The 47,233-nt window shown below is 48.3% G+C and carries 49 protein-coding genes (1 of these 49 running past the window's edge); 29 read left to right on the forward strand and 20 right to left on the reverse strand.

Annotated elements, in window-relative coordinates; all coding sequences use genetic code 11:
* The 10 genes from ASF99_RS15885 to ASF99_RS15930 form a co-directional block, all read left to right on the forward strand.
* Window positions 1–323: the 3' portion of a DUF1934 domain-containing protein gene (locus tag ASF99_RS15885; protein WP_235147615.1), read on the forward strand. The gene continues 100 nt to the left of window position 1, outside the view; only the last 323 of its 423 coding nucleotides appear in the window; its start codon lies beyond the left edge, outside the window; the stop codon is at window positions 321–323.
* On the forward strand, window positions 313–732 hold the full coding sequence (locus ASF99_RS15890; protein ID WP_023466820.1) for a hypothetical protein: 420 nt from the start codon (window positions 313–315) through the stop codon (window positions 730–732). The genes ASF99_RS15885 and ASF99_RS15890 overlap by 11 nt, the downstream gene beginning before the upstream one ends.
* A 57-nt stretch (window positions 733–789) precedes the next feature.
* A complete protein-coding gene (locus ASF99_RS15895; RefSeq protein WP_053452455.1) occupies window positions 790–1,227 on the forward strand; it encodes an NUDIX domain-containing protein in 438 nt (145 codons plus the stop codon).
* Between the two features lie 104 nt (window positions 1,228–1,331).
* Window positions 1,332–2,666 (forward strand): alkaline phosphatase, encoded by a 1,335-nt coding sequence (locus tag ASF99_RS15900; RefSeq protein WP_053452456.1) that lies wholly within the window; start codon window positions 1,332–1,334, stop codon window positions 2,664–2,666.
* Window positions 2,667–2,843: 177 nt separating this feature from the next.
* The gene (locus ASF99_RS15905) at window positions 2,844–4,979 is read left to right on the forward strand and encodes a (Fe-S)-binding protein (RefSeq protein ID WP_053452457.1); all 2,136 of its coding nucleotides are present in this window, start codon (window positions 2,844–2,846) and stop codon (window positions 4,977–4,979) included.
* Window positions 4,980–5,135: 156 nt separating this feature from the next.
* Window positions 5,136–5,504 carry a MerR family transcriptional regulator gene (locus tag ASF99_RS17725; protein ID WP_035399153.1) on the forward strand — a complete coding sequence of 123 codons (369 nt, stop codon included), beginning with the start codon at window positions 5,136–5,138 and terminating at the stop codon, window positions 5,502–5,504.
* A gap of 36 nt (window positions 5,505–5,540) precedes the next feature.
* Window positions 5,541–6,857 carry a hemolysin family protein gene (locus ASF99_RS15915; RefSeq protein ID WP_023466825.1) on the forward strand — a complete coding sequence of 439 codons (1,317 nt, stop codon included), beginning with the start codon at window positions 5,541–5,543 and terminating at the stop codon, window positions 6,855–6,857.
* Window positions 6,858–7,035: 178 nt separating this feature from the next.
* Entirely contained in the window at window positions 7,036–8,712 is a 1,677-nt protein-coding gene (locus ASF99_RS15920; protein ID WP_053452459.1) for a LytS/YhcK type 5TM receptor domain-containing protein, read from the forward strand.
* A 92-nt stretch (window positions 8,713–8,804) separates the two neighbouring features.
* Entirely contained in the window at window positions 8,805–9,833 is a 1,029-nt protein-coding gene (locus tag ASF99_RS15925) for an aldose epimerase family protein (protein ID WP_082487305.1), read from the forward strand.
* A 69-nt stretch (window positions 9,834–9,902) separates the two neighbouring features.
* Window positions 9,903–10,757, forward strand: a complete 855-nt coding sequence (locus tag ASF99_RS15930; RefSeq protein WP_053452460.1) for a DegV family protein — start codon at window positions 9,903–9,905, stop codon at window positions 10,755–10,757.
* A 54-nt stretch (window positions 10,758–10,811) separates the two neighbouring features.
* Here ASF99_RS15930 and crcB (ASF99_RS15935) read toward each other — a convergent pair whose 3' ends face one another.
* Both crcB (ASF99_RS15935) and crcB (ASF99_RS15940) read right to left on the reverse strand, forming a co-directional pair.
* On the reverse strand, window positions 10,812–11,162 hold the full coding sequence (gene crcB / locus ASF99_RS15935; RefSeq protein WP_023466829.1) for a fluoride efflux transporter CrcB: 351 nt from the start codon (window positions 11,160–11,162) through the stop codon (window positions 10,812–10,814).
* Window positions 11,163–11,561, reverse strand: a complete 399-nt coding sequence (gene crcB, locus ASF99_RS15940) for a fluoride efflux transporter CrcB (RefSeq protein ID WP_023466830.1) — start codon at window positions 11,559–11,561, stop codon at window positions 11,163–11,165. It lies immediately after the preceding gene.
* Window positions 11,562–11,714: 153 nt separating this feature from the next.
* Between crcB (ASF99_RS15940) and ASF99_RS15945 the strand changes: the two genes are divergently transcribed.
* The 3 genes from ASF99_RS15945 to ASF99_RS15955 all read left to right on the forward strand — a co-directional run bounded on the left by ASF99_RS15945 (window position 11,715) and on the right by ASF99_RS15955 (window position 14,985).
* Window positions 11,715–13,184, forward strand: a complete 1,470-nt coding sequence (locus tag ASF99_RS15945; RefSeq protein WP_053452461.1) for a methyl-accepting chemotaxis protein — start codon at window positions 11,715–11,717, stop codon at window positions 13,182–13,184.
* 112 nt (window positions 13,185–13,296) lie between these two features.
* The gene (locus tag ASF99_RS15950; protein ID WP_053452462.1) at window positions 13,297–14,232 is read left to right on the forward strand and encodes an NADP-dependent oxidoreductase; all 936 of its coding nucleotides are present in this window, start codon (window positions 13,297–13,299) and stop codon (window positions 14,230–14,232) included.
* 168 nt (window positions 14,233–14,400) lie between these two features.
* Window positions 14,401–14,985: a DUF4352 domain-containing protein gene (locus ASF99_RS15955; RefSeq protein WP_023466833.1), complete on the forward strand. Its 585-nt coding sequence runs from the start codon at window positions 14,401–14,403 to the stop codon at window positions 14,983–14,985.
* Between the two features lie 260 nt (window positions 14,986–15,245).
* Here ASF99_RS15955 and ASF99_RS15960 read toward each other — a convergent pair whose 3' ends face one another.
* Together ASF99_RS15960 and ASF99_RS15965 are read right to left on the reverse strand one after the other, a co-directional pair.
* A complete protein-coding gene (locus ASF99_RS15960; protein WP_053452463.1) occupies window positions 15,246–16,028 on the reverse strand; it encodes a nucleotidyltransferase domain-containing protein in 783 nt (260 codons plus the stop codon).
* Between the two features lie 103 nt (window positions 16,029–16,131).
* Entirely contained in the window at window positions 16,132–16,482 is a 351-nt protein-coding gene (locus ASF99_RS15965) for a winged helix-turn-helix transcriptional regulator (RefSeq protein WP_053452464.1), read from the reverse strand.
* 121 nt (window positions 16,483–16,603) lie between these two features.
* Between ASF99_RS15965 and ASF99_RS15970 the strand changes: the two genes are divergently transcribed.
* Window positions 16,604–17,452, forward strand: coding sequence for a VOC family protein (locus ASF99_RS15970; protein WP_053452465.1), 849 nt, complete (start codon window positions 16,604–16,606; stop codon window positions 17,450–17,452).
* Window positions 17,453–17,500: 48 nt separating this feature from the next.
* On the opposite strand, the gene ASF99_RS15975 is transcribed toward ASF99_RS15970, so the two are convergent.
* Window positions 17,501–18,286 carry an NUDIX domain-containing protein gene (locus tag ASF99_RS15975; RefSeq protein ID WP_023466838.1) on the reverse strand — a complete coding sequence of 262 codons (786 nt, stop codon included), beginning with the start codon at window positions 18,284–18,286 and terminating at the stop codon, window positions 17,501–17,503.
* A gap of 272 nt (window positions 18,287–18,558) precedes the next feature.
* Here ASF99_RS15975 and ASF99_RS15980 point away from each other — a divergent pair, with 272 nt between their 5' ends.
* From ASF99_RS15980 to ASF99_RS15990, 3 genes are all read left to right on the forward strand, one after another.
* Window positions 18,559–19,140 (forward strand): DedA family protein, encoded by a 582-nt coding sequence (locus tag ASF99_RS15980; protein WP_053452466.1) that lies wholly within the window; start codon window positions 18,559–18,561, stop codon window positions 19,138–19,140.
* A 276-nt stretch (window positions 19,141–19,416) separates the two neighbouring features.
* Complete coding sequence (locus ASF99_RS15985) at window positions 19,417–20,784, forward strand: PepSY-associated TM helix domain-containing protein (RefSeq protein WP_055969963.1); 1,368 nt, start codon at window positions 19,417–19,419, stop codon at window positions 20,782–20,784.
* Entirely contained in the window at window positions 20,777–21,262 is a 486-nt protein-coding gene (locus ASF99_RS15990) for a FixH family protein (protein ID WP_023466843.1), read from the forward strand. The genes ASF99_RS15985 and ASF99_RS15990 overlap by 8 nt, the downstream gene beginning before the upstream one ends.
* Window positions 21,263–21,328: 66 nt before the next feature.
* On the opposite strand, the gene ASF99_RS15995 is transcribed toward ASF99_RS15990, so the two are convergent.
* Window positions 21,329–22,348: a hypothetical protein gene (locus ASF99_RS15995; RefSeq protein ID WP_053452468.1), complete on the reverse strand. Its 1,020-nt coding sequence runs from the start codon at window positions 22,346–22,348 to the stop codon at window positions 21,329–21,331.
* A 245-nt stretch (window positions 22,349–22,593) separates the two neighbouring features.
* Between ASF99_RS15995 and ASF99_RS16000 the strand changes: the two genes are divergently transcribed.
* The 3 genes from ASF99_RS16000 to ASF99_RS16010 all read left to right on the forward strand — a co-directional run bounded on the left by ASF99_RS16000 (window position 22,594) and on the right by ASF99_RS16010 (window position 25,541).
* Window positions 22,594–23,964, forward strand: a complete 1,371-nt coding sequence (locus ASF99_RS16000) for a hypothetical protein (protein WP_055969967.1) — start codon at window positions 22,594–22,596, stop codon at window positions 23,962–23,964.
* A 63-nt stretch (window positions 23,965–24,027) separates the two neighbouring features.
* Window positions 24,028–24,555 carry a copper resistance CopC family protein gene (locus ASF99_RS16005; protein WP_023466847.1) on the forward strand — a complete coding sequence of 176 codons (528 nt, stop codon included), beginning with the start codon at window positions 24,028–24,030 and terminating at the stop codon, window positions 24,553–24,555.
* Window positions 24,552–25,541: a copper resistance D family protein gene (locus tag ASF99_RS16010; protein ID WP_160315914.1), complete on the forward strand. Its 990-nt coding sequence runs from the start codon at window positions 24,552–24,554 to the stop codon at window positions 25,539–25,541. Before ASF99_RS16005 ends, ASF99_RS16010 begins: the two co-directional genes overlap by 4 nt.
* A 50-nt stretch (window positions 25,542–25,591) precedes the next feature.
* Here ASF99_RS16010 and ASF99_RS16015 read toward each other — a convergent pair whose 3' ends face one another.
* The 4 genes from ASF99_RS16015 to ASF99_RS16030 form a co-directional block, all read right to left on the reverse strand.
* The gene (locus ASF99_RS16015) at window positions 25,592–27,385 is read right to left on the reverse strand and encodes an acyltransferase family protein (protein ID WP_053452470.1); all 1,794 of its coding nucleotides are present in this window, start codon (window positions 27,383–27,385) and stop codon (window positions 25,592–25,594) included.
* Between the two features lie 135 nt (window positions 27,386–27,520).
* The gene (locus ASF99_RS16020) at window positions 27,521–28,870 is read right to left on the reverse strand and encodes a sensor histidine kinase (RefSeq protein ID WP_053452471.1); all 1,350 of its coding nucleotides are present in this window, start codon (window positions 28,868–28,870) and stop codon (window positions 27,521–27,523) included.
* The gene (locus tag ASF99_RS16025) at window positions 28,867–29,556 is read right to left on the reverse strand and encodes a response regulator transcription factor (RefSeq protein WP_053452472.1); all 690 of its coding nucleotides are present in this window, start codon (window positions 29,554–29,556) and stop codon (window positions 28,867–28,869) included. The genes ASF99_RS16020 and ASF99_RS16025 overlap by 4 nt, the downstream gene beginning before the upstream one ends.
* A complete protein-coding gene (locus ASF99_RS16030) occupies window positions 29,534–30,109 on the reverse strand; it encodes a class I SAM-dependent methyltransferase (protein ID WP_053452473.1) in 576 nt (191 codons plus the stop codon). Before ASF99_RS16030 ends, ASF99_RS16025 begins: the two co-directional genes overlap by 23 nt.
* Before the next feature lie 162 nt (window positions 30,110–30,271).
* Here ASF99_RS16030 and ASF99_RS16035 point away from each other — a divergent pair, with 162 nt between their 5' ends.
* Genes ASF99_RS16035 through ASF99_RS16045 form a run of 3 tightly spaced genes read left to right on the forward strand, consistent with a single transcriptional unit; the run spans window position 30,272 to window position 32,700 of the window.
* Window positions 30,272–31,315 (forward strand): bifunctional transcriptional activator/DNA repair enzyme AdaA, encoded by a 1,044-nt coding sequence (locus ASF99_RS16035; RefSeq protein WP_087681842.1) that lies wholly within the window; start codon window positions 30,272–30,274, stop codon window positions 31,313–31,315.
* On the forward strand, window positions 31,312–32,358 hold the full coding sequence (locus ASF99_RS16040; protein ID WP_055969970.1) for a DNA alkylation repair protein: 1,047 nt from the start codon (window positions 31,312–31,314) through the stop codon (window positions 32,356–32,358). Before ASF99_RS16035 ends, ASF99_RS16040 begins: the two co-directional genes overlap by 4 nt.
* The gene (locus tag ASF99_RS16045) at window positions 32,359–32,700 is read left to right on the forward strand and encodes a GNAT family N-acetyltransferase (RefSeq protein WP_055969973.1); all 342 of its coding nucleotides are present in this window, start codon (window positions 32,359–32,361) and stop codon (window positions 32,698–32,700) included. It begins immediately after the preceding gene.
* Window positions 32,701–32,737: 37 nt separating this feature from the next.
* Here the strand turns inward: ASF99_RS16045 and ASF99_RS16050 are convergent, their stop codons facing one another.
* Window positions 32,738–33,316 (reverse strand): AAA family ATPase, encoded by a 579-nt coding sequence (locus ASF99_RS16050; protein ID WP_035399136.1) that lies wholly within the window; start codon window positions 33,314–33,316, stop codon window positions 32,738–32,740.
* Between the two features lie 132 nt (window positions 33,317–33,448).
* Here ASF99_RS16050 and ASF99_RS16055 point away from each other — a divergent pair, with 132 nt between their 5' ends.
* A complete protein-coding gene (locus tag ASF99_RS16055; protein WP_055969976.1) occupies window positions 33,449–33,976 on the forward strand; it encodes an NUMOD4 domain-containing protein in 528 nt (175 codons plus the stop codon).
* A gap of 48 nt (window positions 33,977–34,024) precedes the next feature.
* Here the strand turns inward: ASF99_RS16055 and ASF99_RS16060 are convergent, their stop codons facing one another.
* Together ASF99_RS16060 and ASF99_RS17495 are read right to left on the reverse strand one after the other, a co-directional pair.
* The gene (locus ASF99_RS16060) at window positions 34,025–35,674 is read right to left on the reverse strand and encodes a methyl-accepting chemotaxis protein (protein ID WP_055969979.1); all 1,650 of its coding nucleotides are present in this window, start codon (window positions 35,672–35,674) and stop codon (window positions 34,025–34,027) included.
* An 89-nt stretch (window positions 35,675–35,763) separates the two neighbouring features.
* Complete coding sequence (locus ASF99_RS17495; RefSeq protein WP_023466867.1) at window positions 35,764–35,940, reverse strand: hypothetical protein; 177 nt, start codon at window positions 35,938–35,940, stop codon at window positions 35,764–35,766.
* A gap of 145 nt (window positions 35,941–36,085) precedes the next feature.
* On the opposite strand from ASF99_RS17495, the gene ASF99_RS16065 reads away from it, so the two are divergent.
* Window positions 36,086–37,177 (forward strand): GGDEF domain-containing protein, encoded by a 1,092-nt coding sequence (locus ASF99_RS16065; protein ID WP_035399134.1) that lies wholly within the window; start codon window positions 36,086–36,088, stop codon window positions 37,175–37,177.
* Between the two features lie 47 nt (window positions 37,178–37,224).
* Here ASF99_RS16065 and ASF99_RS16070 read toward each other — a convergent pair whose 3' ends face one another.
* From ASF99_RS16070 to ASF99_RS16090, 5 genes are all read right to left on the reverse strand, one after another.
* Complete coding sequence (locus ASF99_RS16070) at window positions 37,225–37,632, reverse strand: NUDIX hydrolase (RefSeq protein WP_055969982.1); 408 nt, start codon at window positions 37,630–37,632, stop codon at window positions 37,225–37,227.
* Complete coding sequence (locus ASF99_RS16075) at window positions 37,629–38,279, reverse strand: Type 1 glutamine amidotransferase-like domain-containing protein (RefSeq protein ID WP_055969986.1); 651 nt, start codon at window positions 38,277–38,279, stop codon at window positions 37,629–37,631. Before ASF99_RS16075 ends, ASF99_RS16070 begins: the two co-directional genes overlap by 4 nt.
* 21 nt (window positions 38,280–38,300) lie before the next feature.
* Window positions 38,301–40,373, reverse strand: a complete 2,073-nt coding sequence (locus ASF99_RS16080) for a methyl-accepting chemotaxis protein (RefSeq protein WP_055969988.1) — start codon at window positions 40,371–40,373, stop codon at window positions 38,301–38,303.
* Window positions 40,374–40,452: 79 nt separating this feature from the next.
* Entirely contained in the window at window positions 40,453–41,484 is a 1,032-nt protein-coding gene (locus ASF99_RS16085; protein ID WP_055969991.1) for an ABC transporter permease, read from the reverse strand.
* On the reverse strand, window positions 41,477–42,157 hold the full coding sequence (locus tag ASF99_RS16090) for an ABC transporter ATP-binding protein (RefSeq protein WP_053452483.1): 681 nt from the start codon (window positions 42,155–42,157) through the stop codon (window positions 41,477–41,479). The genes ASF99_RS16085 and ASF99_RS16090 overlap by 8 nt, the downstream gene beginning before the upstream one ends.
* 149 nt (window positions 42,158–42,306) lie before the next feature.
* Here ASF99_RS16090 and ASF99_RS16095 point away from each other — a divergent pair, with 149 nt between their 5' ends.
* Window positions 42,307–42,687, forward strand: a complete 381-nt coding sequence (locus tag ASF99_RS16095; protein WP_053452484.1) for a hypothetical protein — start codon at window positions 42,307–42,309, stop codon at window positions 42,685–42,687.
* Window positions 42,684–43,037 carry a hypothetical protein gene (locus tag ASF99_RS16100; protein WP_053452485.1) on the forward strand — a complete coding sequence of 118 codons (354 nt, stop codon included), beginning with the start codon at window positions 42,684–42,686 and terminating at the stop codon, window positions 43,035–43,037. The genes ASF99_RS16095 and ASF99_RS16100 overlap by 4 nt, the downstream gene beginning before the upstream one ends.
* Window positions 43,038–43,056: 19 nt before the next feature.
* Here ASF99_RS16100 and ASF99_RS16105 read toward each other — a convergent pair whose 3' ends face one another.
* Both ASF99_RS16105 and ASF99_RS16110 read right to left on the reverse strand, forming a co-directional pair.
* A complete protein-coding gene (locus ASF99_RS16105) occupies window positions 43,057–43,608 on the reverse strand; it encodes a DUF4352 domain-containing protein (protein ID WP_053452486.1) in 552 nt (183 codons plus the stop codon).
* A 270-nt stretch (window positions 43,609–43,878) separates the two neighbouring features.
* Window positions 43,879–44,268, reverse strand: coding sequence for a RidA family protein (locus ASF99_RS16110; protein ID WP_053452487.1), 390 nt, complete (start codon window positions 44,266–44,268; stop codon window positions 43,879–43,881).
* Window positions 44,269–44,357: 89 nt separating this feature from the next.
* Here ASF99_RS16110 and ASF99_RS16115 point away from each other — a divergent pair, with 89 nt between their 5' ends.
* A complete protein-coding gene (locus ASF99_RS16115) occupies window positions 44,358–44,681 on the forward strand; it encodes a nucleoside triphosphate pyrophosphohydrolase (RefSeq protein ID WP_053452488.1) in 324 nt (107 codons plus the stop codon).
* Entirely contained in the window at window positions 44,678–46,996 is a 2,319-nt protein-coding gene (locus ASF99_RS16120) for a DEAD/DEAH box helicase family protein (protein ID WP_055969994.1), read from the forward strand. The genes ASF99_RS16115 and ASF99_RS16120 overlap by 4 nt, the downstream gene beginning before the upstream one ends.
* The last annotated feature ends 237 nt before the right edge of the window (window positions 46,997–47,233 follow it).

Below are 47,233 nucleotides of genomic sequence, written 5' to 3' on the forward strand. Positions count from 1 at the left end.
TCGAAACAAAAGACGGTTTTGCCGTGAAGTTCGTTCAGCCGGATGAACAACCGATCGATACGACGATCAAATGGTCAAAAGACCAGATCGCTTTGAATCGCAAAGGTCCTGTTGCGATGCATCACGTCTTCATTTTAGGAGAGACGACCAAAAGCCAATATGGCAGTCAATTCGGTCAGATGTTGATGGAAACGGACACGAAGACGATTGAGATGAAACGGCAGCAGATGCAGTTTCGCTATACATTAAAGATGAATGGACAAGCAGTCGGTACGTATATGATTGATTTAACTTGGGAACGGAGTGAGACGAATGGCATTTGAACAAACAGTACGTCAAATGGAGCAGATGTTGGAAGAGGAATGGTTTGAGTGGCTCGAGAACGATGAGCCGCGTTACAACGAATGGCGCGATCAACTCGAAGGACTCGCAGAGCAGGTCATCACGGAATATAATCCGAAGGTCGATCCAGAAGCGATTGATACACTGCTTTTAATTAACGAAGAATTACCGGTCTTATACGGTGAAGATACCGTCATGCTGTATACAGCGCTCTTGAAAGCACGTCAGGAAGACGATCAAGTATACGAGCGTTACTTGACGATTCTTGGTGCGTTCGCGGACGAACAGCATCCAGCAATCCGTGAAGTCGAAAAGTTAGTCGCGAAAAAGGACTATAAAAATGCCTTCGCACGTGCAGTCCGTCTGCCACAGTCGCTCGGCTTAGAATAAACAATCACAGTGGACCATCTTGTTTTAGGCAAGGTGGTCTTTTTAGGAGGAAGCGTCATGTATCCACTCTATCGAATCATCGTCGCGGTCATCCGTAAGGGCGATCAACTGCTCATCGTCCATAATCAATCGGGTCAGGAGAAACGCTGGAGCTTACCCGGTGGACAGATTGAGTCTGGAGAGACCCTCGAGCAAGCACTGCGTCGCGAGGTGGAAGAAGAAACCGGTTTGACGGTCACATCGTCGTCGTTTGCCTTCTTAACGGAGAACTTCATGCCAACTTATCAAGCGCACAGCCTCGTGACTTATTTTGATTGCGAAGTGAGTGGTGTACTTGATCCAAGTGATCCCGATGAAGAAATCATTGAGACGAAGTGGATCAACCAAACAGAGTTAGCGGAGTACATCACGAGTGAAGACGTCCGTCTTCCATTATCGGCATATTTAGAAGAACAGCACAAAGGCTATTACATGTTTGAAGAGATGAAGTGGTAACTCGGCTGTCATCGTTTCTTTACATTCCTTAAAGCGGTCTCCATCGTTCATTTACATTCGCTCGGTATGATGAAACCATCATCGTGAACAGGGAGGAAACACAAATGAACAAGAAATGGATGGCGACAGGTATTCTCGGTACAGTGCTTATGACGGGAGTTGCGGGCTATACATATGAATCGGCTCAGCCGGTCGAGGCAAAACAAAACACGAAACAAGCGAAGGTTAAAAATGTCATCTTCATGATCCCGGACGGTTATTCAGCTGCCTATGCAACGAATTATCGCTGGTATCAAGGAGGCGAGGAGACGGAACTCGACGGTCACTTAAAAGGAATGATGCGGACGTATTCGGCAAACACGAAAGTGACCGATTCAGCTGCTGCCGGAACGGCGATGGCAACAGGAACAAAAACAAACAACGGAACAATCGGTATGGATCCAAGTGGAAAAGAAGTGGCGTCTATTCTTGATCGGGCGGATCAAGCGGGCAAAGCAACAGGACTTGTCTCGACATCAGCTATCACCCATGCGACACCAGCTGTTTTTGCATCACACGTCGCAACGCGCGCGAACGAAGCGGACATCGCGAAGCAATACATGGATGAAATGAAAGTCGACGTCTTACTGGGTGGCGGTCAGAAGTTCTTTTTTGATCAGAAAAATGGTGGCGTTCAAGAGGCTGGTAATCTAGTGAAGAAAGCAGAACGAGCAGGATACCAGTATGCGGATTCACTCGAAAGTTTAAATGAGACGGACGGTCGTAAAGTTCTTGGATTGTTTGCAGAAGAAGGAATGGCACCAGAACTGGACCGGGAAAACACGAATCAACCGAGCCTTGCGACGATGACGTCGAAAGCCCTGCAAACATTGAAGAAAGATCGCGATGGCTTCTTCTTGATGGTAGAAGGAAGTCAGATCGACTGGGCGGGTCATGCGCATGATGCTGCTTGGGCGATGAAGGATGCAGAAGCGTTCCACCAGGCAGTCGAAAAAGTGCTTCGTTTTGCTGCAAAAGATAAACATACTTTAGTCGTCGTTGCCGGTGACCATGATACAGGTGGTATGTCCGTCGGTGGATACGATGAGTACGTAGCGAAACCGGAAGTCTTGAAAAACGTCAAGGCGACGGGAGATGAGATGGTTCGTCAGTTCAACGACGACTTATCGAACATCGCAACTGTCGTCAAACGAGAAACGACGTTTGATTTGACGACTGAAGAAATTCAGACGTTGCAAAAAGTGGATGCGAAGAAACGCGTCATGACATTGAATGAGATGATCAGTAAACGAGCGTATGTCGGCTGGACGACTGCCGTGCATACAGGTGTTGACGTTCCGCTCTACGCGTACGGTCCACAAAGCGAACAGTTCAGTGGATTGCATGAAAATACGGACATCCCTGGTCTGATGGCCAATGCGATGAAATTAAAAAAATGATGTATTGGACGTGATTAAATCAAGCGGTGGATGATCCACTGCTTGATTTTTTTTGAGTACTTATCTGCTTGTGTGACACAGTAAAAACTAAATGAAAAAAATGAATGAATAGCCATTCATTATATGCTATACTCATTTCAACACAACTGCTTTAGGGGGAAAGGGGTTTGTTCGAACATGAATACGTTTTTACTCATCAACTGGATTGCCTTCCTACTCGTCATCGGCTATGCGGGCTATCTGTTCACGTCACTCGTCAAAAGTCGTTATGCCGCCATTAAACGGGGGAAAAAGGCGGAATGGACACTGACGAACAAAGAACGATTGGACGCGGTCTTAGTCAACGTCTTCGGTCAAAAGAAATTATTAAAGGATAAGAAAAGTGGCGCCATCCACGTCATGATGTTCTACGGCTTCTTACTCGTTCAATTCGGAGCGATCGATTTTATTTGGAAAGGACTCGCTGTCGGTCAGCGTTTCCCGCACGTCCCACTCGGTCCGCTTTATCCGATTTTTACATTCTTCCAAGAAATCGTCATGCTCGTCATCTTGATTGCCGTCGTTTGGGGATTTTATCGCCGGTACGTCGAGAAACTCGTCCGCTTGAAGCGGAATTTCATGGCAGGTCTTGCGTTGATCTTCATCGGTGGTTTGATGGTCGCCGTCCTGTTCGGAAACGGCTTCTTCCTTGTCTATGAGAATCATTCGACGCTCGGTGAACCGGTTGCTTCAAGCATCGCGTTCTTATTCAGTTGGGTGCCGGAGTCAATTGCGTTTGGATTATTCGTTTTCTTCTGGTGGGCGCACTTACTGTTCTTACTTAGCTTCATGGTTTACATCCCGCAAGGTAAACATGCGCACTTGATTGCCGGTACAGCAAACGTTTGGCTCGGTCGAACGTCGAAAGTCGGGCGTTTGGCACCGATTGATCTATCAGTCATGGAAGAGGCAGAAGACGATGAAGCGGAATTCAGCTTCGGGGTCAACCGAATCGAAGATTTCAATCAGAAACAGCTCGTTGATCTGTATGCTTGCGTCGAGTGTGGACGCTGTACGAATATGTGCCCAGCGAGCGGAACGGGGAAGATGCTGTCGCCGATGGATTTAATCGTTAAATTACGGGACCATCTCAACATGAAAACGGCAGCGATCACTCAACGTTCGCCATGGGCACCTGCCTTTGCGTTCGAAGGATCGCAAGGTAATCAAATCGCTTCCCTGGCAGCAGCCGGACAGATGGATATCGTTCCCGATTCATTGATTGGGAACGTCATTACGGAAGAAGAAATCTGGGCGTGTACGACTTGTCGGAACTGTGAAGATCAGTGTCCAGTCATGAACGAACATGTCGATAAGATCATCGACCTCCGTCGTCATCTCGTCATGATGGAAGGCAAGATGGATCCGGAGATGCAACGGACGATGGCGAACATCGAACGTCAAGGTAATCCGTGGGGGATGAACCGGAAAGAACGCGAAAACTGGCGGAAAAATAGGGATGAACTCGTCGTTCCGACAGCAAAGGAGAAGAAAAAAGCGGGCGAAGACTTCGAGTACCTGTTCTGGGTTGGTGCGATGGGATCGTACGATAACCGAAGTCAAAAAATCGCGATGGCGTTTGCACGTATTCTGAACGAGGCCAATATCTCGTTTGCGATTCTCGGAAACGATGAGAAAAACTCGGGCGATACACCACGTCGAATCGGGAACGAAGTCTTGTTCCAAGAACTCGCAGAAGCAAACATCAAATCATTTGAGAAATACGGCGTCAAAAAGATTGTCACGATTGATCCGCATGCCTACAATACATTTAAAAACGAGTATCCAGATTTCGGACTGAGTCCGGACGTGGAAGTGTATCACCATACGGAATTGCTCGCACGACTGATTGACGAGAAACGGATCACACCGCTCCATGAAGTCAAGGAGCGTGTCGTTTATCACGATTCGTGTTATCTCGGTCGTTACAATGATATTTACGACGCACCACGTTATATTCTCGAGAAGATTCCAGGAATCACGCTCGTCGAGACGGAACGCAATCGGGAAAAAGGGATGTGTTGCGGTGCTGGCGGCGGGATGATGTGGCAAGAAGAAAAAGTCGGCGCACGCGTCAACGTCGCACGGACGGAACAATTGTTGACGGTTCAACCGTCTGTCATTGGGTCAGCATGTCCGTACTGTCTGACGATGCTCAGTGACGGCACGAAGGCGAAGGAAGTCGACGAGGCGGTTGCTACGTACGATGTCGTTGAATTACTGGAACGGTCGATCGTCGGTGTACCAGTCGAAGAACCTGTCGCAACCGTATGAAAAAGTGGGATGAAACGATTATTCTCGTGCGAACGGGAGTAGTCGTTTTTTTTCTCTTAAAAAGCGCGACGTTTTACTGTATGGTTTTGACATGATAAGATAAAAGAACTAGCTATGGAAAGGAGGTGAGAATCTTTTGGGAAGGCGTTACTTCGAATCGGTCAGGTCGCGGAGACCACCGGCTTATCAAAACGAACGATCGATTACTACACATCACTCGGTCTGTTAACACCAGAGCGTACCGCTTCTGGCTACCGTCTGTATGACGAATCGGTCATTCATCAAATCGAAAAGATTGAATATTTGAAGTCTCAACGGCTTTCCCTGCAAGAGATTCTTGCTTCTTTTACGGAACGGGAACAAAAAACAGGGGAGACGATTTATCAGGAAGTGAAACAACTTCAGGCGACGGTTGAAGGACTCGAGCAGCGTTTGTTACATTCGACGGACGTCGAAAAACAAGCGATCCGCTTAGAACTGTCCCGGCGTCTAACATTGATTGCTTCCTTGATTGCACAGCTTTAATACAAAACAATGGAGGTGACCCCTGTTTAGGGGATTTTGGATACTATATTATTCATCAATTTATTTTTAGTGGTCTTGTTGATTGCGTTGACGGCGTTTTTCGTCGGATCGGAATTTGCTGTCGTTAAGGTTCGGATGTCGCGTTTGGATCAAATGATTCAAGAAGGGAACAAAAGTGCCGTCCTTGCGAAAAAAATCGCGGGCGATCTCGACTACTACTTGTCTGCCTGTCAGCTTGGTATCACGGTCACAGCACTTGGTCTTGGGGCACTTGGTGAACCAACTGTTGAAAAGATTTTGCACCCTGTCTTCGATGACTTCGGGATCTCTGCTGCTGTTTCGACACTCTTGTCGTTTGGTATCGCATTCGTATCCGTCACGTTCTTACACGTCGTCATCGGTGAACTCGCTCCGAAGACGCTTGCGATTCAGTATGCAGAACGCATGACATTGTTGTTCGCCCGTCCACTTTATGTGTTCGGTAAAATCATGTACCCATTCATTTGGTTACTCAACGGTTCAGCGCGCCTATTCCTCGGTCTGTTCGGTGTCAAACCTGCAGGGCACGAACAAGCCCACTCGGAAGATGAATTGAAAATCATTATGGCGCAAAGTTTCCAAAGTGGTGAAATCAACCAAACGGAACTTGCCCTCATGCAAAACGTCTTTGCGTTTGATGAGCACATCGTCAAAGACTTGATGGTGCCGCGGATGCGGATGGAGACGATCTCAGAACGTTTGACGAAGGATGAACTGATGGAAATCTTCATGGATAATCCGTACACGCGTTACCCGGTTACAGAAGAAAATGATAAGGACCGGATTCTCGGATACGTCAACGTCAAGGAAGTCTTGACGGATTATGCGAACGGCAATGAGCATCCGGTGACACACTATATCAAGGATTTACCGGTTGTTTCGGAAGTGACGTCGCTTCAAGAGACACTTCGCAAGATGAAACGGACCCGCACCCATCTCGTTCTCGTCGTCGATGAATACGGCGGAACAGCAGGTCTCGTCTCGATGGAAGACTTACTCGAAGAAATCGTCGGTGAAATCCGTGATGAATTCGATGCAGATGAAGTCGAAGAAATCGAACAGGTCAAATCTGACGAGTTCCTACTCGACGGTACAGTCTTGCTCGCTGACTTGGAAGAGCGTTTCAATATTCGTTTTACGAATGTCGAAGATGTCGATACGATCGGTGGCTGGATTCAGATGCACAACATCGATCTTCAGCCAGGTGAGCATATCGACACACCGGACTTCTCCGTCGAAGTGATGGAGATGGAAAACTATCAAATCAACCGCGTCAAGATTTGGTTGCATCCAGCTGAACAAGCAGAAGCATAAGATGGTCGGTTCCTCATGGAGGAACCGGCTTTTTTTCATCGCATCAGTCAAAAAATCAAGAATGGACGGATTGTGCGAACTTTCGGCAGGCATGATAGGAGAATGCAGAGAGGAGCGGGAATGTAATCTACAGCTACTTTATTGTTAAATCGCGTCCTATGAAACGAGGAGGTATTCCGTGCTCGAGCAGATTCCATTCTTACTGAGTCGTTTAGGTATGTTAGCACTGTTAGCCTTTTTATTGTCCCAGTGGCGCATTTCCCGATACATATTCAAGATGGACCGCGGAATGAATCTTCCACTGCTCTTCGCATTCGTGTCATCCGGTATTTTGATGAACTACGCAGGAATTGAACTTTCGCAAGATACGACGATTGATCCGTTACTCGGATTAGCCGTCGAAAAAGATGCCTTGTTGCTTGATACCCGACTCGCTGTCATCGTGACGAGCGGATTGATTGGTGGACCCGTGATTGGCGGCATCACGGGATGTTTGGTTGGTCTACACCGCTACGTACTCGGTTCGTTAGGGGCAGAAGCCGGTTGGATCATCGCCATGCTCGCTGGACTTGCGAGCGGCTGGTATCGAAAACGCTGGCGTTTGCATGATGGTTATGCAATTGTTCCGCCCATCGGTATCGTCTTGACAGCATTGCTGTTTGAGAGTGGAATCACGCTATTACTTGCACCGGATACGGCAAAAGCACTTGATTTGATGAGTCGTGCCGCTTTTCCATTACTTTTCGCAAACATATGTGGGGTCGTACTGTTCATCATGATTTTACGGACACAACTTCGACTCGAAGGAGCACTCTTCGTCCGGCAAACCGAGCGATCCGATCGTCTATTGCAAGCATTACAACCCTTACGAAAGCAGGGATTGACTTCGGAAGTCGCGCGACAGATCGGAGCGACGTTATTGAAGGAGACAAAGATGCAACGGATCGTCGTGCTCGGGGCGACAGAGGTCGTCATCGATATGACGGACCAGCAACCAGCAGTCTGTGGCGAGCAACCGAGACGCGAGGAGCAACGATGGATCGAAGCAGAAGAACCCGTCCGACAGGAAGACGAGCAGACGGGACAAATTCTGAGCTTTCATCCTATGCGCATTAACGGTCAAAAGGCAGGCGTCATCTGTTACTTTTCGAAAGACTTATTTGACGACACCGTCGAGCGAATGACGGAACAACTCGTCCGTTTATTAGCACGAGAGTTGCATATGTACCGAGAAGATCAGTTGCTCCGGTTAAGCGGAAGAAAGATGAAACCGATGTTACACGTCAGCTATCTGAAAGGCATCATCGAAGAAATCCAGCGGACAGCTGATCCGGGAACTCCCGTGAAACATCAATTGAATGCACTGCTTCAACTGTTGACGGCAGCGACGCGGCATGATGAACATCCACTCCGTGAGGAACTGGCGACCCTGAAGGCCTATTTATCACTAGAAGGAACACGGCGTCGCCCGAATCAACTGACCTCTGCCGATATCACGGTCGATCTTGATATCGAGACCGCTGTTGAAGAATACTTCGTTTTCCCGTTCCTTGTGACGCAGCTTGTCGATAATGCACTGCGTCATGCGTTCGTAAAGGCAGGACGCCATCACCGGATTGATGTCCGTGCCTTTAGGGCGACGACGGACTGGGTCATCGAAGTCACGGATAATGGACAAGGGATGCCGCTTGCCGTGATGCAACAACTGGATCAACAGGAGGCGGGGGATTCGAATCTGTTCCTGATTCGACGCGCATTAGACGTGACATACGGTCCGACTGCAACATTACACGTCCACTCGATCATTCATCAAGGAACTCGGATCGAAGTGCGATTACCACTTCCGTCTCTGTAACAACAATGGTCTTTTGCCATTGTTGTTTTTTTGTCTCGTTCCGAGGGTAAATACGAAAACAGGAAAACGTATCGTACAGGAGGAAGCAAATGATGATTACGACAACAGAAGTAGGGCAACTAGGAGATCAGTCCTTGTTACGATTCACGTTACAGAATGTGCATGGGCATAGTATCGATATCTTGAACCGAGGCGCAAAAATTCTTGCCATCCGGGTTCCGGATCAACATGGAATGGTCGAAAATATCGTACTCGCGTTTGACGACCTATCAGAATACCAAGATGATCCGCATCACTTAGGCGCCACGATCGGACGCGTCGGAGGACGAATTGCGAATGGTGCGTTTGCGTTGGAAGGAATGACGTATGTACTCGAACAAAATGAGGGTGAACATCACCTCCATGGAGGAAGCGAAAATTGGGCGAACCGAATGTTCACGCACGAAATCAACGACGACAAACTTGTTCTACGTTTAGATAGTCCGAGTGGGGAGAACGGCTATCCGGGGCACTTGTCGTTCACGCTGACATTCGAATGGACAGACGAGAACGTCCTGCATATCCATTATGAAGCGGAGACGACAGCTTCGACACCATTCAGTCCGACGAATCATACGTACTTTAACTTGACGGGTGAAGCAAAAACGACGATCGAACAGCATCTGTTACGAATGGATGCACCTTTTTATGTTCCGTTGACGAAAGATGCGGTACCGACCGGTGATATTCTCCCCGTCACAGACACCGTCTTTGATTTTCTCGATACCCGTCCCCTGCATGAAGTGACACATGCATCAGATGAACAACTCCGCCAAGCAGGTAGTGGGGTTGATCATCCCTTCCTGCTTAGAGAGGGTGGAGAAATCGTTCTCGATGAGCCAATCAGCGGGCGGCGATTGCGCGTCGTGACGGATCAACCGGGAGTCGTCGTCTACACTGCTAATCATTTGTCGGGCGAGTTTACGATTTGTGGAAGACGCGCAACCCCATACCTCGGAATCTGTTTTGAGACACAAGGATTACCGGATGCGATCAACCAACCGAATTTTCCTTCCGTCGTCTTACATGCCGATGAGCATTATCATAAGCGTACATCGTTTCATTTTCAGATGATGTCATGACGTTTCTTGCGATTTCCACTTCTGTATATGGTAGGATAAAGCGAGAAGAATCTAACGGAGGCTAGGGAAATGACTAAAATAGCATGGGTGACCGATAGTATGGCCTATTTCACGAAGGAAGAGGCAGAAACGATCGGCGTCAATGTCGTACCGATTCAAATCTTGCTCGGTGATACGGCGTATCAAGAGAATGCGATCACGGTCGAGCGACTGTTCCGTGCGCTTGATGCGGACAAAAAGCTGATTGCCAAAACATCACAACCAATTTTCGGAGAGTTCGTCGGAACGTACGAACGCTTGAAAGAAGAAGGCTATGACTGTGCGATTGCAGTGCATTGTACGAATGGACTCTCAAGTACCGTCCAAAGTTCAGCATCAGCAGCGGAAGCAGCCAGCTTCCCGGTTCATATCATTGACTCTCATACGGCGTTTGAGAACCAACAAGAGTTCATTCGTTACGGGATGGAGCTCGCGGCACAGGGGAAATCCGTCGAGGAAATCGTCGCTGCCTTACAAGCGTTGACGAAAAAGACCCATTTCTATATGATCGTCGGTAATATGGAGACGATGCGTCGGGGTGGACGTGTCTCATCCGGTGACTTGTTCCTTGCGAACCTACTCAGCATCAAACCGATCATCACGACGGATGAAGCAGGAAAAATCGTACCATTCAAAAAAGCACGTTCTTTAAAGAAAGCTTACATCGAAATGGTTAAACAAATCGATGAATCGATGCGTCAGCACACGTTCTACAAGAACCGGATTTATGTCGCGACGACGATGGCACCGGAAATGGCAGCGGAACTGCGGCAACAAGTCGCAGCGAAGTTCCCAGATTTGACGATTCTCGAAGGCACGTTCGGACCAGCAATCGGGACGCATGCCGGAGCAGAGACGGTCGGTCTATTCTGGATGAATGATTAAACTGAAACGGATACGACAAGAGGCGACGGATTTTTCCGTCGCCTCTTGTTTCGTTCAAGCTGTAAGTGTAATTCCAAGGAACGCTGCAAGAATTCCGAAACCGTAGCTCGAGATGAGGTAGAGGGTAAGTACTTTACGATTTCCGTCCTGAAATAACTGCAACGTCTCGATTTTGAACGTCGAGAACGTTGTAAATGATCCAAGGAAACCGGTACCTAAGAGTAACGTCCATGTCGTATCGAGATGCGCACCGATGACGAGACCAAGCAAAAACGAACCGATTACGTTAATCAGGAACGTTGCTAGTGGAAATTCACGTTTCCAAACCGTCTTCATCCATTGACTGACGGCAAACCGACTGATGGCGCCGCAAAAAGCACCGATGGCGAGAGCAAGTAGCATCATTCACTCACGTCCTTTCGTCACGTGACGCAGTCGTCGTGTTCCGAGCGCGTAACCGACATAAGACAGGAACAAACCGCCAAATAGGCTGACGAGTACGTAGAGGAACGCGTCCGCTAAATGATGTTCATTAAGTAAGGTCACCGTCTCAACGCTGAATGTCGAAAACGTCGTAAAGGAGCCGATGAAACCCGTGCCGATGGCTGTGATCGCATATTGATGTAAGAGTTTCGTTCGAAATAAAAAGTGTGTCGCATAGCCGAGAAGAAAACTCCCGATCAAGTTGATCGCAAGCGTCGCCCACGGAAACGGACCAGTCGTGAAGTCGCTAATCAGCAGTCCGAGCCCATACCGTGCCGAGGCACCGAGAACACCTGCGAGACCTACGAGTACATACAGCATAGAAATCCTCTTTTCTGAAAAAGTCTACGTTAACCGTACTCCCGCTTTCAAGAAAGCGTCAAGAAAAAAAGTCACTCGAGAGACTTAACGAATGAATTCTTTCTGCCGATGAACAACTGTATGACTTTAATAAGGTGAAGGAGTTTGAACAAGATGGTATCTGCCCTCGAGCAACAAAGTACAAAGATTTTGTCCCGCCTGATTGCAACGTTAATTACGATTGCGCATCCATTGATTTTCTTATTTGCGCAAATGAATTACGTCCCAATCAGTGTGTTTTATCAGTTTTTAGTCGGTGGTTTGATCTTGACGGTCGCGTTGCTTGTGGGCAACCGCCTACTTGGACATCGTCCGAGCGGGAAGTACGTCCAAGTGACGTTAACGTATTTCGTACTCGCTCTCGTTTTAGTGACCTTGCCGTCGCCAAGCATTTGGACGATCGTCTATCTCTACTTGACGATTTCAATCGTCTATTTAATTCCGCGTTTGGTCATTCTCGCCGGAATCCTTGGACTCATTGAGATGGCAGTATTCACAATGCTAGGAACGATTGTCTTTATGAATACATTCGATTTGATCGTCGCCTATGTCATTTATTTGATGATTTTCTCGGCGGCTGTTTTTGTCGCCGTCTTTGGACGGAACGTCATGTTAGCCGTCCGCCAAGAACAAGAACGGTCGGAAGCCTACGCGGCGACGTCGCAAATTGCCCTCGAGCAAACGGCAGCAACCGCAACGGAAGTAACGACGTTCACGGAAGAGATGAGTGAAACAGTTGATGCGGCAAAGGATTCCTTCAGTCAGGTTGATCTGGCGATGCAACAGCTAGCACATGATGCAGCGGGAAGCGTCCAAGCGATTCGTGAAATTCGTCAATTGAATGATCAGCAAGTCAATCGGATGGAGGATGTGACCGTTGCGGTCAATCACGCACTCGAGCGCAGTTCGTCCTCGCGAACGACAGCCGAAAAGAGCAGACAGACGATTGGTCTTGCCGGACAATCCCTGCAACAATTGACGACGAGCATGGATGATTCGGTCACGTCGTTCGGACAGCTTGCTGGACGTTTCCAGGAAATCGTCGCCATCACGTCGAGCATCAATGCGATTGCGGCGCAAACGAACCTGCTTAGTCTCAATGCTTCCATTGAAGCAGCCCGTGCGGGTGAGTTCGGAAAAGGCTTTACGGTCGTTGCGCAAGAAATTCGTAATCTATCAGCACAGACGGCAGAAGCGTCGAAGGAAATCAATGCGATCATCGAACGTGTTGATCAGGACGTCACGCAAACAGGGAACTCGATTCATGCGAGTACGACATTGTTACGTGAGCAGGAAGAGCGTATGGCCGAGAGTCAGTTAGCGCTACAGACGATCGAGACGGATACAACGGAAGTTGTTGGATCAATCCAGTCGGCGCAGACTCAGTTCGCGACGATGACGAGTAGTCTTACTGCTATCACGACAGCAGCCGGTCAACTTGATACGTTCATGAATGCGTTGCTCGCACAAAGTGAGTCACTATCCGGCTTGACACGTCATCAAGTCGGTCAGGTCATGGAGCTGCAGCATGCGATCCATGCCTTGAACGAAACGGCATCCACTCTTCAGCAAACGAATCGTTAACGAAACAGCTCCTCATCGATTGATGGGGAGCTGTTGTGTATCTTCAGACTGTTTGTCGGTAGGACGGACGGGGAAGAAGATAGGGAACGAATATTGAAGGAGGAGTCAACGGATGAAGGCAGCTTACATTGAACAGTATGGTGGATCGGAACAATTCAAGGTCGGAGAACTGGACAAGCCGGTCATCGGACCGGATGATGTTTTAATCGAAGTCTATGCCGCGAGTGTAAACCCGGTCGATTGGAAACTACGCGAAGGATACTTGCGTCAGATGTTGAGCTACGAAATGCCGCTCGTCATCGGTTGGGACGTTGCCGGTGTGATTCAGGAAGTAGGAGAAAACGTCTCCGATCTTCAAGTCGGGGACGCTGTTTTCAGCCGTCCGGAAATCGCTCGCCAAGGAACATATGCCGAGTACGTCGCGGTCGATGCCCATCTCGTCGTCAAAAAACCAGAATCGCTCAGCTTCGCAGAAGCAGCGTCTCTTCCACTCGTCTCACATACAGCGTGGCAGGTCATGTTCGAAGTGATGGATGCGAAGCCAGGTGACCGGATCTTTATTGGTGCCGGATCAGGCGGCGTCGGAACGGTCGCGATTCAACTCGCAAAAGCGAACGGTTTGTACGTCATCACGTCAACAAGTACGAAAAACGTTGACTGGGTAAAAGCACTTGGAGCCGACGAAGTCATTGACTACAAACAGGAAAATCCGGCCGATCGTGTTCGTGACATCGATTTTGTATTTGATACGATGGGTGGCGCCAATCAAGGGGAACTGTATCAGATGCTGAAGCCGAACGGCATGCTCGTCTCGATTTCCACACCACCGGATGAAGAGCAAGCGAAAGAGCATAATGCGCGATCTGCATATGTCTTCATGCAACCGACGGGTGAGCGTTTACAGCATATCGCTAAAGCTGTCGAACGTGGCGAGCTACAACCTGTCGTTGACCGGATCTTTGATCTGGATCAAATCAAGGAAGCACATGATTATGGCGAAGAAGGGCACGCAAAAGGAAAAATCGTCATTCGGGTCAAGGGAGAATAAGAAGAGGAGGACGCTGAAATCAGCGTTCTCTTTTATTTTTTGTCAATCTTTTTATCGAACCATAAACAAAAAATAACCTGGTTAAAAAAGTATAAAGGATAAGGGGTTGCTTCTTCCTATACTAGGGCTATCAGACGTGAGTCAGCCACATTAAAAGGAGGAAGTAACATGAAAAAAGGATTGAAGTGGGCAGGAATTATCGTGATCGGCGCAGTTATTCTCGGGAATCTAGGAGATGACGAAGAACAAGCAGCACCGGAGAAAAAAGTAGAAGTCGAACAAGAAGCAGTCAAATCAGAAGCAAAACCAGTGAAGGCAAAAGCAGTTGCAAAACCGGTCAAGAAAACGTACGGGGTGAATGATCAGGTAAAGGTCGGGAAACTGACGTACGTCGTCAACGACGTCAAGATGGTCGATACGTTGTCGAACGTTCTCGGAGAAAAGAAAACATCAGGACAATTTTTAGTCATCGGTCTGACGATTCTAAACGGAGATAAGGAAGAGCGATTCGTCGACAGCAACATGTTTAAAGTCAATGTCGGCGATACGGAATACTCAGCCGATACGGAACTCGATCTTTATGCGAATGAAGACGGGATGGGCTTCTTCTTAGAGACGATCAACCCGAATATCGAGAAAACCGGCAACATCGTCTTTGAATTACCGAAACAGGTGAAAAATCCGATGCTTGAAGTCTCGTCTGGCTTTGGCTGGGCAGGTGGACAATCAAAAGAGATTCAATTGACACAGTAATGAGTGACCATAGAAGAGACTCAATATAAGAATGACGCGTCTTTTCACGCCCTTTCCTCAGGCGAGACACAAGCTAGTTTTCCTGCTTCATTTAAGCAGGAAAGCGGGTCTTGTTTGTCTCTGACAGCGCATAAATGTGCTTGTTCCTGTAGGAGTGGCGTGTGACGCGTCATTCTTTTTGTTACGAGATAAGGGTGGCAGATCATCATTCTGATACTCTTATCTTTGTGGAAACTGACTTTTGAGTCAGCCCGTTCTTGTTACCGTCCTGATTGTTGGATCGAGAGTTCAGGCGTTAATCGATCGAGTAAAGCGAGCGTCTCTGGATGAGAGGCGAGCGTCTGGTCGAGCGTGTTCCGTTCAGTCTCTAGACATGCTAGATAACGTTGAGCCGCTTCAGCATGCGTTGCGGGTGTCAGGACGTCGTAGATTGCTTCAAGAGCAAGGCGTGGATGGTCTGGCAATGTCGTCGGAATCGTCTTTAATCCAAGTTGAGCTCGTTCAGGAGCATGATGATGGAGTAAGACTTTTGCGAACTTGATTAAGGCGCTACGGAGCATCTCGACTGCCCATAAGTCATTTCCGCGAGCTGCTGCTTTTTTATATTGGAACAAGAACCAGACAGCATCGATTGCTTCATCGGTCGCTTCTTGAGCAGAAAGTGTTAAGTCGCAAGTATCGGTAAAGTCCGTCAACTGTTCTTGTGGATCATACAAGACACGCAATTGATCCTTATGGTTCAGCGAATCAAGCGTCACCGTGAATAAATCAATATGTAGCAGATCATCATAGACGACAATCATCTGCGGCGCGATGATATCGATCTCATCTTTCCAGATGATTGAACGATAGGCAGAAAGGTGGGACAAACGACGCGATAAGAATGTTGTTTGACGTTCTTCCGAGACGAGACAGTATAGATCGATGTCTGAATGGACATCTTCTTCTCCCCGTCCGAAGGATCCTTTCAAGAAGATGGCTTCGACTGCAGGATCTTGTTTGAGTCGAGCAACCAGTTGCTCGATTGCATGAAGTTGATGCATGAGGACTCATTCCTTTCCGAAAACAGAAGTCTATTACGTCAGTATACGTGATAATAGACAGGTTTTTCCATAAAAAATGAGAAATCACATCGAAATGGATTTCTCATTGAGAGGCCGATGCTAATTTTTCTTTCTGTTCAAGATGAATGACGTGCTGTTCGCCCCATGCATTGATGGCGTCAAGAACCGGGATAAGCGTCCGACCATAATCCGTCAGCGAGTACTCGACGCGGGGGGGAACTTCCTGATAAATCTCGCGATGGACGATATCGTTCAGTTCGAGTTCACGCAGTTGAGCCGTCAGCATCTTTTGCGTAATGTTTGGCAATTGTCGCTTTAGTTCACTGAAGCGGAGCGTTCCGTGTGTGATCAAGACGAGTAAAATCGACGGCTTCCATTTTCCGGTCAAGATTTCGAGCGCTGTCTCGACGCGACAGCTTGGTGTCTCTTCCATCGGTCTTCCTCCTTCATGGTATCGTTTAGGATACTATACCACTTATTCGTGCCTACTTCCGCTTCGATCGCTTCCGCGTAATAATAGGGATACGAGCTATTTCATTGAAGGAGGAAACAACATGTCCATTCATCCACAAATCACACTCGGTCCTGTTCGCTTGCGTATCACGGACCTCGACCGTTCGATTTCATTTTATACAACATCACTCGGATTACGCGTGCTAACGCAAACGGATCAGTTGACGGTGCTCGGCGCACAAGATACACCACTCGTTGAACTTGAAGTTCATCCGAATGCCCGCCGTTTTCCACCGAACTCGGTCGCCGGATTATATCATTTTGCGATTTTGCTACCGAACCGAAAAGAACTTGGTTTCGTCATCCGGAATTTAATCGAACAAGGAATTGAGATTGGTCAAGGTGACCATCTCGTCAGTGAAGCCTTTTATCTGTCGGATCCAGATGGGAACGGAATCGAGATTTATGCCGATCGTCCGCGTGAGACGTGGACATACGAAGCGAATGGAGACGTCAAGATGACGACGGATCCCGTCGATTGGCAAAGCATGCTCGTCGAAGCGGGAGAAGAAGACTGGTACGGCATGCCAAGCGATACGGTCATGGGACATGTCCATTTCCACGTCAAGACACTCGAAGCAGCGCGGGCATTTTATGTCGAGACGCTCGGTTTTGAAGTTGCCGCTGACGCTTCGCGAATGCGTGCATTATTCGTTGCTGCCGGTGGATATCACCATCACATCGGTCTGAACGTCTGGTCTGGTGTCAACGCACCGACGAATCCGGAAGATGCGGTCGGACTCGTCTATTGGACACTACGTTATCCGGATCAAGCGACGCTCCAAGCAGCGATCGAGGCGTTGAAGTCTTCCGCTTATACCGTTACGGATCAAGCAGGCGATGTCTATGTCACCGATGATGCCGGAATTACCGCTCGATTGACAACGTAACCGAAAAAAATCCCCTTACAGTGAAAACACTGTAAGGGGATTTTTGGTTTACCGTGAAGACGACGTTGCGTTACCGTCGTACCGGCTGATCAGTTCATACGGTCTGACTTTATATAAGGCATGCGGGAAGTAATGGGGATCCATCGCATCAAGCGTCCGCAACTGGAAGTGTTCCCGTTTGATATACTCACTCAGCGAGTCACGTGTCAGTGGGAAGAAGCCGACATCCGTCGTTTCGCCTTCTTGTGTCGCGAGTTCACCACCGACGGCTTTCCCACGGAAGCAGACGCACAGGACATGGCTTGAGACATTTTGATAGATACCGGTGATGCCATCGATCGTGACATCAACACCGGTTTCTTCTTTGACTTCCCGTTTGATGGCGTCAAGAATCGACTCGTGATTTTCGACTTGTCCACCCGGCATCTCATACGTATCACCCCGGTGGAGGTTGCGGACGAGCAGGACTTCACCGGCATCGTTCGTGATGTACGCGGTCACGCTGACGATCGCGCGAGGGGGAGCATACGTACCGGTCGCTGTCATGAAATCTTCATAGGATTTGATATAGAGGTTTTTGCCGAGACGCGCGCGCTTCTTCATCGCTTCGCGACGTAAGGCACTGTTGCGGACATCACGATCGACTTGTTCGTAATGTTCACGGTCGCGATATTCCCAAATGGCGATGACTTCATCTTCTGCCTCGGTCACCCAGCGACCAACAAGACGGGCACCATGGCTGACTTGGAGCGGGTACAAATAGGTATGGAAAAACTCAGTGAATTCTTCTAGGCGTTCGGGACGAATCGTATAGGTCTTCCGGCGATGTAACATGGAAATTCCTCCTATCAGATGAGCGTTCAGATGTACGTTGTACCCCTTCTCGAACGGACGGATGAAACCCTTTTTCTCGATGTGGGAAAAGGAGTTTTTATTGAACGATTGCGTATACATATCCTCCGGTCTACGTGACTTTAAATCATCGATGATGATCTCTTTTGATCGGAAAAGTATAACTAAAGAAGAACTTAAGAAATGGATAGGGCTCAACTTCAGAAAAATCGGGGATACTGAAAGTAGAGAGAAACAGAAAGAAGGGATACGTGATGGATATCATGGCACTCGTCCGCCTGGCTGGCGGAATCATGTTCACCCCATTGTCGGACGATGTCTTGATGATGAGTTTTGCAGCACTTCGATTACGAGAGGGGATGTACCCGGTCGTCATCTGGTTGACCGCATGGCCGGTCTTCTTCATCGCCTTTACGTGGTTTTATCTACTTGCTCGGTTCTTCCGTGAGATTCCGCTCGTCAAACGCTGGATGAAGTCACGTTTCTTAGAACGAGCAGAAACGATCATCGAACGGCGCGGGTTATGGGCGATCGGACTATCGTTCTTCTTACCCGGCGTCAGACATCCGATTCATTATGTCGCCGGACTCCTCGGTTATCCGTTACCGCGTTATTTAGTAATGACATTCTTAGCAGCAGGCGTGTATACAGGACTCTGGACTTTTTTGATCGTCCGGATCGGAGAAGCTGTGACGTGGTCGGAGCTGTGGAACTGGCTTCAGGTGAATCCCGGAATCATCAGTGCGATCGTAGTCATCTTAATCGGTCTAGTAGTAACAGGTATCGTATATCATCGGCGTCAAAAGGAATCAGTCGAGGAAAGTTCTTCAATATAAAAACATCAAACGAGCAAGCGAATCCAGATCAGGATTCGCTTTTTTAGATGAAGTTTGGTTTTATGAATAAGGATAGTTTTTTGAAATAAGAAGTAATCTACAAGAAAAGTGAAATCATTGTCAAAAAAAGACGTTTTTCACTTCTTAAAAGCTACCTGATTTACACACTGTATTGGCAATTTATCGTCACAAGCAAGTGGCTGAAATTGGATTGTAAACGCTTATACTAGGAGGTGTTCACAGAGTGGACATATTTATTGCCAGAGGAGGATACATATGAATCTCATGCAGACGGAAGAGACGGTCAAAAAAGCACCGACTTCTTCTGCTTACCGGACGATTTGGCGGTGGCATTTTTATGCTGGTATCATTTTTGCACCGTTCCTAGTCATGCTTGCTGTGACAGGATCCATTTATCTTTTTAAGCCACAAATCGAAAACGTCCTGTATCAATCGTATTATGAAGTTACACCACAAGCAGATCGCATCACTGCGACGGAACAGATTGATCGCGTCAAAGCGAAGTATCCCGATGCACTTGTCACGTCGTACCGACCGGGTGAATCCGACGATCGATCCAGTGAAGTGAAGGTCTCGTCACCAGACATGTCGGCGACGGTCTTCGTCAATCCGTATTCTGGTAAGATCATCGGAACATTATCTGACGATGACCGGATCATGAATAAAATCGAAGAGATCCACGGGGAACTGATGGCGGGAACGACTGGCGATCGGATCGTTGAACTCGTCGCCTGTTGGGCAATCGTCTTGATCGTGACGGGACTGTTCCTATGGTTCCCGCGTAAGCAAAAGGGACTGTCAGGTGTCTTGTTCCCACGTCTTCGTCAAGGTAAGAAGTTATTCCGTCGTGATCTCCACGCTGTTCCAGCATTCTGGATCACAGCAGGGATGCTGTTCCTGATCTTGACTGGCTTACCGTGGTCCGGTTTCTGGGGAACGAACTTCCAGTCCCTTGTCACGAACCAAGGGCTTGGTTATCCACCGTCCATCTGGGGTGGGGAGGCACCGACGTCAACACTTCAAACGAAGGATATCGCGGAAGTCCCGTGGGCTGCCGAAACACTTGATGTCCCGCAATCAAAAGTCGAAGGTGCTGTTCCAGCTTCGATCGATGACATCATTGCAATCGGCAAACAACAAGGGATGGATCCAAGCTTTAAGATCAGTATTCCAAGTGACCCGAGCGGTGTCTATACGCTGTCTGCATATCCAGCGAAAGCACAGAATGAAGCGACGATCCATCTCGATCAATATTCCGGTGCCGTGCTCGCTGATTATCGTTATGACAACTATGGTGTCGTCGGAAAGATCGTCGCGACCGGGATCACACTCCACAAGGGAACGGAATTCGGCTGGTTCAATCAGTTAATTAGTCTGTTGATTTGTCTCGGAATCATTCTCGTGGCAGTCAGTGGTTTCTATCTCTGGCTGAAGCGAAAACCAAGTAAAGGGATGGGGGCGCCGAAAGGACCGAAAGCATTCATGTTGAAAGGATTCCTCGCTGTGCTTGTCGTGCTGGGAATCGTCTTCCCGCTCGTCGGTCTATCGTTGCTCGTCGTCTGGCTGGTCGATTTCCTCGTCATCCGTCGTATTCCGAGTGTAAGGAGGTTCTTCAATGCGTAAATCGATACAAACACTCATGCTCGGCGGACTGCTCGTCACGACGACGAGTCTTGCTGGCTGTGCGGTCGATTCCGATGCAGCAGAACAGTATGCCGTAGCTAAGCCGTTATCGATCAAAATGAATATCCCAAAGGACTTACAACCGGATGCCAAGAAAAAGCAGACGTTTGAAGCAACAGTCTGGCGTGAAGCCAAACCGGTTCAAAAAGTCGATTATGTACATTTCGAAATCTGGAAAGCGGATGGAACAGTACGCTATAGTATGGAACCGGCAGAGGAGACAAAGCCAGGTGTCTATACGATTGCGAAGGCACTACCGAAATCCGGCTTGTATTATGTCAAAGCGCATGCAAGCAGTGAAGGTGCGATGATCATGCCAACACGGCAGTTCATCGTCGGTGAGTTATCGAAAGAAGATTTAAAAATCTTACAAGGTGGAGCAAAACCAGCTGGCGGAAGTAGCGGTCACCATCATTGAAGAATAATGAAATAAAAAATGAGAGGGCGGAATACTATTCCGTCCTCTCATTTTTCGTATAGACGATTAATCGTCATCACCATGATCTCCGTGATCATCCCCGTCATCGTCTCCATGATCGTCTGAATCATCATCTTGATCATCATCTTCTGAGTCATCCGAAGAATCATCGTCATCCGAGTGCTCATCTTCTGATTCGAGTTCCTGTCCATTATAGAACTTGATCTGGACGTGTAACGTTTTGATGTTTGGTAATTGAAGCGCCTGTGCGACTAACGTTAATAATTCTTCTTCCGTCATCGATGGTGTGACGAGAAGACGATCTTTTAACGTCGCAACGTCAGTAATACCGATCTCGTCTTTAAAGCGCAATTCTTTCCGTTGATGTTCATTACTGTAACGCCACTCGAACTTTTTCTTATTCGTATCCGTCACTTTGATCATGATCCGTTTGAGTTCTTGATTATTCTGAACTCCGTCTTGATCCGTATCTTCCTGATCGTCTCGAGTCCCGTCCTGATCGCTGTCTGCTTGTGTTGGATCAGAATCGAGTTCAAATTCATCTTCGTTGATAAGCGTATCCCGGTCCCGGTCTTCTTCATTGTCTTTGATGCCATCACGGTCTGAATCCTTTTTCAATGGTTGCGTACCGACGATGAACTCTTCGCGTGTCGTCAATCGATCTTTGTCTTGATCTTCTTTATCATCAGAAATACCATCTTGATCGGAATCCTTCTTCAACGGATTTAGATGCGCTGTGTATTCTTGTTGATTCGTGAGTGAGTCGCGGTCCGAATCCTCTTTCCCATCCTTGATCCCGTCACGATCCGAATCCAATTTAGTTGGGTTGAGACGAAGTTGATACTCTTGTACATTCATCAAACCGTCGCGATCGTGATCTTTTGTTGCGACTTGTTTTCCATATCCCAAATGATATTGTTTTTGCCAAGCATCTGGAATCCCATTTTTGTCTCGATCGACTTGCACGACAGGTTTCTTCTTCGCTTTACTTTTTGCTTCGACAGGTCCAACTGCTTGCGAGACGACGAGCGAAGCAAGTACTGCGCCAATGACAATCCGTTTCATAAGTCCACTCCTGTTCAATAAAAGATAAAAGATGAGGTTATAAGAAGATTCTAATGAAATGATTAGAAAATAAGTTGGCTATTTCGCGAAATGAGTAAATAAAAACTAAAAAATAATGAAAGTGCTGCATAAGTTTATTTCGTCAGAAAAAATATTTTAAATAAAAAATGTAAAAAGATAAAACCATTCGTGAACTCCTTACGTTATCTATGTGAAGTCCAAAAAATCAAAGGGGTGTTCATAAGATGAAGATGAAAAAGTCGTATCTCGCTGTTTCGCTTAGTGCCGCATTGTTGATTCCAGCAGCAGGTGTCAGTGCTCACGGTCATGAGGACCATAGTAAGATGTCTCACAGTTCAGGAAAAGTCTCCCTCGATGTCTCATCTCCAGCATCGGATTTACGAGCGACACTCGATCAAATTCTATCTGAACACGCGTATCTCGCAGTCGTTGCGATGCAAAAAGGAATTGATGGTAAAGAAGATTTTGAGCAGGCAGCCGGTGCCTTGAATCAAAACACGGATGATTTAGCGGCAGCTGTTGGTTCCGTCTACGGGGAAGAAGCAGGCGCTGCCTTCAAAGAAATCTGGGCGAGCCATATCGGTTACTTCGTCGATTACGTCAAAGCAACTGGTGCCAAGGACGAAGACGCGAAACAAAAAGCATTGAAAGAGCTTGATGAGTATCGTGTCGAACAGGCTGCGTTCCTCGATAAAGCAACGGAAGGACGTCTGAAGGCAGCGGATCTCGAAGCAGGACTAAAAGTCCATATCACGCAACTGTTAACATCGTTTGATAGCTACGTTGCTGGTGATTATGATGCTGCCTACAGTAATCTACGTAAAGCAATCGAGCATATGTATATGGTGGGAGAAGGGTTATCTGGTGCGATCGTCGATCAGTACCCAGATAAATTCAAAAATACGAAAGTTGATACACCAGCAGCTGATCTTCGTGCCGGACTGAACCGAAACTTCTCTGAACACGCGGCGCTTGCAGTGCTCGCGATGCAAAAAGGAATTGACGGAGCAAAAGACTTTGACGCTGCGGCCGGTGCCTTGAATCAAAATACGGATGACCTGACAGCTTCGATTGGCTCTGTTTATGGTAGTGAAGCAGCGCAACAATTCAAGAAGATTTGGTCGAGCCACATCGGCTACTTCGTTGACTATGTCAAAGCAACAGGTGCGAAAGATGATCAAGCACGCGACATGGCTGTGAAGGAACTTGATGAGTACCGTGTTGAACAGGCAGCATTCCTCGATGCAGCAACAGAAGGACGTTTGAAAGCGAAAGATTTGGAAGAAGGATTAAAGGTTCACATTGACCAACTCTTGCTTGCTTTCAATAGCTATAATGAAAAAGATTACGACAAAACGTACCCAGCGATTCGTGAAGCTTACGCGCATATGTACGGTGTAGGGGAAGGGACTGCGACAGCAATCGTCGATCAGTTCCCAGATAAATTCAAAGGTGCACCATCTGGAATGCCGAACACTGGTCTCGGTGGTATGCAAGAAAAAGCATCGACGACAGGTATCGTCTGGTCACTGCTTGGTATCGCAGCAGCATCGATCCTTGGATTCTTCGCACTCCGTCGTCGCCCGCAACAATAAAGGACGACCCGCTGGTGACAGCGGGTTTTCTTGTACACATCAAGCAGAAAGGAGGTAAACGACATGCGCATCATCCGATTTGCCCTTCTGTTCCTCATTTGTCTGTTGCCCATATCGGTCGAAGCACACACGAGTTTAAAAAGCTCGAATCCGGCAGATGGATCGGCATTATCTGAACCCGTCGATCGGATCCGCTTGACGTTCAGTGAGGCTGTTGAAAAAACGAGCACCTTACGTGTAGTAGACGCGAATGGAGTTGAACAAGCCCTTGCGAAACCACTTATCATCGGAAATGAACTGAGTGCTGTCGTCTCAGAGCCTTTAACGGAAGGAAAATACACGATCAAGTGGGCGTCGATTTCAGATGATGGTCATCCCGTGAAAGGAACGATCCGTTTTACGGTACTGGGTGCGGCAAAAGCTGAAACAAGCACTGTAGAAAAGGCTGAGCCGATGGAAAAAAAAGCAGCAGTCGTTCCTGAAGCAGAGCCTGTTTCAAAAGGACTCGTTCCGACACTGCTCCCATGGATCGTCGGGGGACTGTTAATCAGTATCGTCATCCTTCTCGTGTTACGTCGTCGTTCGACATGAGTGCGTTTCTAGGAGAACTACTCGTCTATATGGGTGGAGCGCTTTGGATGGGCTATTTGGTATTATGCTTCATCCCAACGAAACGAAAACCGCTATTAATGGACGGTACGTCGTGGGCGGTAGCGGGACTCGGGATGCTCGTTCTTGGAACGAGCATCCCGGTCTTTGGTGCCGTTCGTTTTCTACTTTCGACGCAAACGATGACAGAGGCTCTTCGAACAGGATTACTGGAGTTGCATATCGGTCGGATGTTTCTTGTCGTTTACTTCTCTGCTTTACTCCTATTGATCGTATTCACATGGCAAAAGCGACGATCCATCCTGCTCGCACTCTTGACGATCCCGTTATGGATTGGCATCGCAGGAACGAGTCACGCGGCGGCCAAATACGGTGCGCTCGGGTGGACGCTTCAGTTTAGTCACTTCTTATGTGTGACAGCTTGGATCGGTGTCGTGTTTTGGGTAGCCATCGGTGCTCGCTCGACCGTTCATTGGTCTGCCTTTTTAAGTTGGTTCAGTCCGTTTGCCCGGATCGCCTTTACGGGTGTCATCCTGTCAGGGCTGTTACTGATGCAACTGGCGATTCCGCTTGAACGTTATCCGAATCTCTGGGGCGTGCCATACGGTCAAGCGTTGTTGCTGAAGCACCTTTTATTGTTACCGCTTTTGTTCTATGCTTTCTGTAATGGCACGCTTGTTCGGCGTCGGTTGCGTTTTGACTCAACGTACGATCCGCGTCCGTTACTCCGGATGGAGAGTATCATTTTAGTATTGCTGTTCATGGCGAGTGCTTCACTCAGCCGTCTCGAACAACCGACGCTAGGGCAACTACCGACCGGTGATCCAGTGGGGAATGGATGGGTTTTGATGATGGGGATTGCAACCTTACCACTGCTTTTACTAGGATATCGTCGGCATGCAGTGGGTATCTTGCTGAGTTTATTCAGCGTCAGTTTGATTTATCTTGGGTTGCTAGCGACAGGATGAGTATAAAAAACAAGGTAGCGGATCGTTCCGCTACCTTGTTTGACGTGGTCTTATTTCGTTGAAACAGCGCAATTCGTTGCTTTCGCAAGAATCTTCGAATAGGCACGTGCGCCCTTGATATTCAAATGGACACCATCTGCTTCGAAGTAAGATGGATGTTTGACGGCAACAGCATGCCAGTCGATCAGTTCGACTCGCTTCCGTTTCGATGCCTCGCGTAACATCTGATTGACCTCTGCTTCCCACGGACGCGGGACGCGTGCAGTGACCAGATAGACGTGATCGGCATTTGCGAATTGATCGAGCAAACTGTTCAACTGATCCTTTCGGAAGCTACCGTTCGTTCCGAGGTGGAGAATGACTTGGCGTCCATGTCGATTATACGCGGCATACTGCTCACTCAGCGGAATCGCTTCTCGCAGCTGACGACCGAGTTTCGCATCAATCGTCAATTGCTTGAGCGTACTGCCGAGATAATCTTCGACACCGAGTAAGACCGAGTCCCCGATCGCAAGCGTCGGTCGACAGATTTTTCGCTGATCGGGCTTTGCTTTTGGTGTCGTCGGTTTCAGGATCGGCTTCGGTTTTTCTTTTGGCGCCGCTATCTTCTCGAAAGCAGGTTCTGGCTTCGGCGTATCGGAGACAGCAAGAATCGATAAGTTACCGATGAAGCTGACGATGAGAATCGTCAACACGGCAACACTCGTCCACTGCATCGTTGAAAACTGACGTAACTGTCGCGGATGTAACGACAGACGTTCTAAATAACCGGATAGTCCGTGCTGACGAATCGGACGTTCGATAAAGCGATACGATGCTTCAGTTAAGGCGACAAGCACGACGACGATCAACACGGTCCGAAGTAATGAGAACGTGCCGATTTGCTCGACTGGCGTTATCAGTGTGATGACGGGAAAATGCCACAGATATAGACCGTACGATCGTTTACCGATCGCAACAAGTGCTGGATGCGCAAACCATTGACTCCAAATCGACGCCGGATGAGCAATTGTAGCAATCAATAGTGCAGCAAGGACGGCGACAAGGAAAAAGCCACCCCGGTATAAGAAGCTTCCGAACTCACTTGTGACAATCATCAATATAAGCAAGAGTGGCAAAGTAACGGCACCTATTTGATTCAGTAACCGGACACCACGTTTTGGGATATCGAGCTTAAAGCGGGTTGGTTGCCACGCGAAAGCGAGTAGACTCCCAATCAATAGGGCGAATAACCGAGTATCCGTGCCATAGTAGACACGACTTGGATCTTCACCAGGTGTGAACTGAATCGCCATCGCAAGCACGGATGCACCGATCGCAACGCCCATCAATTGCAGGAACAAGCGACGATTTTTCATTCCGAACCAAAGTAAGATCGGGAATAGCAGGTAGAACTGCTCCTCGATTGCGAGTGACCAAAGGTTTTGAATCGGTGATGGCTTACCGAACGACTCGAAATAGGAGACGTCATGGAAGATATACCACCAGTTCGTCCCGTAAATGAGCGCAAAGGCACTATCTTGGCGAACCGTATGCAACAGTTCGCGTTCAAAGATGGTTACGTACCCGAGAACGAGTAACAGCATGACGAATAGGGCCGGGAACAGGCGACGGAAGCGATGAATCCAAAATCGTTTCAAGTCGAGGCGTCCGGTCGTCTGCCACTCGCGTAACAAGAGACCGGTAATCAGATAACCGGATAGGACGAAAAAGAGATCAACACCGAGGAAACCACCGGAGAAGAATGAAACCGACAGATGGTAGAGAATGACAGATAGAACAGCGAAGGCACGTAAGCCATCAAGCCCTGGCATATATGTAATCGAACGAGACGAGGATTTCATAAGACACGAACAACTCCTTTAAAACGACAACTAATTTCTAACAGTCTTTAGTGTATCGAATTCCAATTTCAAAGAAGTGTCTAAGAAGTAACAACCTGACCAAAAAAGCACCCGATGCGCACATCGGATGCAGGCTTATGAAATATGTGGAAAACGACAGGTCACGATGAAGCGGTTGTCTTGTGAAGTCAACGCGACGTTCCCCGCATGACGCGCCATGATTTGCTGAACAATCGACAGACCGATGCCGGAGCCACCAGACGAGCGGGAAGCATCGGACGTCCCGAACGGTGTTAGCCATTCGTTTAGTTCCTCTAGCGTATAAGTCGATTCAATCGCATTTGAACAGATCAGCTGGATACCTTCTGCGTCGTCGTTGATGGTAATCCGAAGATCATTGGTCCCGTGAAGCGTCGCATTGCGAATCAAATTCTCAAGCAAGCGTCGTAAGAGCATCGGATCGGCGAAGAGAGTCGCGTGTGCAGGACCATTGACAGTAGAAGAAGTGCCAGGAAACAGTTCCAGGACTTGTTCCGTCAGTGTGACGAGATCAAGCGATGTCCGTTCGACTGGATAATCGGTGTTCGATAATTTAGCGAGCGTGAACAATTCGTCGATCCGGGAAGCGAGCGTTTCTGACTGTCGGGTGACAATCGCTAGAAGCTCCGTCCGTTCCGTCGCGGATAACGTCTCGTGTTTTTCGGTTAGCCACTGGATGAAGCCTTGGATTGAGGTCAACGGAGTCCGTAGGTCGTGCGACAGACTCGTGATCAATCGCAACTGCTCGACGAACCGCTCCTGGTCGCGTAAGCGTAAGGTGCGGAGTTCCTGTTCGATTCGTTCGATCGATTGGGCGAACAACTTGAATTCCTTCGGTCCTTTGACGGGAGGTAACGGTTCCGTTGGCGCTGGTTCGACCGTCAACCGCTCAAGCCGTCGCTCGAGTTCGCGGAACAAACCAGCGATCCAACGTGTTAAAAGCAGTAAAAAGACGATGAACAAGACGACTTGTAAGATGAAGAAGGCGTTCGAATTACCGACTTGATATTCATTGAGTGTTGGTTTATCGGACTGAACAGTCAAAAAATAGCCAGGCTCACGGGTTCCAAGATTGATCGCTTCGATATGGTGCAATGTCCTAACCTTTCCTGTGTCTGATGGCTCCCGCTCGGTTGGTGTTTGCTCAGCAAGCAGTCGGCTCGGTGTTAAGTCTTTTGGATACTTGTCGGAAGCGCTGACCAGACGACCATTGGCATCGTATACTGCCCACTCATAGGGCCCGGTCGGTATTTGTCCATTTTGATAACGTATAATGTCCTCTTTAACAGCGCTCACCGTGTCTTCTTCCGTCGTGTAGTAGTAACGGGGAACCGTTTTTCCACCAAGCGGCAATTGACTCGCCAGCAACCAGGCAAGTGCCGTACTCAAAAATGCAGCGAGCAGCAACAAGACAAGCATCCAAACAGTTAGTTTGATCCGTCTCATGGCTCAACCTTATAACCAACGCCCCAGACCGTCTGGAGGTGGCGCGGTTCTTTCGGGACATCCTCAATCTTGTCGCGGAGCTTATGGATCAGGACCATGACAGCGTTCGACGCGGAACCAAGTGCTTCCTCCTGCCAAACCCGTTCATACAGGTCGTCAGCCGAGAAGACACGACGGGGGTGACTCAAAAAGAGCGCCAGGCAATCAAATTCACGGCGTGTCAGGGCGAGCGGTACATCGTATTTAAAGATGACGCGTTCGTCTTCTTTGAGTGTGAACGGACCGACCTGAATCGCTGAAGCAGTAGTCGGGACATGATACTGACTGACGCGGCGTAACAGCGCCTTGACGCGGGCGACGACTTCAAGCGGATTGAACGGTTTACCGATGTAATCGTCCGCCCCGAAGGTCAAACCTTGAATCTTATCCATATCTTCGCGTTTCGCCGTCAGCATCAAGACGGGTAACGTGTGACCGGCAGCGCGCGCCGCTTGAACGGTCGAGAAGCCATCGCGAACGGGCATCATCACGTCGAGTAACATCGCATCAACTGGACGCGTTGCAAGAGTCGTTAACGCCTCCTCACCGTTTTCGGCTTCGATGATTTCGTAACCTTCATTTGTTAAATAGAGTCGAAGCAATTGACGGATGTCTGCTTCGTCATCAACGATCAAGAGCGTAGGCATGATTCATTTCCTCCTGTTGCACCCCCTCGAAGACGTAAGCCGGGGGAAGATTGTAGAGCGTGTGCGAATAGCTGTGTTCTTGGAAATAGTCCCGGAACATCTTGAACTGAAACCGGGTGTATTGAAAGGCGATGAAGTGACCGTCTGATCGTAGTAACGTTTGGAATTGTGCCAATAAATCATGCCGTAACGCTGCCGGGAACGACGCAAACGGGAGACCACTGACGATGACGTCGATCTGTCCGCTCCATGAATCGGATAATCCTTGAACGTCACCAATGAAGAGAGTGACATTCGTTTCCTGAGCCAGTAATTGTTCGAGTGCCGGGCGGAACGTTTCGCTCCGTTCACAAATCAAGAGATGTGTCTCCGGTGAACGAGCGGCCAGTAAAGCTTTGGTGATCGCTCCGTCACCCGCTCCGACTTCAAGAATTTGGCGTGGACGATCGGCGACGGCGCGTCGTGCCATCATTTCAGCCAGACGTGGACTGCTCGGTGCGATGGCTCCGACACGGAGTGGTGCGTGAAGTGCTTCTTTTAAGAAATCAAACATGAAAACCCTACTTTCCGTTGAGTATATCATGTAGTATGCACATCGTCCCTTTCGAAAACAGGACGATGTTTCTTAAGTGAATCTTAAACATATCAATGCCTGATTTTCGGCGACATGATGACCGGACAAGCCGGTATACTAAGGACAAAGGAGGGGAAGGCGATGGAACATCACACGTATTATGAAGCGCTCGTTCGCCGGGACGCGACGTACGAAGGAACGTTTTTTGTTGGTGTCAAGACGACCGGCATCTTTTGCCGTCCGACGTGTCCGGCACGAAAACCGAAAGCAGAGAACTGTGAGTTTTTTGAGACGGCGCAAGAGGCATTACTTGCCTCTTATCGACCGTGCCGTCGTTGTCATCCGCTTGCTTATCCCGGCGATCATGGTACGATTCAACGCTTGATCGAAGCGGTCGAGGCAGAACCAGACAAACGATTCAAGGAAGCCGATTTTCGAGCACTTGGTCTCGATGAATCAACGGCACGCCGCCAGTTCAAGAAACGCTTCGGAATGACGTTCGTCGCGTATGCTCGGGCACGACGGATGGGGCTTGCGATGAAGGAGATCCGGACCGGTAAGCCGATCATCGAAGGGCAGTTGGCTGGAGGTTATGAATCGAGTAGTGGTTTTCGTGAGGCGTCAGCACGGATTCTCGGGCAGGCACCGTCGCGCTTTGACGGGCAGGTCTTACGCGCGAAATGGCTTGATACACCACTCGGTTCGATGCTGGCGATTGCCGACGATCAACTCTTACATCTGCTCGAGTTCGTCGACCGACGTGGACTGGAGCGGGAAATCGAACAATTACGTCAAAAAGCCCGCGCTGTCATCGTTCCCGGGGAATCACCGGTCTTTGGACAGATCGAAGCGGAGCTCCGTCGTTACTTCAAAGGAGAGCCGGTATCGTTTCAGACGCCACTGATGCGGTACGGGACACCATTTCAACGCCGCGTCTGGGAAGAACTCGAGCGGATTCCGAGTGGGGAGACGATCTCGTACCAAGAGCTGGCGATCCGGATCGGTCAACCGACTGCTGTTCGTGCCGTCGCACGAGCGAATGGAGCGAACCAACTGGCAATCGTCATTCCGTGCCATCGGGTCATTCGGACGAATGGAGATTTAGGTGGATACGCGGGTGGACTCGCACGCAAGGAAACATTGCTCAAACTGGAGCGCACACAGAGAGGACTGGATGAAGGATGAGTTTGATTAAAGATGTATTTTCACCGAGTTGGCTCGACCGCTTAGGAGCAGCGGTCGATGTACCGGATTTTCGAAGACGAGTCGAGCAGGGAGACTGGGAAGAACTCGCGTTTAAACAACGTGTCCGTCGTGTGGCGGAGACGCTGGAGACGATCTTGCCACCGTTTCCGGACTCGGTGTCGGAGCTAGAGCGACTCGCACCGCAGTTTACTGGGCTACCGGGAATTGTTTTTCCAGAGTATGTCGAACGAACGGCAGACCTTTCTGACTGGACGCTTGCGATAGAGATACTTGCCAAGTTGACGCAACATTCGACGTCGGAGTTCGCCGTTCGGCGTTTTCTACTTGTCGATCAGGAACGATATCTCGACCAGGCACTCAAATGGACAAGATCAGACGATGAACACGTCCGGCGCTTAGCGTCTGAAGGAACACGCCCGCGTCTGCCGTGGGGACAAGCGATTCCGCGTTTGATTGCTGATCCGCGTCCGGCGTTACCGATTCTTGACGCCTTACTACAGGATCCGTCACTTTACGTCCGAAAAAGTGTCGCCAATCACTTGAACGATATTTCAAAGACACATCCGGAATACCTGATCGAGCGAATCGAACGTCACTTAGGAACAGATCCGAATACAGACTGGATTTTACGCCATGCTTCGCGGACGTTACTGAAGCGCGGAAATCCAGAAGTGTTACAGTTGTTCGGACACGTCACGCAAGGTGAGGTCGCGGTGACGGACTTGGTCGTCTCACCAGTGACGATTGGTCAAGAGTTACAGTTTTCGTTTCAAGTAAACAGTTCCGTCGAGCAACGTCTGCGTCTTGAATACGCGATCGATTACGTCAAACAACGCGGAACGAGTCGGAAGGTGTTTCAACTGCGGGAGCGGGAAGTTAAAGGTGCCTTACAAGTTGAACGACGCCAATCGTTTCGGAACATGACGACGCGTGTCCATTACCCTGGTACACATACATTGACGATTTTGATTAACGGAGAGGCTTACGCGACAGCAACGTTTGAGGTCGAGGAGGAGAGCTGAATGCAAGGACGACATCCGGATTTTACGACGTCGCGCCTGTTTGTCGAAGCAACGGATGACGAATCGGGTTGCAAGTGGACGTTGCATGCGTTGCGTGAGAAAACGATTGTCGGGACGATTACCTTCACATGGAATGCATCGACCGGAAACTTACGTTATACGACGACTGATGAGGATGATCAGCACGGATACATTACAGAAGCGTTGACGTCGATTTTGTCGTATCTCGCACGGACGTTATTACTGACGTATGTTTACGGCGAAGCGGGCAATGCGGCGGTCTGGCGTCGGAACGGATTTCAGTTGCAGGCGAATCGATATGAACGCAAACTCTATCATTAAAGCCCCGCCTGCTGAGCAGGACGGGGCTTGTTTGTGATTAGACCGTTGTTTTGGACCAGTTGAAATGATCGCAAATCGTTTCTGCACTTTCACGTGCACTTAATTGTTCCGTATCGAGGAAGAGATAGTTAACGTCTGGTAGTTCGCCTGGCAGCGAGCGTGTTCGGTATCCGTCCGCCGTCTCGCGTAAGTCTTGTTCAGAAGCGGCGAGATCACGCTTCGTTACTTTGTGCGTCAATCGGTTTTCAGTCGTGTTTCGGTGCAGGCGTGTTGCGACCGGCGCATCGAGTTCAACGATATAGACGTCAGCACCCGCTTGTTCGAATAATTCGACTGTCTCTTCAATGAACTCGAGACCACCACCTTCGACGCCGAATAGACAGAGGAATGTAAACAGGACACCTTCGAGCGAACTGTTCGCCATTTCCTTGAACATCTCGCGCCGGATCGTATCCTTTAAGCGGTGATGTGCGGGTTCAGAGAAATCAAAATAAGGCAATAACAGGTCGATCGTCTGGTGGTTATGAAAGACTTTCATCTCCGTCAATCGTTCGATTTCCTGACCGATCGTCATCTTTCCGACCGCTTGGGGACCGAGTAACAAGACAAATTTCATAGACGAACCTCATTTCCTTTTTCTGCTAATAATAGCACATTCCGACGAGTGACATCACTAGAACGTTTGTTCGTAATTTGATATAATTCAAGTATGAAGTCCCGTCGTGTCCTTGTCTGAAGGAGGACAACCATGCAAGAACAATGGAAAGCCGTCATCGGCTATGTAGGTATATATGAAGTCTCATCGCTAGGTCGCGTAAGATCGCTCGACCGAACGATCGTGACGTGTCGCGGTGTCCAGCAACGACGAAAAGGTGTCTTGCTCCGTCCGCGACTCAATCGGGAAGGGTATCGCAAAGTCACGCTTTATCAACGTGGTCGAGGAGAGCGGATGCAAGTCGGATTGCTTGTCGCAAAAGCCTTTCTGACGACAGACGTCACGGAAGCACAACTCGTCCGGCGCAATGGTAAACGGGCTGACGATCAGTTGTCGAACTTAGAAATTCTGGCTTCGATCGATCAGCAGTATAACGAACTACTTGGTGAGTTTGATCTCTTGTTAAATCAACATGTGACGCTATCACCGTTTCAGATTCGAACGATTCGCGTGCAGTACGAAAAAGGGAAGACGATTCGTCAATTGGCAGAGCAGTATCAGGTGACGGAGAACCGGATTCGCAACATCATCGATAAGAAGGAAGCACGTTATATCGGCTGAGTCCAGAATAAAGGAGCGTTTACCAGAGATGGTAAGCGCTCCTTTGATTTAAGACGATTGTTCGCCGGCACGAACGGTCTGTTGCAACGAACTGATGCGTGACTCGAGTACCGCACTATGTGTCTTCAGTTCCGTCTGCTGGTTGACGTGGTGTTGCATCTGTTCCCCGAGGACTTGGCTGTAAGAAGAGAGCTCCGACATCAACTGCTGAACGGACTGCAGATGTTCCTGCATGTTCGACTGAACATCTGCGACGATTTGACGTTGGTGTTCCACGGTACCCAGTGTCGTTTCGATCGTCGTCGCTTCAGTCAGCATCTGTTGCAAGTGTGCCGTTGCCGTCTCGAGCTGTTGCGATGTTGAGAGAAAACGTTCCGTCATCTGCGAGAGGGCTTGTTCGACTTGATTGAGTCCTGTCGTCCAGGTCTGATTGACCTGCCGGATATGATCTGTACTCATTCGGATATCGATTGCGAGTTTTTCGACTTCCTTGGCAACGACGGTGAAGCCACGACCGGCTTCTCCGGCACGGGTTGCCTCAATCAGCGCGTTCAGCGACAAGCGGCGCGTCTCTTCAGCGACACGTTGGATGTGTGAGATTGAGGTCTCCATTTGCTGCTGTAGATGTGAGGTCTGTTGCAAAATCTGCTCTGTCGCCGCGGATTGTTCCTTCAGTAACTGGCTTTCCTCTTGTAAGGTCTCAAGTGTCGTGTGATTCGTCTGAACAGTCTGTTGAAAACGGGTTACGGCATGTTGGCTGTTGAGAAGTGTCGTTTGCATCTCACTTAACGCATCGTGCCCTTGAGCGGTCAAACGTGTCGAGGCGACGATTGTCTGATCCATTTGCGACGATTGCGCAAGTAAAGAACCGGCGACTTCATCGACGGCCTGGACCGATTGATCCATCGCGGATAAGCGTGAGGAAAAGTGGGGCTGGACGGATTCGAGCTCCTGACTCGCTTGTTGCATCTCAGCCGTTAAATCTCCGATCTGTTGCATCAACTGATTGTATTGAAACGTCAGCTGTTGTAACTCAAAGGTCGTCGTCTTGAGTGTTAATGGACGATACGATCGCTTCGCATGCGCTTCTTCAATCTGTAAGGAGAGTTTCGATAACGGGGCGAGTTGTCTTCTAATTCGTGAGCGAATCAAGAGGCTGATACTGACAAGCGTAATCAAACTGACCCAGACAAGTGTCCAAGCTAAATCTTGAGCAGGGGCGATTAATTTATCACGATCGGTCGTTAGTAAAATGACGTCATCGAGTTCCGGAATCGTCATCGCAACAAGAAACTGGTCTTGATTCGAAAAAGCATATGTACGGGCTGTTTCTAAGTGCTGTTGTAGTTGTTTTCGTTTTGCCGGTTCGAGTGTTAGCGGTCGGAACGCCTCACTCGTTTTCAGGCTTTGAAAACGAATCGAATAGTCGTCACGTGATAAGTCGGTTCGCTGTTGCTGTTGCAATCGTTTGATGGCACGCGAGCGGTCTGTGGTGTCATCCGGATACGCAAGAAACGTTGCCCGGACATTCGCGTCGAACATCGTTAACTCACGCATCAGCCGTTCCTCAGTTGCTGCGACGGATTGTTGATACGATGCGTAAACGCTTAGACCGCTGATCACAATCAGTCCGATGGCAACGATCGGAATCAGCCATCCATTTAGTTGTTGTGCTAATAATCGTTTTTTCATAAGCATAAAAAACATCTCCTCCCGTGTACCTATCGGAAGGAGGGGTCGCAACATGTATGAAGGTGTTGTACGGCTTGTGTAAAGGTCTTGTGAATCTAGTTCACGTAAATCGGTAGGACAGTCGCAAGGTGTGTCATAAGTGCTTGTGTCTCTTCTTTTGGTTCGGATGTGACGTAAATGATCAACGCAGCAGCAACGATGACGAAGATAGCGATGACGAGAATAATGAAGAATGGCATCTTACTTTTTCGTTTTTCAGCTTGACGGTCCATGAAAGATTCCCCCTTAATGATGTAGACGATAGACATATTTGTTTGATTCCCTCTCCTCTTGTTTGAAAACCTTGGAAAAAGAGGGGAATGTGTAATTTGGAGGGAATAGAGTAAACATCTGAAATGGAATGAGGAGGATGTCGTCGTGCTTACGTTGCTTAATTCATTGTTGTTGAACTTCTCACTGTTGATTGCGACATTGCTGTTTGCGTTTTTACCGCTAAGACGGATCGAGCGCATCTCGCCTAACTCTTCCTTACAAGTCCGACTCGCGATCGGTTGTATCGCCGGTGTGATTGGTGCCCTGTTGATCTTTAACAGTATTTCCTATGACGTTGCAAAGATTGATTTGCGTCTCGTTGCGCTCGTCACGGCGTACTTTTACGGCGGATTAGTCAGCGGTAGCATCACGATGCTGTTCATCATCGGCGCCCGATTTGCGGTGACACCAGCTGGCGAATACCAAGGACTGATTCTGACAACCTTGATCTGTGTCGCGTTACTCGTGACAGCGACGATTTATCGACGGTTCGCTGCTCAACGGATGAAGGATTATCTCGTGTTGCTTGGAACAGGGATCGCATACAGCTTACCGGCGCTCTATTTATTAACGAACACGTTCGAGCGGTTTTTAGAGATTGCGCTCGTCTATATCATCGTCATCATGATTGGTGGCTACGTCACCTATCGTTTCTTACAGGAATTAAGGAAGCACTTTTTGTTCGTCCACACACAACAGGAACTGGCTTTAACGGATGGGCTGACGCAACTGGGAAACCGCCGGAAGCTAGATGAAACGTTAGCCGAGTACGCTCAGAACGGAACAGTCTTCTCCGTCCTCATTCTCGATCTCGATCATTTTAAATCAATCAATGATACATACGGACACGAAGGGGGTGACGTCGTTTTACGACAACTCAGCCATCTCTTGCAATCGTATTGTCCAGAACAGGGCGTCGTCGGTCGGTACGGTGGTGAAGAGTTTGTCTTACTGTTGCCGGACGTACCACTTCGACAAGCGGAACGACTGGGGGAACGGATTCGATCTGCCTGCGCCGATCAACACTTCGTTTATAAGGAGCACCCCGTTTTTCATGTCACGTTATCGCTAGGTGCCGCTTCATCCGATCAAGCATCGACTGTATTTGAGACCGTCCAGAAAGCCGACTTAGCATTGTATGAAGCCAAACAAACCGGTCGGAATCGCGTCGTCTGTTACCGAGATCCTTTACTGTAAATAAAAATTGCCCCGCTCGACCAACTGGTCAGGCGGGGCAGTTGTGTTTAGCGATGCAGTAACGAAAATACATCATGTCGTTCAAAATCAGCTAAGATATTCGGCGCGATCAACTGACGAATCATTGTTTCGTCCGCCCAGAGATAAGCGTCGTGTTCCGCGGATAACTGAACGTCCGTCTGATGCGTCGAACAGATGTACATCAAGAGAACGATTTGCCGATCGGGATGCGTCAGGAAGCTCGAGGCATAGAGCAGACGCTCCGGGGTAACCGTCAACTGTGTCTCTTCTTTTATCTCGCGAACGAGACTATCGACTGGCAGTTCACGGAAGTCGATCTTGCCACCCGGGCATTCCCACGTCCCACCGCCGAAGTCAGCAGCAGCCCGGCGGACGATCAGGAGACGTTGCTCGTGAATGATGATGCCTTTGACGGCAGGAACGATCGCTGTCATCTGACGGGACTCCGCGACAATACGACGGGATCGGTTCCTTCTGTTTCGACGAGCTGCTGATCGCATAAATAGATCCCGCTTTCGTCAGCAAGTCCGAAAGCACGGTCTGCACTTTCTTCCGTAAACGATTGCACGAGATGGGCAGCTTCGCCCCACGTCTCGTAATGGACACAGACGACCGCGTCGTTCAGTAAGGCAAGACCAGGCAAGCGAAGACGTCGATTGTCGCGTTGGTCGATCTCCGGAATGATACACCGTTCGGGCGAAACGAGGGCACCAGCTGAAAAACCGACGACCGGAACACCATCTGCGAAACGCGACTGAATGATGTCACCGATCGGTGTACCGACCAAGTATTGCTGATACAATTCGGTCTCGCCACCGGAGATGATGATGCCTTGACACTGTTTCAGTTGCGCGAGTTGTCCGTCTGTTGGTGCGTCAGATAGTGGCAGATGGACGAAAGACGAAATGCCATCTTCCTGTAACGGCTTCGTATAGATCGAGGCGTAACGCGTCCAGTCCTTACCGATCCGCGGAATGTATAGAATCGCGACCGGTCCACCGTTCGTTAATGTAGCAAATCGTGTTCGTAAGTTCGGTGTAAAAGGAGGACCGCCTCCAAAGAGGAATAAGTGAGTCGGCATGAGGCATGTCTCCTTTCAAGTTTAATCCAGTGTATAGCGGTTGATCGTCTCGTGCAACTCACGGGAGAGCGTATAAATCTCTTCCGTCAGCGTATGGACGACATCCATTCGTTCGCTGAAAGCGAGTGATTGCTCGGATGCATGTTGGTTGTCTTGAGCGCTGGCGATGATTCCGGCACGCAGCTGTTCGGCTTGTGCGACGAGGTGGGAAGCGGTCGATAAGACATCCCGGTTCGTTTCCGAAAGGGCGGCCATATCAACAGTGACACCTTTTGACTGGGTGACGATCGAATCAAACGATTGCGTCGCTTCCGTGACGCGAACGACACCGTCTTGAACGGCAACGGTTCCGCGTGCCATGGCGTCTTCGAGTTGTTTTGTCTCCAGTTGGATCGAATCGATTGTTTCCTGGACGCGAACCATTGACTGTTTCGATTGGTTGGCAAGATTCTGAATCTCGCGTGCGACGACAACGAATCCTTTGCCTTGTTCCCCGGCACGTGCGGCTTCGATCGAAGCGTTTAATGAGAGAAGATTCGTTTCGTTAGCGATCGATTCGATGATGCTGATGATCTCTAAGATATTCTCGGAAGCGATTTGGACGCGACGTGATTTATCGGCAGCCTCATCAATCGCATTTTGAATCGATTGCATCTGTTCCGTAACGGCATGGAGATCCGAACGTCCGGTCGTTGCAAGATTTTCTGAACGACTAGCGCTATCGACGACGAGAGCCGACGTTTGCGCGTTCTGCTCGATTGTTGCCGTCAAGGATTGTAAGGACGCTGTATGCCCATCAAACGCGCCAGACTGTTGCTGGGCGGTTGCGGCAATTCCAGTCATTGCTGTTGCCATCTCTTTTGTTCCGTGTCCGGTCTCTTCGGCTTCAACGACGAGCTCAGCGAGAGAGTCATCAATCGTCCGTGACATTGCATCGACTCGCTGTACCAAATTGATTAAAGAGAGGCGCATTGTCTCGAATAAACGGGAGAGCTGTCCAATCTCATCACGTGACGTCGCAACGACCGGTTGTGATAAATCGTGTTCGGCAATCGCGCCCGCACTATGCAGTAACGCGCGAATTGGTCGGACGAGCGTGCGTGTGAAGAGGATCGCAGCAAGTGCTACCAAAGCAATTAACGCCACTAACGCAATCAATAGCTTTTGTACGAAATCAGATAAAGAAGCAAACACTTCTTCCGTATGGACTTCTGTGATCAGTCCCCAGTTGAGACCAGCGATTTTTAGTGGTGTGAAGGACGTCACGACTTCATGACCATCGGTGTCCGTTGTTTCTGTCGTTTTCGTCTGACCGGCAACGACTTGTTTGACTGGCGTCGACTGGACCCGTTTTTCGCCGACTTCCGTCTGTTTTGTCGCTCGGAAATCAGAGCGTAAGCGTTGATCGGCACCAACAAGATACGATTCACCGGTTTTGCCGAGTCCAGCCGTTGTTTTCATGATCTGATTGATTCGATCACCGGCGAGCTGAAGCGCAAGAACTCCACGTGGTTTGTTCGTCTTTGGGTCGACATAGGGAATCGCAAAGAAAGCAGCAGGAGCTTTTGACGGTTCGTAGTACGCATAATCAGCAATGACGCCTGTTTGTTTTGTTAAGGCGTCCTGATACGCTTTTCCGAGCCCTGACGATTTGAGATCACCGGTGACGACATTCTGACCGAGATCCGGTTCTTTGAACGCCGTATAGACGACATTTCCGTCCGGATCAATGAAGAAGACATCATAGAAGCCGAACTGCTCGATGTATTGATTGAAGTAGGTATCGAATTTTTTGGCTTCTTGTTGGTAGGCGTCGTTCGCCAGTCCACCGTCCGCAAACTGTTTCGTTAAGGGAGCGAAAGCTTGCTGGACTTGTTCGTTCTCTGCTAATGCTTCGAGGTTCAAAAATTTCTCATCGATATGTTGCGTGACAGTCGCTTTTTTAGCATCACGAATCGCCTCAAGTTTCGCGTAAGCTTCGTCCGTTAAGGCATTCTTCGTTTCAATATACAAAAACGAGCCGATCAAGACGATCGGTACGATTGCAAGACCGAGGAAAGCAAGTAACATTTTCGGATACAGACCCCACTTCATACGCATCCACTCCGTTCGTTTTAGATTACCTTTAGTGTACGAAAGGAACACGAGAAGAGATATTGGATTTCCATATCTTTTAAATGACTTTATTTTCCGTAGAAGCTGTAATACGAGAGTCAACGAGCCGAAAGAAGCGCTGCTTTCTAAACCACAGGGCGTGTTGTTTTACTTCTTGATACAGGACGAACAGAACGAAGGCGATGACAAGACCACGTCCAATCCATGGTAAGACGAGAAGGCCATAGTTCATCGCAGCAAACAGCTGGAGTAAGAAACGACGTTTACTCGGATCTCGCAGATACGTGATCAGCGGGAGTTGCTGATGCGTCTGCTTGAATAATCGCAGATGAAGGAACGGACGCTTTCGATGCGACGGTTTTGGTAAGGCACCGTTCAATTCAAGGACGGTCGTCGATAAACTCGACTGTCGTTTCATCGACAACAGAATGTCCTCCGTTAATCCGTCCTCACGCCGTGACCAGTGCCGGACATGAAGAGATCCGAATAGTAACACACCCAGTGCAACAACGAAGAGGACAGGATGCGGTTGCAGCCAAAGCAGGAGCAACAGAGTGATACGTCCGGTTGCTAGGACGAGGTGACCGCTCCATTTTCGCAAGAACCGTTGTCCGGATAACCGGTACGTCCAGAAGCTAAAGAACGGTTGGAGCAAAGAGAGCGCAAGACTAATCAGCAGTACTGTGATACTAGATTGGTCAAACCGGGTGCTATGTAACGGAAAACAGAGTAGATGTAATCCGGCAGTCAATAGAAAAATCCGCATGAAGTGATACCGAACGGAATACCACTTCATTCGAACGATTGCTCCAGGAACCGGTTTGAAGAAGAGACGATCTGCGGGTTCGAACCAGGCGTAAAAGGCGGGCAGGAATCCATACAGAATCCAACCGAGTAAAATCCAAGCGACCGGAACTGTTTGAACCCAGTCCGCTTGACCGTTTAAAATCTGGATCGTTTCATAGATGATGAACAGACCGACTGGAATGACGAGATAGAGCAAAATCGTCCAATCGAAAATTTCTCGAAAGAAGCGACGCTGTTCCGCATGCCGTCGACGGATCCGTTGCTTCAAAAAGGTTTCAATCATGCTCGAGCACCATCGCTTCCATGATGTCGAACAAGCGGGCACCAGGCTGACCAGAGGCTTCACCGATTTGAGCGAGTGTTCCTTGATGTTTGATGCGCCCCTGATCAATCCAGACGAAGTCGTCACAAAGACGTTCCGCGGAATCAAGGACGTGGGTGACGAGCAGAATCGCCACGCCACGCGTCCGTTCTGCTTCGAGTAAATGTAATAATCGAATCGTCGCGACCGCGTCAAGACCGACGAACGGTTCATCGATGATCAGGCAGTCTGCGCGTTGCATCAAGGCACAGACGAGCATTACTTTCTGTTTCATTCCTTTAGAGAAAGAAGAGACATAGTCACTTGTGACAGCATGCAGTTCGAACGTCTTTAAGAGTCGTTCCGTATAGGCATGATCCGTCTCGTGGAGCGAGGCGACCAACTCAAGGTGCTCGGCGAGTGTCAAATATTCGTAATAGGTCGGCAGCTCCGGAATATAGGCGAGTGAGACCGGTAAATCGATCTCTCCTTCGACCCAAGGCAGCGTACCGAACATCGCTTGAATCGTCGTACTTTTTCCTGCACCGTTTGTACCAATCAAACCGGTGATGGATCCAGGCTGTAAAGCAAACGCAATCTCTTGTAAGACGGGCTGACCTACGTCATAACCGGCTTGTTGAATGGATACATGCATGTGAAACATCTCCTTTCACTACATTTACTGATAGAAGGAGAAAAATGTTTCACAGCAACAGAAATCAGCAGAACCATAGTAAAAAATGAAACAGGTTAAAAATAATAAATGGAGTATACTGGGAACATCAAATTTAGGGGATGATTATGATGGAGACAGTAAAACGGATCTATTACCGCGAGTCCGGAAGGGGAATAGGACAGACGTTTTGGTGGAACCGTGCAAGTCAAACAATTCGAGCAGAAGATGAAGAAAATCGATTGACGGCATCCGGAGAACGTATACTGACACAAGACGATCTAGCGTTCATGGATATGTGGATGAAGAAGTATGATCTAGTAGCGTGGGAGACGTATCCTGAGTCAGTGCATGAGATGCTAGACGGGACGGATTGGACGCTTGAAGTAACGACGAATAAACAAATCATCTGTATCAGTAAGTCAAATGTCTATCCACCTGGATGGAGAAACATCCGTGACGCGTTGTATCGTTTTTTCACATCACAAGCGAGTCAGGAGGGGCAGCGATGAAACGAACATGGTTGTATGTGATTCCCTTTGCTTGGTTTGGACCCTATTTTGATTGGAAAGAAGGTTCACTTCTAGGCTATGCCTTATTTTTGTTTGGACTCGGTGCTCTATCGTATTCACTTGCGCGGAGTGGGAAACCGAAATATATCGTCATCGGCAATCTAGTTTCGTTTGCGATTTCATACGGGATCGCGCTCAGCGTAGGGAGAGGATATGGCGAAGGGTACTTCAATCCATTGACGGTCAGTCAACTAGTGATCGGAGTAAGTATCTTGAATCTGGTTGTACAAATACCAATCGTGATGCATGCGATTCAACGACGAGCAAAACAAAGTAAAAGCGCTCCTTAAAACTAGGAGCGCTTACTCATTAATTTTTACCTTTAAAGACGACTTCGTTATCGTTCCATGAGAAAGAAGGTTTGTAGATAAGTTCGAGGGACTGACCTTTTGGTGCATCGTAAAAGAGTTTACCTTTTAACGTCTTACCTTTGTTTAAATCACCACTGATTGCCATGTCATCTCCGAAATAAGAATCGACTTGTTCATCATTAATATAGAGGTTGAATTCCGTATCATCGATGAAAGCAGAATCATCGCCTTTATTGATTGCTGTTACATCAAATACAACGACATTTCCATTTTTTGATTCGCTGTATTGAGCAGGAGACTGGTTTTGAGCTTTTGAAATCGTGAGCTGTACATCACCGACTTTGATCGTATCGCCGAATGCAAAATGCTTAGGTGTATTTTTTTGTTTATCGCCTTTAGCCTGTTTTGAATCGACTGCAGTGACTTCTCCTCCTTTTTTGAGCTCTTTGTCTACTTCGTTTGCGAAGAATGATGTACATGCGACCATTGCAACGATAAGAATGACGATTGCGATGATCAAACCAAGTACCAATTTAAGAAGCTTTTTCATACTGATAAACCGATCCCTTCGAATTCAATAAGAATTGCTATGTATTTCCTACACTTATTAAAATGGAAAAAATGCTATACTTTTTAATAAATAACAAATTTTAATATAAAATAAGTAAGAATTAATAGTAATCTATCATAAAACCCAAATTAATACCATAATTTATTTATATTAAAATAATTTTGAAATTTCTATTTTTTAGGTTTTGAATAGAGAAGACACTACAAGGATTTACAAATAAAAACACCACGCAAAATGCGTGATGTGTGATTAGAGGAGTCCTAAAATCTCGACTTCGACCAAGGCACCTTTTGGTAGTTCCTTCACAGCGATACAAGACCGAGCTGGGAAGTGATCGTGCGGTGCGAAGTAATCGGAGTAGATCGTATTAAAAGAAGCGAAGTGTTCCATGCTCGTTAAGTAGCATGTCGTCTTGACGACGCGGTCGGGTGTCAGTCCTGCCTCTTTCAGGATGGCATCGACGTTTCGCATGACTTGTTCCGTCTGCTCCGTGATTCCGCCTGGAACAAGTTCGCCTGTTGCCGGGTCGATCGGGATTTGCCCGGAAGCATAGAGTGTTCCGTTTGCGATAAAGCCTTGCGAGTAAGGACCAATCGCAGCAGGGGCGTTCGTTGTGTCGATCTGTTTGAATGTAGACATGAAAAGAACCTCCTCTTATAAAATACATATGTACGACACCGAGTGATTCGACTCGGATATCCCTCAACCCTTCAAAGGAGTGAATTGATATGCCACTTTATCATAAATTAGTTCGAGACACGATTCCAAACATCATCGACCAAAACGGGAAAAAAGCGACGTTCCGCACGTTGGACGAAAATGAATTCCTAGTGGAAGCGAAAAAGAAATTACATGAAGAACTGGCTGAATACGAGGAAGCGACGACGGACACAGACGCTGTCGAGGAGTTAGCTGATTTACTGGAGCTCATCCAAGCGTTAGCGAAGATACATGGCGTGACAGTCGAGGAACTGGAAGCCGTCCGAGCGAAGAAACAGCAACAACGCGGTGGATTTGAAGAACGCCTCTACCTGATCGAGGTCGAGGATTGATCCCGGAAGCGAAGCTGACGACGCATCACTTATATGACTCACTTATCGAAGCCATTGATCAGGCAGAGGAAGTCTATATCGTCGCAGCGTTTGCTCAGAAGTCAGGCGTCGCTTTACTCGTCCCGGCGTTTCGTCGTGCGTTGCAACGAGGAGCCGAGATTCGTCTGTTGATTGGCGACTATCTACATATCACTGACCCAGAAGCATTGGCACAGTTGCTTGCGCTTGATGGGTTGTCAGTTCGCTTTTATCGGTCTGGTGGACGCTCTTTCCATCCGAAAGCGTATCTGTTTCGAAACGCAGAGACTGGCTTATCAATCGTCGGTTCGTCGAACATCTCGAACAGTGCACTTCGGTCTGGAATCGAATGGAACGTCCATCTACCACAAGCTGTCGCTCCACAGATCCTTGATGATGCGATTGATGCCTTCATGGATCTTTACCTCAGCGAATCGGCAGAAGAACTGAATCCGGTTGTCTTAGATGCTTATCGTCAAGAGTACGCGGCACGTCAGTATGTCGCGGAACCAGAAGTCGAGTATGACGAAGGAACGGTCGTCGTTGCGCCAGAAATCCTGCCGCACCGGGTGCAGGAAGAAGCGCTCCAAGCGTTACGGGAAACGATGGAAGAAGGACGGACACGGGCGTTGGCAGTGCTTGCGACTGGACTAGGGAAGACCTACCTGAGTGCGTTCTTTGCGGGAGACTTTACACGAGTCCTGTTCCTGGCACATCAAAAAGAACTATTACTGCAAGCAGAGCGTTCGTTTCAAAAAGTCAATCCGGCGTGGCAGACTGGTTTCTACATCGGCAGTGACCGGACCGTCACAGAGACGACGGAGATCGTCTTCGCTTCCGTCCAGACGTTGGCGCAAAAGCGTCATTTGAACCGTTTTTCAACTGACCAGTTTGATCTCATCATCGTCGACGAGTTCCATCACGCGGCAGCGACGAGTTATCGGAAGATCATCAATCATTTCACGCCCCGTTTCCTGCTCGGTCTGACGGCGACACCAGACCGGATGGATGGAGCCGATGTCTATGCGATCTGTCACCATAACGTTGCTTTCCAGATGCACTTCACGGCAGCGATTGCTGAAGGATTTTTGACGCCGTTTCATTATTACGGTATTCATGACACGATCGACTATTCCCAGATTCGAAGAATTGGTCGAACGTATGATGCGTCGCAGCTCGAGCATCGGCAACTCGATCGTGAAGTCGCGGATAATATCTATCATTCATGGGAGAAACATCATCAAACGAAGACAATTGGCTTTTGTTCGTCGATTAAGCAGGCGGAATATCTAGCGCAAGTATTTCGAGATAAAGGAACGAAGGCATTTGCACTGACAGGACAGACGACAAATCGCGCGCAATATATGCAAGCATTCGAGCAAGGCGAGATTGAAGTTCTTTTTACGATCGATTTATTCAACGAAGGTGTCGATATTCCGAAAGTGGATACACTGCTGTTCTGTCGTCCGACGGAATCTGTCGCCATTTATACGCAGCAAATCGGACGCGGACTACGCTTAGCGCAAGACAAATCGCATTGCGTCATCATTGACTTAATTGGGAATTACCGTAACGTCGAAACGAAACTGAAACTACTTGGAACAATGAAAGAATCGTTCAAGCGAGGGCAGACAGAACCGATTACGCCACCACCCGGCTGTGTGATTGAGTTCGATACGCGGGCACTGGAATTGATTCATCGACTCAGGCAACCAAGTCAGCGGAAGTTACGATTGATTGAGCAATACGAGCGAATCAAATACGAACTTGGTCATCGACCATCCTATGTTGAAATCGGAGAATATGCGGCAGTTCCACAAGGCTATAAACAAGATTGGGGTTCTTACGTTGGGTTCTTGAAGGAGCATCAGGAACTATCGGACGAAGAGGTCGAAGCGTACGACGCAAATCGTGAATTGATTGAACAAGTCGAAAAGACGATCATGAATCGGAGTTATAAGATGGTCGTTCTGTTAGCAATGCTTGAGCGGGGAGAAGAACGATGGATGGAGCCAATTACGGTTGGAGAAGTCGCGCCGTTCTTTTATGAGTATTTGCATGCGGAAAAGTATCGGGAGTTGAAGGATACGCAAACGGCGGAGTTAAAAGGACTATTTGACACAGTAAAAGTAGAAAGTTTATTGAAAAAGATGCCGTTTCCGAGAATGGGCGGAATATTAACATTCTCTGGTGAGTTTTTGTTAATGAGATTAAATATAAAAAGTAGAGAACTTTATAGAATCATAAAAGATATCGTCAATTACAGAATTAACGAATACTTTCGATCTAAAAGCTAATCCTTAATCAATTTTATAAACCGATAGAATGATTTATAAGAGAACTGTGCAGGGTTATAAAGAGATAGAAAGATAGATAAACAAACTCTTACAAGATTATAAACCGATAGAATGATTTATAAGAGAACTGTACAGGATTATAAAGAGGTAGAAAGATAGATAAACAAACTCTTGCGAAATTATAAACCGATAGAATGATTTATAAGAGAACTGTGCAGGATTATAAAGAGGTAGAAA

It is taken from the genome of Exiguobacterium sp. Leaf187 (assembly GCF_001423925.1).
Taxonomy (GTDB): Bacteria; Bacillota; Bacilli; order Exiguobacteriales; family Exiguobacteriaceae; genus Exiguobacterium_A; species Exiguobacterium_A indicum.

Bases quoted from the DNA above. Each gene is read 5' to 3' on its own strand.
- ASF99_RS16075 (WP_055969986.1), bottom strand. From the start codon at position 38,279: ATGCCGACTCACTTATTCCTCTTTGGAGGCGGTCCTCCTTTTACACCG.
- ASF99_RS16005 (WP_023466847.1), top strand. From the start codon at position 24,028: ATGCGCATCATCCGATTTGCCCTTCTGTTCCTCATTTGTCTGTTGCCC.
- ASF99_RS16000 (WP_055969967.1), top strand. From the start codon at position 22,594: ATGAAGATGAAAAAGTCGTATCTCGCTGTTTCGCTTAGTGCCGCATTG.
- ASF99_RS15895 (WP_053452455.1), top strand. From the start codon at position 790: ATGTATCCACTCTATCGAATCATCGTCGCGGTCATCCGTAAGGGCGAT.
- crcB (WP_023466829.1), bottom strand. From the start codon at position 11,162: ATGATGCTACTTGCTCTCGCCATCGGTGCTTTTTGCGGCGCCATCAGT.
- ASF99_RS17495 (WP_023466867.1), bottom strand. From the start codon at position 35,940: ATGGACCGTCAAGCTGAAAAACGAAAAAGTAAGATGCCATTCTTCATT.
- ASF99_RS15955 (WP_023466833.1), top strand. From the start codon at position 14,401: ATGAAAAAAGGATTGAAGTGGGCAGGAATTATCGTGATCGGCGCAGTT.
- ASF99_RS16055 (WP_055969976.1), top strand. From the start codon at position 33,449: ATGCAAGAACAATGGAAAGCCGTCATCGGCTATGTAGGTATATATGAA.
- ASF99_RS16025 (WP_053452472.1), bottom strand. From the start codon at position 29,556: ATGCCTACGCTCTTGATCGTTGATGACGAAGCAGACATCCGTCAATTG.
- ASF99_RS15970 (WP_053452465.1), top strand. From the start codon at position 16,604: ATGTCCATTCATCCACAAATCACACTCGGTCCTGTTCGCTTGCGTATC.
- ASF99_RS16020 (WP_053452471.1), bottom strand. From the start codon at position 28,870: ATGAGACGGATCAAACTAACTGTTTGGATGCTTGTCTTGTTGCTGCTC.
- ASF99_RS15960 (WP_053452463.1), bottom strand. From the start codon at position 16,028: ATGCATCAACTTCATGCAATCGAGCAACTGGTTGCTCGACTCAAACAA.
- ASF99_RS16010 (WP_160315914.1), top strand. From the start codon at position 24,552: ATGAGTGCGTTTCTAGGAGAACTACTCGTCTATATGGGTGGAGCGCTT.
- ASF99_RS15950 (WP_053452462.1), top strand. From the start codon at position 13,297: ATGAAGGCAGCTTACATTGAACAGTATGGTGGATCGGAACAATTCAAG.
- ASF99_RS16070 (WP_055969982.1), bottom strand. From the start codon at position 37,632: ATGACAGCGATCGTTCCTGCCGTCAAAGGCATCATCATTCACGAGCAA.
- ASF99_RS15900 (WP_053452456.1), top strand. From the start codon at position 1,332: ATGAACAAGAAATGGATGGCGACAGGTATTCTCGGTACAGTGCTTATG.
- ASF99_RS15995 (WP_053452468.1), bottom strand. From the start codon at position 22,348: ATGAAACGGATTGTCATTGGCGCAGTACTTGCTTCGCTCGTCGTCTCG.
- ASF99_RS16115 (WP_053452488.1), top strand. From the start codon at position 44,358: ATGCCACTTTATCATAAATTAGTTCGAGACACGATTCCAAACATCATC.
- ASF99_RS16100 (WP_053452485.1), top strand. From the start codon at position 42,684: ATGAAACGAACATGGTTGTATGTGATTCCCTTTGCTTGGTTTGGACCC.
- ASF99_RS15945 (WP_053452461.1), top strand. From the start codon at position 11,715: ATGGTATCTGCCCTCGAGCAACAAAGTACAAAGATTTTGTCCCGCCTG.
- ASF99_RS15965 (WP_053452464.1), bottom strand. From the start codon at position 16,482: ATGGAAGAGACACCAAGCTGTCGCGTCGAGACAGCGCTCGAAATCTTG.
- ASF99_RS16080 (WP_055969988.1), bottom strand. From the start codon at position 40,373: ATGAAGTGGGGTCTGTATCCGAAAATGTTACTTGCTTTCCTCGGTCTT.
- ASF99_RS15905 (WP_053452457.1), top strand. From the start codon at position 2,844: ATGAATACGTTTTTACTCATCAACTGGATTGCCTTCCTACTCGTCATC.
- crcB (WP_023466830.1), bottom strand. From the start codon at position 11,561: ATGCTGTATGTACTCGTAGGTCTCGCAGGTGTTCTCGGTGCCTCGGCA.
- ASF99_RS16060 (WP_055969979.1), bottom strand. From the start codon at position 35,674: ATGCTTATGAAAAAACGATTATTAGCACAACAACTAAATGGATGGCTG.
- ASF99_RS16035 (WP_087681842.1), top strand. From the start codon at position 30,272: ATGGAACATCACACGTATTATGAAGCGCTCGTTCGCCGGGACGCGACG.
- ASF99_RS16090 (WP_053452483.1), bottom strand. From the start codon at position 42,157: ATGCATGTATCCATTCAACAAGCCGGTTATGACGTAGGTCAGCCCGTC.
- ASF99_RS16085 (WP_055969991.1), bottom strand. From the start codon at position 41,484: ATGATTGAAACCTTTTTGAAGCAACGGATCCGTCGACGGCATGCGGAA.
- ASF99_RS16095 (WP_053452484.1), top strand. From the start codon at position 42,307: ATGGAGACAGTAAAACGGATCTATTACCGCGAGTCCGGAAGGGGAATA.
- ASF99_RS15890 (WP_023466820.1), top strand. From the start codon at position 313: ATGGCATTTGAACAAACAGTACGTCAAATGGAGCAGATGTTGGAAGAG.
- ASF99_RS15925 (WP_082487305.1), top strand. From the start codon at position 8,805: ATGATTACGACAACAGAAGTAGGGCAACTAGGAGATCAGTCCTTGTTA.
- ASF99_RS16040 (WP_055969970.1), top strand. From the start codon at position 31,312: ATGAGTTTGATTAAAGATGTATTTTCACCGAGTTGGCTCGACCGCTTA.
- ASF99_RS16015 (WP_053452470.1), bottom strand. From the start codon at position 27,385: ATGAAATCCTCGTCTCGTTCGATTACATATATGCCAGGGCTTGATGGC.
- ASF99_RS16030 (WP_053452473.1), bottom strand. From the start codon at position 30,109: ATGTTTGATTTCTTAAAAGAAGCACTTCACGCACCACTCCGTGTCGGA.
- ASF99_RS16050 (WP_035399136.1), bottom strand. From the start codon at position 33,316: ATGAAATTTGTCTTGTTACTCGGTCCCCAAGCGGTCGGAAAGATGACG.
- ASF99_RS15980 (WP_053452466.1), top strand. From the start codon at position 18,559: ATGGATATCATGGCACTCGTCCGCCTGGCTGGCGGAATCATGTTCACC.
- ASF99_RS15930 (WP_053452460.1), top strand. From the start codon at position 9,903: ATGACTAAAATAGCATGGGTGACCGATAGTATGGCCTATTTCACGAAG.
- ASF99_RS15985 (WP_055969963.1), top strand. From the start codon at position 19,417: ATGAATCTCATGCAGACGGAAGAGACGGTCAAAAAAGCACCGACTTCT.
- ASF99_RS15975 (WP_023466838.1), bottom strand. From the start codon at position 18,286: ATGTTACATCGCCGGAAGACCTATACGATTCGTCCCGAACGCCTAGAA.
- ASF99_RS16045 (WP_055969973.1), top strand. From the start codon at position 32,359: ATGCAAGGACGACATCCGGATTTTACGACGTCGCGCCTGTTTGTCGAA.
- ASF99_RS15990 (WP_023466843.1), top strand. From the start codon at position 20,777: ATGCGTAAATCGATACAAACACTCATGCTCGGCGGACTGCTCGTCACG.
- ASF99_RS16110 (WP_053452487.1), bottom strand. From the start codon at position 44,268: ATGTCTACATTCAAACAGATCGACACAACGAACGCCCCTGCTGCGATT.
- ASF99_RS16105 (WP_053452486.1), bottom strand. From the start codon at position 43,608: ATGAAAAAGCTTCTTAAATTGGTACTTGGTTTGATCATCGCAATCGTC.